Annotated in this window: 47 protein-coding genes and 5 pseudogenes (2 of these 52 only partly in view); 9 read left to right on the top strand and 43 right to left on the bottom strand. The window is 49.5% G+C overall.

Annotation, left to right across the window (positions count from 1 at the left end; translation table 11 throughout):
• From IEY46_RS26440 to IEY46_RS36830, 4 genes are all read right to left on the bottom strand, one after another.
• On the bottom strand, nt 1–803 hold the 5' portion of the coding sequence (locus IEY46_RS26440) for a carbohydrate ABC transporter permease (RefSeq protein WP_188996847.1). 73 nt of this gene lie to the left of the window's left edge; 803 of the gene's 876 nt are visible here — the first part of the coding sequence; the start codon lies at nt 801–803; its stop codon lies beyond the left edge, outside the window.
• Between the two features lie 27 nt (nt 804–830).
• Complete coding sequence (locus IEY46_RS26435; RefSeq protein WP_188997220.1) at nt 831–1,685, bottom strand: ABC transporter permease; 855 nt, start codon at nt 1,683–1,685, stop codon at nt 831–833.
• Between the two features lie 274 nt (nt 1,686–1,959).
• The gene (locus IEY46_RS26430) at nt 1,960–4,182 is read right to left on the bottom strand and encodes a helix-turn-helix domain-containing protein (protein ID WP_188996846.1); all 2,223 of its coding nucleotides are present in this window, start codon (nt 4,180–4,182) and stop codon (nt 1,960–1,962) included.
• 104 nt (nt 4,183–4,286) lie between these two features.
• Nucleotides 4,287–4,418, bottom strand: coding sequence for a hypothetical protein (locus tag IEY46_RS36830; RefSeq protein WP_268239546.1), 132 nt, complete (start codon nt 4,416–4,418; stop codon nt 4,287–4,289).
• A gap of 393 nt (nt 4,419–4,811) precedes the next feature.
• Between IEY46_RS36830 and IEY46_RS26425 the strand changes: the two genes are divergently transcribed.
• From IEY46_RS26425 to IEY46_RS37135, 3 genes and pseudogenes are all read left to right on the top strand, one after another.
• On the top strand, nt 4,812–6,539 hold the full coding sequence (locus IEY46_RS26425; RefSeq protein ID WP_229750555.1) for an S-layer homology domain-containing protein: 1,728 nt from the start codon (nt 4,812–4,814) through the stop codon (nt 6,537–6,539).
• A 95-nt stretch (nt 6,540–6,634) separates the two neighbouring features.
• Nucleotides 6,635–6,904 (top strand): annotated as a pseudogene (locus IEY46_RS26420) (SDR family oxidoreductase); the annotation flags it as partial.
• A 145-nt stretch (nt 6,905–7,049) separates the two neighbouring features.
• A pseudogene (locus tag IEY46_RS37135) lies at nt 7,050–7,160 on the top strand (orotate phosphoribosyltransferase); the annotation flags it as partial.
• Between the two features lie 363 nt (nt 7,161–7,523).
• On the opposite strand, the gene IEY46_RS26410 reads toward IEY46_RS37135, so the two are convergent.
• The 10 genes from IEY46_RS26410 to IEY46_RS26365 form a co-directional block, all read right to left on the bottom strand.
• The gene (locus tag IEY46_RS26410) at nt 7,524–8,150 is read right to left on the bottom strand and encodes an FMN-dependent NADH-azoreductase (protein ID WP_188996842.1); all 627 of its coding nucleotides are present in this window, start codon (nt 8,148–8,150) and stop codon (nt 7,524–7,526) included.
• On the bottom strand, nt 8,147–9,085 hold the full coding sequence (locus IEY46_RS26405) for a DMT family transporter (RefSeq protein WP_229750554.1): 939 nt from the start codon (nt 9,083–9,085) through the stop codon (nt 8,147–8,149). The genes IEY46_RS26410 and IEY46_RS26405 overlap by 4 nt, the downstream gene beginning before the upstream one ends.
• Nucleotides 9,078–10,343, bottom strand: coding sequence for a phytoene desaturase family protein (locus IEY46_RS26400; protein WP_188996840.1), 1,266 nt, complete (start codon nt 10,341–10,343; stop codon nt 9,078–9,080). The genes IEY46_RS26405 and IEY46_RS26400 overlap by 8 nt, the downstream gene beginning before the upstream one ends.
• Before the next feature lie 55 nt (nt 10,344–10,398).
• Nucleotides 10,399–11,007: a TetR/AcrR family transcriptional regulator gene (locus IEY46_RS26395; protein WP_188996838.1), complete on the bottom strand. Its 609-nt coding sequence runs from the start codon at nt 11,005–11,007 to the stop codon at nt 10,399–10,401.
• A 226-nt stretch (nt 11,008–11,233) separates the two neighbouring features.
• Complete coding sequence (locus IEY46_RS26390) at nt 11,234–11,521, bottom strand: hypothetical protein (RefSeq protein ID WP_188996837.1); 288 nt, start codon at nt 11,519–11,521, stop codon at nt 11,234–11,236.
• A 324-nt stretch (nt 11,522–11,845) separates the two neighbouring features.
• Entirely contained in the window at nt 11,846–12,046 is a 201-nt protein-coding gene (locus IEY46_RS37130) for an S-layer homology domain-containing protein (RefSeq protein WP_188996835.1), read from the bottom strand.
• A 141-nt stretch (nt 12,047–12,187) separates the two neighbouring features.
• Nucleotides 12,188–13,078, bottom strand: coding sequence for a carbohydrate ABC transporter permease (locus IEY46_RS26380; RefSeq protein ID WP_188996833.1), 891 nt, complete (start codon nt 13,076–13,078; stop codon nt 12,188–12,190).
• A gap of 45 nt (nt 13,079–13,123) precedes the next feature.
• Nucleotides 13,124–14,023, bottom strand: a complete 900-nt coding sequence (locus tag IEY46_RS26375) for an ABC transporter permease (RefSeq protein ID WP_188996831.1) — start codon at nt 14,021–14,023, stop codon at nt 13,124–13,126.
• Between the two features lie 92 nt (nt 14,024–14,115).
• Nucleotides 14,116–15,729 carry a type 2 periplasmic-binding domain-containing protein gene (locus IEY46_RS26370; RefSeq protein WP_188996829.1) on the bottom strand — a complete coding sequence of 538 codons (1,614 nt, stop codon included), beginning with the start codon at nt 15,727–15,729 and terminating at the stop codon, nt 14,116–14,118.
• Nucleotides 15,730–15,997: 268 nt separating this feature from the next.
• Nucleotides 15,998–18,283, bottom strand: coding sequence for a helix-turn-helix domain-containing protein (locus tag IEY46_RS26365; protein WP_188996827.1), 2,286 nt, complete (start codon nt 18,281–18,283; stop codon nt 15,998–16,000).
• Nucleotides 18,284–18,592: 309 nt separating this feature from the next.
• Here IEY46_RS26365 and IEY46_RS26360 point away from each other — a divergent pair, with 309 nt between their 5' ends.
• Nucleotides 18,593–18,967, top strand: coding sequence for a helix-turn-helix domain-containing protein (locus IEY46_RS26360; protein ID WP_444544057.1), 375 nt, complete (start codon nt 18,593–18,595; stop codon nt 18,965–18,967).
• Between the two features lie 260 nt (nt 18,968–19,227).
• Complete coding sequence (locus IEY46_RS37125; RefSeq protein WP_373288897.1) at nt 19,228–19,680, top strand: hypothetical protein; 453 nt, start codon at nt 19,228–19,230, stop codon at nt 19,678–19,680.
• Between the two features lie 2 nt (nt 19,681–19,682).
• Here the strand turns inward: IEY46_RS37125 and IEY46_RS26355 are convergent.
• Nucleotides 19,683–19,883, bottom strand: a pseudogene (locus IEY46_RS26355) (transposase family protein); the annotation flags it as partial.
• A gap of 26 nt (nt 19,884–19,909) precedes the next feature.
• Between IEY46_RS26355 and IEY46_RS26350 the strand changes: the two are divergent.
• The 3 genes from IEY46_RS26350 (at nt 19,910) to IEY46_RS26340 (ending at nt 22,484) form a co-directional block, all read left to right on the top strand.
• Nucleotides 19,910–20,221, top strand: a complete 312-nt coding sequence (locus tag IEY46_RS26350; protein ID WP_188996825.1) for an S-layer homology domain-containing protein — start codon at nt 19,910–19,912, stop codon at nt 20,219–20,221.
• 241 nt (nt 20,222–20,462) lie between these two features.
• Complete coding sequence (locus tag IEY46_RS26345) at nt 20,463–21,326, top strand: AraC family transcriptional regulator (protein WP_188996823.1); 864 nt, start codon at nt 20,463–20,465, stop codon at nt 21,324–21,326.
• A 102-nt stretch (nt 21,327–21,428) separates the two neighbouring features.
• Complete coding sequence (locus tag IEY46_RS26340) at nt 21,429–22,484, top strand: DegT/DnrJ/EryC1/StrS family aminotransferase (RefSeq protein WP_188996821.1); 1,056 nt, start codon at nt 21,429–21,431, stop codon at nt 22,482–22,484.
• Nucleotides 22,485–22,585: 101 nt separating this feature from the next.
• Here the strand turns inward: IEY46_RS26340 and IEY46_RS26335 are convergent, their stop codons facing one another.
• From IEY46_RS26335 to IEY46_RS26290, 9 genes and pseudogenes are all read right to left on the bottom strand, one after another.
• A complete protein-coding gene (locus IEY46_RS26335; protein WP_188996819.1) occupies nt 22,586–26,083 on the bottom strand; it encodes a discoidin domain-containing protein in 3,498 nt (1,165 codons plus the stop codon).
• Nucleotides 26,084–27,077: 994 nt separating this feature from the next.
• The gene (locus IEY46_RS26320) at nt 27,078–27,335 is read right to left on the bottom strand and encodes a hypothetical protein (protein WP_229750552.1); all 258 of its coding nucleotides are present in this window, start codon (nt 27,333–27,335) and stop codon (nt 27,078–27,080) included.
• Between the two features lie 307 nt (nt 27,336–27,642).
• Nucleotides 27,643–28,824, bottom strand: coding sequence for a DUF4317 domain-containing protein (locus IEY46_RS26315; protein WP_188996811.1), 1,182 nt, complete (start codon nt 28,822–28,824; stop codon nt 27,643–27,645).
• Nucleotides 28,825–29,051: 227 nt separating this feature from the next.
• A complete protein-coding gene (locus tag IEY46_RS26310; RefSeq protein WP_229750551.1) occupies nt 29,052–29,327 on the bottom strand; it encodes a hypothetical protein in 276 nt (91 codons plus the stop codon).
• Between the two features lie 149 nt (nt 29,328–29,476).
• Nucleotides 29,477–29,713 (bottom strand): annotated as a pseudogene (locus IEY46_RS36525) (tRNA-dihydrouridine synthase); the annotation flags it as partial.
• Nucleotides 29,714–29,840: 127 nt separating this feature from the next.
• Nucleotides 29,841–31,262 (bottom strand): 23S rRNA (uracil(1939)-C(5))-methyltransferase RlmD, encoded by a 1,422-nt coding sequence (gene rlmD / locus IEY46_RS26305; protein ID WP_188996807.1) that lies wholly within the window; start codon nt 31,260–31,262, stop codon nt 29,841–29,843.
• A gap of 31 nt (nt 31,263–31,293) precedes the next feature.
• Entirely contained in the window at nt 31,294–32,208 is a 915-nt protein-coding gene (locus tag IEY46_RS26300; protein WP_188996805.1) for a diacylglycerol kinase, read from the bottom strand.
• A 119-nt stretch (nt 32,209–32,327) separates the two neighbouring features.
• Entirely contained in the window at nt 32,328–33,278 is a 951-nt protein-coding gene (locus IEY46_RS26295; protein ID WP_188996803.1) for a sirohydrochlorin chelatase, read from the bottom strand.
• A 5-nt stretch (nt 33,279–33,283) separates the two neighbouring features.
• Nucleotides 33,284–33,574 carry a YerC/YecD family TrpR-related protein gene (locus IEY46_RS26290; RefSeq protein ID WP_188996801.1) on the bottom strand — a complete coding sequence of 97 codons (291 nt, stop codon included), beginning with the start codon at nt 33,572–33,574 and terminating at the stop codon, nt 33,284–33,286.
• 231 nt (nt 33,575–33,805) lie between these two features.
• Between IEY46_RS26290 and IEY46_RS26285 the strand changes: the two genes are divergently transcribed.
• Nucleotides 33,806–34,327 (top strand): hypothetical protein, encoded by a 522-nt coding sequence (locus IEY46_RS26285; RefSeq protein WP_188996799.1) that lies wholly within the window; start codon nt 33,806–33,808, stop codon nt 34,325–34,327.
• Between the two features lie 88 nt (nt 34,328–34,415).
• Here IEY46_RS26285 and IEY46_RS26280 read toward each other — a convergent pair whose 3' ends face one another.
• The 19 genes and pseudogenes from IEY46_RS26280 to IEY46_RS26190 form a co-directional block, all read right to left on the bottom strand.
• Nucleotides 34,416–35,417 (bottom strand): inorganic phosphate transporter, encoded by a 1,002-nt coding sequence (locus tag IEY46_RS26280; RefSeq protein ID WP_188996797.1) that lies wholly within the window; start codon nt 35,415–35,417, stop codon nt 34,416–34,418.
• A gap of 20 nt (nt 35,418–35,437) precedes the next feature.
• Entirely contained in the window at nt 35,438–36,049 is a 612-nt protein-coding gene (locus IEY46_RS26275; protein ID WP_188996795.1) for a DUF47 domain-containing protein, read from the bottom strand.
• A gap of 415 nt (nt 36,050–36,464) precedes the next feature.
• Nucleotides 36,465–37,553: a DUF3048 domain-containing protein gene (locus IEY46_RS26270; RefSeq protein ID WP_188996793.1), complete on the bottom strand. Its 1,089-nt coding sequence runs from the start codon at nt 37,551–37,553 to the stop codon at nt 36,465–36,467.
• A gap of 170 nt (nt 37,554–37,723) precedes the next feature.
• Nucleotides 37,724–38,680: an ABC transporter ATP-binding protein gene (locus IEY46_RS26265; protein ID WP_188996791.1), complete on the bottom strand. Its 957-nt coding sequence runs from the start codon at nt 38,678–38,680 to the stop codon at nt 37,724–37,726.
• Nucleotides 38,673–39,701 carry an ABC transporter ATP-binding protein gene (locus IEY46_RS26260; protein ID WP_188996788.1) on the bottom strand — a complete coding sequence of 343 codons (1,029 nt, stop codon included), beginning with the start codon at nt 39,699–39,701 and terminating at the stop codon, nt 38,673–38,675. Before IEY46_RS26260 ends, IEY46_RS26265 begins: the two co-directional genes overlap by 8 nt.
• Nucleotides 39,702–39,714: 13 nt before the next feature.
• On the bottom strand, nt 39,715–40,629 hold the full coding sequence (locus IEY46_RS26255) for an ABC transporter permease (RefSeq protein WP_188996786.1): 915 nt from the start codon (nt 40,627–40,629) through the stop codon (nt 39,715–39,717).
• A gap of 3 nt (nt 40,630–40,632) precedes the next feature.
• The gene (locus IEY46_RS26250) at nt 40,633–41,562 is read right to left on the bottom strand and encodes an ABC transporter permease (RefSeq protein WP_188996784.1); all 930 of its coding nucleotides are present in this window, start codon (nt 41,560–41,562) and stop codon (nt 40,633–40,635) included.
• A 226-nt stretch (nt 41,563–41,788) separates the two neighbouring features.
• Complete coding sequence (locus IEY46_RS26245) at nt 41,789–43,453, bottom strand: peptide ABC transporter substrate-binding protein (protein WP_188996782.1); 1,665 nt, start codon at nt 43,451–43,453, stop codon at nt 41,789–41,791.
• Between the two features lie 626 nt (nt 43,454–44,079).
• Nucleotides 44,080–45,504, bottom strand: a complete 1,425-nt coding sequence (locus IEY46_RS26240) for a sensor histidine kinase (RefSeq protein ID WP_188996780.1) — start codon at nt 45,502–45,504, stop codon at nt 44,080–44,082.
• Entirely contained in the window at nt 45,505–45,996 is a 492-nt protein-coding gene (locus tag IEY46_RS37120; protein ID WP_373288902.1) for a winged helix-turn-helix domain-containing protein, read from the bottom strand. It lies immediately after the preceding gene.
• A gap of 78 nt (nt 45,997–46,074) precedes the next feature.
• Nucleotides 46,075–46,443: pseudogene (locus IEY46_RS36940) on the bottom strand (response regulator transcription factor); the annotation flags it as partial.
• A gap of 85 nt (nt 46,444–46,528) precedes the next feature.
• Nucleotides 46,529–47,899, bottom strand: a complete 1,371-nt coding sequence (locus tag IEY46_RS26225; protein WP_188996778.1) for an FG-GAP repeat domain-containing protein — start codon at nt 47,897–47,899, stop codon at nt 46,529–46,531.
• A 171-nt stretch (nt 47,900–48,070) separates the two neighbouring features.
• Nucleotides 48,071–49,054: a polysaccharide deacetylase family protein gene (locus tag IEY46_RS26220; RefSeq protein WP_188996776.1), complete on the bottom strand. Its 984-nt coding sequence runs from the start codon at nt 49,052–49,054 to the stop codon at nt 48,071–48,073.
• Nucleotides 49,055–49,289: 235 nt separating this feature from the next.
• Nucleotides 49,290–50,609, bottom strand: coding sequence for a glycoside hydrolase family 125 protein (locus IEY46_RS26215; protein ID WP_188996774.1), 1,320 nt, complete (start codon nt 50,607–50,609; stop codon nt 49,290–49,292).
• A gap of 23 nt (nt 50,610–50,632) precedes the next feature.
• Nucleotides 50,633–51,550, bottom strand: coding sequence for a carbohydrate ABC transporter permease (locus IEY46_RS26210; RefSeq protein WP_188996772.1), 918 nt, complete (start codon nt 51,548–51,550; stop codon nt 50,633–50,635).
• A 73-nt stretch (nt 51,551–51,623) separates the two neighbouring features.
• Entirely contained in the window at nt 51,624–52,562 is a 939-nt protein-coding gene (locus IEY46_RS26205) for an ABC transporter permease (RefSeq protein WP_188996770.1), read from the bottom strand.
• Between the two features lie 145 nt (nt 52,563–52,707).
• Nucleotides 52,708–54,204: an ABC transporter substrate-binding protein gene (locus tag IEY46_RS26200; protein WP_188996768.1), complete on the bottom strand. Its 1,497-nt coding sequence runs from the start codon at nt 54,202–54,204 to the stop codon at nt 52,708–52,710.
• Nucleotides 54,205–54,455: 251 nt separating this feature from the next.
• A complete protein-coding gene (locus IEY46_RS26195; RefSeq protein ID WP_188996766.1) occupies nt 54,456–56,003 on the bottom strand; it encodes a response regulator transcription factor in 1,548 nt (515 codons plus the stop codon).
• Nucleotide 56,004: 1 nt separating this feature from the next.
• Nucleotides 56,005–57,671, bottom strand: the 3' portion of a protein-coding gene (locus tag IEY46_RS26190; protein WP_188996764.1) for a sensor histidine kinase. The gene runs 148 nt beyond the window's last position; 1,667 of the gene's 1,815 nt are visible here — the last part of the coding sequence; its start codon lies off the right edge, out of view; it ends in the stop codon at nt 56,005–56,007.

Below are 57,671 nucleotides of genomic sequence, written 5' to 3'. Positions count from 1 at the left end.
GGTATGACCATCACGATAATGCCGGCTGATTTAATTCCCTCTGGCGTTACTGCCGTCTGCTCCTGCACAGGCAAATTGTTAATTTCCTGAAGCAGGGATTGGCTCCTGATCATCCGTTGAACAAGCACTGCCAGATTATATTTCTCAATATCCTGTATATACAGGAGCACACTTATGAACGAATTCCAATATCCAACAGCGTAAAACAGGGAAACGGTTGCAATAACAGGGAGCGACAACGGAAGGACGATCCGCATCATATAACGAAATTCCCCGCAGCCATCAATACGAGCGGCCTCCTCCAGCTCACCGGGAATATTCACGAAGAAGCTGCGCATGATCAGCATGTAGTAGGTGCTGATCAACGCCGGCAGCCAAATGGCTCCGTAAGTGTTCATCAGCCCTAAGGACTTGACTACGAGATAGGTTGGAATCATGCCGCCGCTGAACAGCATCGTAAATACGATCGCCAATGTAAAGAATCGTCTTCCGTACATATAAGAACGCGATAATGGATAAGCAGCGAGAACAGTAAAAGCTAGACTAAGTGCAACTCCAACAACCGTTATGACCACACTGTTCACGAACGATTGAATAATTCTTGTCCCGTTCATCAGCAGATTGTAGGAATCAAAGCTCAAGCCGCGCGGCCAGAATGAGACACTTCCAGACACGATATAATGGGGGTCGCTTAAGCTAAGAGCAGCCACATGAATAATTGGCAGCAAGCAGCTCAATGCAATCAATCCAAGGATCAGGGCATTGATTTGGTAAAACAATTTATCTCCCAATGAAGCGCTCATTTTCTCCACCTTCCTCTAGTAAGGACACTACCAAAGACCTTGTCCGAATTTTCTTGCCGTTCTATTAGCAAGCAGCACTAAAACAAGTCCTACTACCGATTCGAACAAGCCGAGCGCAGAGGTGAAGCTGAATTGCGCCCCTTCGATGCCGATCCGGTAAATGTAGGTGCTGATTACTTCCGATACACTCGAAACAACCGGATTTTGCAAGACGAATACTTTGTCAAAGCCAACCTCCAGCACATTTCCAATGGATAATATAAACATGATAATAATGGTCGAGGCAATGCCCGGTATCGTGATATGAATAATCTGTTTCCACTTGTTAGCGCCGTCTATTCCAGCAGCCTCATATAGACTGGTATCGATGGAACTGAGCGCTGCCAAATATATAATCGCCGCGAAACCCGTTTCTTTCCATATGCCAGACCCAAGGAAAATAACGATCCATGAACCCGATTTATACAGAAACGGATAGGCCTCTCCCGTCACCCTCATCAGCAGATGATTAACAATTCCTGATTCTTGCGAGAAGAGCGTCAACACAACACCGCCCACAATGACCCAGGAGAAGAAATGGGGTAAATACACGAGTGTTTGGACGATCCTCTTGAACCACATCCTCCTGACCTCATTTAATAAGATGGCTAGAATAATGGGGAAAGGAAATCCGATGAGAACGGTCAACAGCCCTAACACAAACGTATTGCGGATAATTTCGAGCGATTGCGGATTGTCGAACAGCACTCGGAAATGCTTCCATCCTACCCAAGGGCTATTCATAATCCCCTGGATAAAGTTGTAGTCCTTAAACGCAATTACAACACCAAGCATCGGCAAATACTTAAAAATTAAATAAAATAAAATAACGGGTGCAAACATGATGAATATTGGAATGTTCCTGCGTAGTCTTAATCCCACCTTTGTAGTTCTCCTCTCTGTGATGCGATGGCTATCGTTTACATGACAAACTATAGGGATCGTGCGGTCTATGCTCAATAGATAAGATTCTCTCGTATAGACCAAAATCTATTGGAACGAAAAAAACCGCTTCCAATGAAGCGGATCTCAGCAGATTGCGATAATCGTGAGCACTCCATTCAGCACTCATGATAGATAAAATTCTCTATGGATGATTTTCTATCTTCAGTTATGTTCAATTGCGATTCGATTTACGATAATCTCCTGGTGTTGTACCGACCGACTTCTTAAAGATACGTATAAAGGTTATAGCATGGGAATAACCTACCTTACGGGCAATTTCCTGTACGGAATCCGAATTCTCTTCCGTTAAATATTTCTTGGCCTGCTCCAATCGTACTTTCGCAACATAATCCACGAAATTTTCTCCAAATTCTTCTTTAAACAATCTGCTAACGCTCTTCATATGAAGCTGAAAGATCTCACTCACATGAACGAGCGACAAGTCGGGATTGTAATAATGCGTTTCAATGTACTCTTTGATCTGCAGAATCAGCTTGTGACTTATCCGTTTCTGCTTCTGCAATTGGAATTGTTCCGTTAAATTCCGTAGGATTTGGGCGATCGGTTTCTCAACCTCTTCTATTTTAACAAACCCTTTAACCTTATCTCTTATTCCTGGCAATGCCTCTTGTTCCCAAATCATGCACAGCCCAAGCGGAAGCGACTTACACTCCTTATCCAATGCAAAGATGAAGTAGTTGATACAGTTAATTGCATCCTCGCGTCTCAAAGCCGCCGAAATAAATATCGCAAATAAGTCGTGCAGTTGATCTTCCCATTTATTGTCCCCCGCCCGAAAGGCTTGTGCCGTCAATCGAATCTGTTCCGCATATTGAAGTGCATGACCCTGAGGCGGAGTTGTTATCTCCTTGAATGAAATCGTCGCATTGCAGCCGTATATGGAAGTGTATTGCAATGCTTCAAGAGCCTCTAAATAGGATCTGGATATATATTGATGGTTGTCTATCACGGACCCAATACCGCACGAAACCGTAAATGGCATGTTCTGCTCAATCCACTGCCTAATACTCTTACAGAAAGATTGCAGCCCGTCTTCCCCTCCCACTTGTCCGTCTTCAGCCATAATCATTACACCCAGTTGCTTCTGACTCATCCACTCACACCAGACTTGCGTGTTCTTCTGCTGACCCGTTTCCCCAACTGCTGCAGAAACTACGAACTTAAGCAGATTTTGATCTCGGCCTGAATAAGCATCAAACACGGCATCATACCGATCAATCTCAAATACGATTACAGCGAAATGGCTGATCCGATCCGTTAACTCGAATCGTTTCATCTCCTGATCCCACTCTTCTGCAAGGAGCGGTTCTGTATCTTCCATGATCCGTTTAAATAACAGCTTCCTGCGGAAGACCACACTTTCCTCAACCTTTTTCTCATAATCATGGGAATACTGCACGAGATCATCAACCGCTTTACGGATAAAATGATATTCATCCTGACGTTCTCCAGATGAGGTCTCATTCAAATTCCTTTCCGTATACAACCGGATACTGGATTCGATCAATTGTATCGGACGATAATGCTTACGTGTGGCAAGGAACAGCCATACAATCCCTGCAAGCACCGACAGCAGGACAGCTGCATACCAAGCTTTCGATATAGAGGCGAAATAACCATAAGTATTCGTTTGTTTAAATCCGGATTGAATCGTCCATCCCGTGTAGGCAGAAGTCACCTCCGATAAAACCTTGTTAGAATCATCAACTTCCCCTAAGATTGGCATCCCCTTGGCATCCGAGAGCGCAAGGAAGTTCAAATCCGAATCGAGAAGATCCCTGATCGTTTCTTCCAGCTTGCTTATCTGTACATTCGCAACAATAAGACCCTGGACACCGGTGCCAAGTGGAATCCTCTTCCAAAGTGAAACAACTTTCTTCTGCGAGCTTCCATCCCCCTGAAATTCTCTGAATGTACGAATCTCTGACCAAGCTCGTGTACTTTTAGCCTCATTCGCATATTCGACGAATGAATGATCAGCAAATTGATCAAGTTGAATCATCGTATTCGGAGTCAATACAACCTGATCAGATGCCCGATATAAATAGATGGAATCAATGGATAACAAATAAGTTGATAAATCGCGTACTCGCTGCGATATTTCATAGTTTTCATAGGGATCGCTCCATTGACCCCCATCATAAAACAGCCGTATTCTTTCATTGGTCAATACTTCTTTGATAATCATCTTTTCCGAATACTGCAACAGCGAATCCAAGGTCTGCAATATATTCTGAGCAAATACCTCATTGGCTTTGACAGCCTGCTGCTTCGAGTAATTTCCCATCGCAGTGAAAAAAAGAAAGATCAGAATAGAGACAATAGCCAGAAACGCAGGTAAATAAGACAGCAGCCATCGATGATAGATTTTCATCTTCTATATTCTATAGCCCCCTGTTAGAGTAAATCGATAATCTAATTATTGTTATTGTAACTTATTCTTGTCACTCTAGCATCTAATATACAAGCAATATCCTTTTATTTATGTATTATGGTAATACCAATTTTTGCTGCTTTTATCGCCAGCATAACCGTGCCTGCCAATACAAGCAGAGATGTCATCTTGGCACGCAGTCGTATTTTAGGTAATCGCATTAACTTCTTTCCCATTACACCGGCCTCCATAAATAATCAACTATCTCTCATTTCGATAACCCATTCAAGTCCATATCTCTTCAGGCCTCCGAAGGACAACACGCAGACACTGACCATTACTCTCATTCACCAAATCCTAATATATCACGTGATATAATTGGCATCAAGTTGATCTTTATTGTATTCCTTTCTGCACGGGAAGCGACCGCTGTGCCGCGGCATCTGTTAAAGTCGCTTCATATCGCTTCGAATCAACGTTCTTACAGCCAATTATCTTTGTAATCTGTTTCTTTGGCATGCTTAACTCAAGCGCAATCTTAAAGTTTTCTTTACGTTTCATAGATGGACTAATTTACCATGATAGAATTGACGGAGGAAAATAGATATCATACTTCAGGGGGACAAACGATGAGGAAAAAAATGGTCGGATTATTGATGGCGGTGCTAATGTGCTTTCATTTTCCCGTCAGCTTTGCAGCAGGCGCAACGAAAACTTCAGCCGATTTTACGGACTTGAAGGATCTGGATGCCGCAACGAAAGCCAAGTTCGACGCGATGATTAGCGCTGGGATTTTCAATGGCGTCAGCGAAACGACGTTCGGACTCAAAGATGAGATGAACCGAGCCCAGTTCGCAAAGGTTGCGGCATTGATTACGGGCCTTGAAGTCAATAATGATCTGAAGACATCCAGTTTCAGCGACGTCAAGTCGGATGGCGCCAACGGTTATGCGTTGCCCTACATTGAAGCACTCAAAACTGCCGGAATTACGGATGGCTATGGCGAAGGTATATATAATCCGGCCGGCAAAGTAACCAAACAGCAGTTGGCCACGTTCTTGGTCCGAGTGTTAGGCAAGGACGCGGATGCAAAAGCGAAGACAGGCACAGATAGTACGGTATCCGACTGGGCGCAGGGTTATGTCACTCTGGCGTTGGAACTAAAATTATTGCCAGATGGCACGGACGGAAAGTTCGGCGGTCAAGCCAATGCAACCCGCGATCTGCTCCTTACAGGTGCATACGAAGCCAAGGGGCAAGTAGAACAGAGGAAGGAAGAAGAACTGAAGAAAGCAGAAGAAGAAAAGAAAAAGCAGGAAGAAGAACTGAAGAAAACGGAAGACGCAAAGAAAAAGCAGGAAGAGCAGATTTGGTTTCCAGCTCCTCAGCCAGTACAGGCTACCGTTGAGACTCCTACGGCACTTCCTGCAGGCGGCGCTGTGACTTCGGGGACGCATGTTACTTTGACTTCGGCAACCCTATCTGCGGCGGTATACTATACGACGGATCTCAGCGAACCGACCACTTCCAGCACGCCGTATACGGGACCGATAATCCTTACGAGCAGTACGACGATCAAAGCCATCGCCGTTAAGCCTGACTCGAAGAATAGCTCGGTTGCGATATTTGAATATACGGTCGCGATGCCAATCGTTTTGCCAGACACGATTTCGCCCTTCACTGAAGGACAACCCTATACTGGCAGCGCGGCGAAGCTGTCTGGAGGAACGGGCGCCGTTACATATGCAGTGACGAATGGAGCTCTGCCTACGGGACTGGCTTTAGATCCAAGCAGCGGAGCGATTACCGGAACTCCAAGCGTGAGCGATGCGTATCACTTTACGATCAGCGCGACGGATTCGGCAACGCCTCCGGCAACAGCTACCATGCAATATACGGGTAATATCACGCCTGCATTTTCCAAAACGCCACTAGATTTGATCAATGAAGCATCGGCTTCGGGTGTATGGGATGGTGTTGATGAGACGACTTTTGCCAATGCGGGAGTTACGGGTGTCACATCAGTGAACCTATACGGCATCCAGGGTATATTGCAAGACTACGATTACCCTTCACCAGCACTTCCAAAAACATTGCTCGACATTCAAGCGATTGTAGACGAGATTATTAATATAGCTGCAATCTATGATTATTTAAAGCCTTTCGGTGGAGGATCTGCCCCTACCGTAGAAGTGTTCGCTCGCGCTGGTATTACCGGAGTAGATGCTTTAAATTTGGAAGCGATCTTAAATGAACTAAGTTTTGCCTATCAGGAGGCCCAATGGGATCCTTTTGGAACGCCGATGTCTACGAAACAAGATATTCAGGACGTTGTTGATCTTTTCTTAACCGTATAACTTACCCTAGAAAAATAGCGGCGCACGGGAGGTAATCCCTGCGCCGCTATTTTTTCATGCATTCTTTAACCAGGGTGACTCGCTATGTTCGCGCCCATGTGACTGTCAATACTGTGATGCCTGGTTCCACTTTAACAGAAGGGGTGGAAACCATGCTAAATAGCCTTTATCCTAATGAGAAATTAACAATGGAAAAGGCTGAGGAGCGGTTTATGAAAGAGAATCGACCAACTTCTATTATTCAAAGGCTTATTCGACCAGAAGAAATTGCGCATTTTGTCACGTACTTAAGTAGTCCTCTTTCATCGGCCATTAATGGTTCCGCATTAAGAATAGATGGAGGATTAGTACATAGTGTGTTTTAATAAACCATTCCGATCAGTGGATCAGTCGGGACCCCACACCTTGGACAAGCCTTTAGAAGAAGATTTGCTTCAACTTTCTTCTTCTTAAAGGCTTCTTTTCGTTCTTCGAGGTCTTTGTTGATGAACCCAACCTTGTTGGCAGAGCGGCATTCCACTAGCAACGGCCTTGTCGTTAAAGACAGGGATACCAGTCGTATTCGTAAGAAAAAAGGCAAAAGAGTATGGAACGTGCAAACTCGCAGAAGGAATGGACATGATCGAAGAGAAGAAGCAGACAGAACAAACCTAGAAAATGCTGACTTAGAATTTCATTCATTATTTAGAATGGAAGTAATTCGCCCGCTCCTTTGAGGTGGGTTATTTGTTCGTTCCAACGGTTTGGTTTTACGCGCTGTTTTTAATGGCAAGCTACAGGGCAAGGGCCATCCTTTTGCGGGATGGCCCTATTATGTTTTCTCGCTTTGTTCAACTCCCTCAGTACGATTCAGTTTTCTCACGAATGCTATCGTGGCCCGTTGACGCAAAACTCGGTAGATCGGTTCCGCATATCACCCCCTATCCTAACCTTTGCTGAGCAACGACAAAGCCACGGCACTACATGAGGATGTTTCAACTTCCCCTAATAGCCAACAGCCGCTTTCCTGGCTTTTGCGATTCCATCGGCAATAAGCGCATCAGCCTGATCCCGATATTGGTGATGCCCTTCGACAATAACATTCGTGAAATCAGTTACACCAAAAAATGCCATTATATTTTGGATGTAGGCAAATGCCATTTCTGCAGCGACCATTTTGCCTTCGGAATAAACCCCGCCACGCGCATGAAGAAGAGCTATCTTCTTGTTCGGTATGAGCCCGACTGGGCCTTCCGGTGTATACTTGAATGTTTTCCCTGCTTGATTCAAGTAATCAAGATAAGTGTGCAACACGGCAGGTAACGACATGTTCCACATCGGAAATCCGAAGATTACTTTGTCTGCGACAAGAAATTGTTCCAAGTATTTGCTAGCCACATTGACAGCTCGTTGTTCGGATATTGTCAGCTGCATACCGCGAGCCGCTTTGAAATTGCCATTAATCATTTCAGCGTTTAGATAAGGCAGCTCTTCCCTGAATAAATCAAGTTCCATGATCGTATCGGCAGGATGACTTTCTTTATAGCTATCCAGAAAGGCTTGATACAACATTACACTCACAGCTTGATCCGCACCCCGATCATTCGCTTTAACAAACAGTACAGTACTCATAAAACCACTCCTTCTTTCCGTATACGCAGATTTGTTCCAATGACTCCGACAATAATGAGTGCCGATCCGACAAGATGATACCAAGCAATGGGTTCGCTGAGGATCCATGCGCCCGCAGCGATGGAGACGACGGTCGACAAATTGATAAATGCGCTCATTCGTGAGGCTTCGATGCGGGACAGGATGTAGTTACCCATCAGGGCGGTGACGACTTGAACCAGCCCGAGGTAAACGATCAGCAGCAAGAATGTCATGTTCGTAAGAGGCGCCGTCAGGCTGCCCAGCGAGCCGTTCGCCAAATGGAGTGCAAGAGAGAAGACTAGCGATACTGCAAATCCAATCCCTACCATGAAGAAACTGATTTCTGCCGTGCTGAAATATTTCGAGACGGAACGGGCTAGCACACTGTATCCGGCAAAAGCCACGCAAGCTAGCAGCAACAGCAGTATGCCTTTCATATGGGTGAGGCCAACTCCGTTTCCTTTCATAATGAAAATAAAGACAACTCCGAACACCGACAGGATAATGGATAGTTTCTGCAGCCTGGATGTTGCCTCCTTCAAAAACACGGATGCCAGAAACAGTGTTGCGAGGGGTGCCAGAGCATTGATAATGCCTCCTTCTGCTGAAGTAGCAAACTGCAGGCCATAAGTTTGCAAGGTAAAATATCCAAGCGGAAACATACAGGACAGCATCAACAATTTACTTAACGGTTTGCCTCGATAGTTCAGCTTGACAAGACCAGATGTTGCCATAATGGATAAGATAGCGAACGCTGCAGCAAAACGGAGCGTAAGGGTGTCGAGCGGGTTCGTGTAGTCCAATGATAGTTTGACGAACATGTAGGTTATCCCGATTACGACAGCATTGACAACAGCTAGCGAGTAAGCGAGCTTCACCCCTTTTGGCAAGATCGCCGAAGCGGAGCTAGACATACCGCATCACCTCCAAAGCAGCTTGCTTTGCGCTTGCCATGCCCGCATCGGCAAGCCGACCATCCGCACCGACCCAGTCGCCGGCAACATACAAACCGCGGACTTCCGGCACGATCGGTCCGGGAGCCGGCCCCGCTCCTTGATGGCGGATCGTGCGTGAATCATGAGCGACAAGGACGTTTGGTGTAAAACGACTGGCCACAACTTCCCGCTCCCAGCCAGGCTCCAGAAGATCAAGGAGACGGATAAGCTCCGCTTCATCTGCCTTGCTGTCTCTTGACGCCTCGTTGTCGTTATATCTCATGACATGGAGGACATGCGCGCCGTTGTCGCTCAATCGGACGGCACCCGAATGTTTGGAAAAATACAAAGGTTGATCCAGCCCCAGTGCAAAAACACGCTCCGGATAAGGCAGTTCTTGAAGTGCGATGTCAAGGCATGCGGCATACAGAGGACGCGATTCATTCTTCCATCTTCCAATCGACATTCTTTCCGCACCCTGGATGAGTCGGCATACCTCATTCGGACCGTTTGCTGCGATAACGGCACTCACCTTGAATTCCGTCCCATCCGATAGCAACAACGTACGAACTCTATCGTCTTCCAACACAATTTGCTCGACGCTGCGACCAGTCGCGATCGTGGTACCGGCCTCAATAGCCGCTTGGCGCAAGGCTTCCACAACGGTCTGCCACCCGCCATCCACATAACGGACCCCTTGACCGGCAAGCTGACCCTGTTCAATCACATAACCAGCGCTTAACTCGCTCATATTGTCGCAATAGGACCATTGTCGGCACATCGCATAGAAGAAGAGGCGTACCCGTTCATGCCGGACGTATCGATCCACCCAATCTCGAATGCTGATTGCACGAATCGAATGGGTGTCGATCTGGCCCAGTCCGCCCATCAGCTTGCTCCATTCCTCATTCTCTTCCGGCGTTAAATCGACAGGAACTCTTACAATCTTCCCTTGCCAAATGCCAATCATGCCGCTCTTGGATGCGTATCCCCCGTCGGGCAGGCAATCCAGTTCTCTTAGAATGCGAAGCGCGGCACCCCCTTCGTACATCGCATGTGGCCCCAGATTGAATAATGCGCCATTCATCTGTTCCGTTTGGGCCAGCCCGCCCAATCGGCTATCCTTCTCAAGCAATACAACCGACTTCCCCGATCTTGCCAGATAAACAGCAGCCGTAAGACCTGTCAGTCCTCCGCCAATCACTGCAACATCATACCTGTTTTCTAGTCCTGCCATTTTCAACCTCTCCTTTGTCCGTCAGCACTAACTGACATTATATTTGTAAAAATAGCTAGGCAGTTAAAGCCCTAGCGAATAGTTTGACACTTTCCTCGATGAAAGATTCTAGCGCAATACCCGGGTAATTCTTTCCCGCTTCCAAATCGTTCACGAACGCCCCGTACTGTGACATCATGAATGTGAAAGCTTGCAGCCTCGAATCCGTTAACCGCAGCTTGCCCTTCTCGCTCATGGCGTTGAAGTAATTCGTTAGTAACTCGAGCAATTGCAGTGGATGCTGCTGTAACCGTTCTTTAAAACCCGGCATCTGAGCTTCTTCCTTGATGCTGATCTGGACAAATTTGCGATTGCGGTTCATAATCCCGTGGTACAAATTACTGATTGCAAGGAGATCCTCCTCCAGCTCCCACACCAACTTCTCCGCGAAAAACTTCCTCATCTCTTCGGCATAATGATATCGGTCGAAGGCAGCCTCAAGCAGCTTCAGCTTGCTGCCGAAATGCCGGAACAATGTCTTCTCGCTCAAGCCGGCAGCCTCGGCGATCTCTTGCGTAGTTACGCTGTTGTAGCCTCTCTCCGAGATAAGATCAATTGCAGCCAGCAAAAGTCTGTCGCCAGTTCCCAGCTTGTTGATGTCTATGTCTGAGCACCTCACTTTCATCCATGACTGTCAGTAATGACTGTCATAACAATAAACCATTTTAATTTCACTGTCAATAGCTAATTAGAAATCTAATTAGCTATTATGTCTTTGTGCTGTGCTCGCGCTCCGCAAGAGAACAAACAGGCAAAGCCAGGTCGTAAAGAAGCACCGCCACGCCCATAGGAACAGGGCAAGGGTTCAAAGCACCTTTCGATTTGAAATTCTCGAAAAGCATACCTTTTCACTATACCAGCCTCAATGCTTCCATATAAACTTCCGTAACCTTTGCTTTGAATTGATCTTCATCCAAATATTCGGGCATTTGAGACCGAGCATTCTCCTCCGGCTCGAAATAGGAACAGATTTCCGGCATGTCATCGTTTAGCAAATTGCAAAGCCTCGAGTTCTCCTTCTCCAACTCTTCATGAGTCTCTACCAACTCGGAAGGAAAATCAAATGAAAACTCCCATGGATCGGTTGATCCGTCTAGGAATGACTTTATTTGATTCAATAACGCATTTGCTACCGACATCCCATATACCCCCTTCTAATGATCATCGAGTAGGAGGGGGCGGCTCCCCCCCCGTCCTCTCACACCACCGTACATGCGTATCTTGGCATTGACTTAGGTTTGTAGACAACAAAATTTTTGCAACAGTCAAGTGTTGAGTTCCACTGCTTCGTCTTTCGACATGCTATCTTGTTGCGATAGTGTGTGAAGTGTTTCCGAACGATGAAGGCTGGCTTAGAGCATACTCAAGCAGGATAAGGACAAAAAAGACCGATCCGTTCCGCCATAAAGAATGACGTGCCGGATCGGCCTGAATCAACACCTTATCGTTTGCATTGGCGATTACTAATCCCTTGATTTGCTTGGAATATCGTCAATAACATGCCACAGTCGCAATAGTGTCGTAGCGGCTTCTGCCCTTGTTGCTGGCTGAGATGGGCTAAATTGATTCCCTTGACGTCCGTTCAACAACCCTCGGTGAGCAGCGGTATAGATGTATCCTTTTGCCCCGTTCGGAATATCGGCATCATCAGCAAAGAAAGTCATTTGCCCTTGTTCAATATCCCACGGCTTACGGTAGCCTGATACGTCGCCGAGGTCACGGTAACTATATCCGATACAGTCCCATTCTCTAATACCATATCATTGTCCGTAAATCTTTGTATCACTAGTACCAGTTTACACAATTTAGCCCTTAACACTTCCAAGGACTAATCCTGTAGTGAAATATTTCTGGATGAATGGGTAAACCATCAAGATAGGTATTGTTGCAAGGAACAACTGAGCCGCCCGGCCTGTGCGGACATTCATGTAAGCAAGAATCTTAGCAGTGTCGCCCTGAGCCATACGTATGACTTCTTCAAAATTAATGATCAGCGTATGCAAATAAGTCTGCAAAGGATAATTTTTGCTGTCTTGCATGTAAATCAATCCACTAAACCAATCGTTCCAGTGATTAACGACTGAAAACAGACCTACTGTCGCAAGCGCTGGAGTCAACAGTGGCAGCATAACACGGAACAAGGTAGCAAACACTCCGGCACCATCGATCATCGCAGCCTGCTCTATTTCTTCCGGCAGGCCTCTCATAAAGTTCATCATTATGATCATGCTGAATATTGGCAGCGCTCCAGGCAGAACCAACGCCCATATACTATTCAAAAGCCCAAGTTTTGTGACTACTATATATGTAGGGATCAAGCCCCCATTTATAATTATTGTTACGACAAAGTACATCATATATATATTGCGTCCGAAAACCTTGTCCTTATTCTTTGAGAGAGGATAGGCGGTTATAACAATCAGCACAAGGTTTACGATCACACCAAGCAACACCCGCCAAATGCTTACCCACAAAGCTGGTAAAAACTTACCACCCCGGAAGGCGAATTCATACGATACGGTCGTAAATTCAACAGGCCAGAAAACAACCCTGCCAGCTGCAACAGCGGAAGATCCACTGAATGATATGGCCAAAAGATGAATGAAAGGTATAATACATGCAATAGCTGTAAGAGATAAAAAGATCGTATTAAACACAACAAAAGCTGTACGAGCCGGTGATCGAAAATACACCATGACTTAAATCCCTCCATTTTCAAAATCCTATGAATAGACAAACAACTATAATACCCTGTAACCGGCAAACCTGTCAGCAAGATAATAGGACATCAAAATCATAAAGGCTGCAATCAAGGCCTTGAACATTCCAACCGCCGTACCGACTGAATACTGAGCCTGCTGGATACCCAAACGGTACACATAGGTGTCAATGATATCGCCAGTAGAATAAACGATCGGTGAGTATAGGTTGTAAATCTGATCAAAACCAGCGTTCAATACGTTTCCCAGTGATAGAATGGTCATCAGAACAATTATGGGCATGATCGAAGGAATGGTGATGTACCATGTCTGCTTCCATCGTTTTGCCCCGTCCACGATAGCTGATTCATACAGACCGGGGTCTATACTGGTCAGCGCTGCCAGAAAAATAACAGTTCCGAAACCAAAGCTTTTCCATATCTCTGAGACAATCATCGTCCATCGAAATGTTTTCGGGTCACCTAAAAATGAAATAGGCCCTATGTCAAATAAAGACAGGAACGTATTCATGATCCCCCCTCGACTTAGAATATCAATCATAACGCCTGCCAGGATAACCCAAGACAAAAAATAAGGCAAATAGATAACGGTTTGAAAAACACGCTTTGCCGAAACTTTACGCACCTCGTTGAGCAGGAGTGAAAACACAACAGGCACAATAATACCACCTATAATTTGGAACCCTGCTATGAATAAAGTGTTCCAAATTGTCTGTACAAAGTTGGGCTGGCTAAACACACGTATAAAATTGTCGAGACCGACCCAAGGAGACTTAAAGCCCATGGACGGATTGTATCTTTGAAATGCAATGACAAGTCCATATAGAGGGATGTAATTGAATATAAATATCACGACAACTGCGGGGATTAACAAAACATGAAATTGCCATTGCTTACGTAACGTAAACAGTAATGATTTCATCGCTGAATCCTCCTAGAATACGGACTTTACATTGTCAGAGATCTCCTTGCTTCATATGACGCAAGGAGATCTCTGACAGTTTAATTATTTCATTATTTTCCGTACATCTTGTTGACGGCTGCCGTTACTTCGTCACCGCCAGCGTGTCTCCAAGCTTCAATCAAGGTGTCGTAATAGCTGATATCTGCAAGACCCATGATAATTTTTGTATAACCCTCAGTCAGCAGGTCATCGAGTGTGGTACCGTAATCAAGCATGGCCTGTGGCATTGCACCCCATACCTTGGTTTTGTTGATCTGTTCATTGTCAACATGAGAGATTCCTAGGACGAGAGATGCTGTTTCATGACCCATCTGAAGATAACGGCCTAAACCAACCAAATCACCCTCATTCTTCCACTTCATGATTTCGTTGTAGAACAACACCGCATTTCCTGATCCAAGATGCTCATTACCTGTAATGACCGAAGAAGATACATCCTTGATATCTTGATAATGGGCGAACTCAACCTTGAACGGACCGGTGATATGGTGCATGTCATTGGTGTTAAAGGGCAGGACTTCCTCAAGGGTCATGGTTTTATTGCCAATGGAGTCATTCAGAACATCAATGTATGTGTTTATCAGCTCGACAAGCACCTCTGGGTGTTTATAGCCCTTACGGACAACACTGTATACGCTGTTGCTGAATTGTCTTGGATAAAGGATTTTATTCTCATCTACACTGGGCAGGTTCATGGACACAAAGTAGGTGCCTTCTCCTTTATTCTTAACCATGTCTGCACCAACTTGCCAGCCAGCCCAGTTTTGCTGTGCATATGTCCCGACTTCTCCATTATATGCATCCCGCAGCATGGCAGCGCTGTCCATTGTGGCAAAGTCCTTCTTGATATAGCCTTTTTTATACCATTCAGCCCATTTGGCAAGAGCATTTTTAGTCTCGGGCAAGGTTGCACCATGGACGATTTTACCGTCGGGGCCATCCACCCAGATCTTGGGATAAGCGTGGAATGAACTAGCCATTTCGAAGAATGCACTGAGGGTTTTATCGAGCATGGTACCAAATTTAGCGCCATTGTTCGTTTTAAACGCCTCCATCATTTTCTCAAAATCCTCAATAGTTTTGACTTCTTTAATGCCGTTTCCCTCTAACCAGTCTTTTCTTGCCCATAGGAACGAAGTGGAAGTTTCATCACCATAGTGTAGTCTGGGTATAGCCAATAGCTTACCATCACGCATGGCAGTTTCAACGATGTCCCGGTTTGGTTCAATCATCTTTATAAGAGATGGTGAGGCATATTTCTCGTAAGAACTCGTTAAATCCTCAAGCATATCAGCTTCCATAAGCTGGTTGAGTTGTACTATATTTACCGTGAACATATCTGGCAATTCGCCGGATGCAATCGCAAGGTTGAGCTTTGTGTCGTACTCAGTCGTTATCCAATCCACTACCACATCAACATTGATTTTCTCCTTGAACAATTTGGTCCATAGATTATTGGAGTAATCCTCGCCTTGTGCGAACTTAGCGTTTACAATCTCAGGAAGTCCCACTCTAACCTTGATGGGTTCTTGTTTCGTATTATCCTTGGGTTCTTGGTTCGTAGTATCCTTAGGTTCCTCGGTGGTAGGGGCAGAGCTTGAACATGCTGCCACTGATATTAAAAGGGCAATTGTCAATACAATACCAAGTACACGTTTGTACATTCTTCTTCCTCCTTTAAGAATATTAATTTGGAACCGCTTTCAAACCGAACTCTCGAACCACTTTTAAAACGTTGAAGCGCGCCTTTAATCAAACTATACGATTCATTTTATAAAACGGTAAACAAACACTTTTTACGGGTTTTCATTATTTGTAATGCTCTCTATATATCCAATTTACATTTATAGTGACAAATGTCCTCAAAAGAAAGATTCATTTCTTGCTAACATACAATTTTTGTCCTCTGCACAAGCATTGAGATTATCTCTATTACTTCATGATATTCCTATATGCTCCTGGTGTAATACCTTCATATTGTTTAAATACTCTTGTAAAACTTACCGTACTTATATATCCTACCTCTGTAGAAATATCCCCTATGTTCGTATTCGTATTTACCAATAACTCCTTAGCCTTATCAATTCTTATCATCTGTAAAAACTTTAAAGGTCCAATTCCAGTTCCTTTCTTAAAAGACTTTGATAAATAGGGTACGTCTATTTGAAATTCATCAGCAATCTTGGAAACATTAAGCTCCTGCACACTATAATGCTCTTTGATATAAGACATAACCTTTTTATGAATTTCTTCCCTCTTATAAGGATCATCCCTCTTAAAATACAGCTCGATTCGCTCCATCATTTCAACGATTTCATGTTTCAACTCACTTAAAGATTCACATTGTAGTAAACTATCGATAAGCTGAACATTCTCAATAAACTCTTCCCCATACGATTTCTTCAGTTCTTTCAGGGCAATTATAAGAGAATTAATAAGGCTATACATTCTGCATTTGGCTAGTTGTAATGAAGGCATATCATTAATGAACCATTCCTGTATGATGGTATTAAATACCCTTTTAGCGTTATCGTAATCCATAACTAAAACAAAGTTGATAAACTGATGCTCATCATGAAGTAAATGATTATGATGAATCGTATTATTATATCGCTGCAAATCACTATACGATAAAACTTCACTTCGGCCCATCAAAATATGATATTCCATAACCTCTACAGCTTCTTTATAAGCTTGGGATATGCCAGAAAAACCTTTTTCATATTGACTAATAGCAACAGAAAGGGAAATTCCGAACTTCTCCTGAGTGAATTTTTTAATCTGTTGTACAATGGCTTTTATATCTCTTTCCGAACCATGTAAATCTTCTTTCCCAATATCAACCAAACAAATACTGTAGTCATCATCTTGTAGATAAAAACCTCGAAATTTTTCGTTTACTAATTCTTCCGCAATATTTTGCACAATAAAATTAGCCATATCCAAGTTGTCCATATCATCATCTTCACCATTTTCAAATAAAAGATTACTGATATCAAAAAATACCATTACCACATAAAAGTTATCATTGGAGATCTGAATGTCATATAATACAAGCATTTCCTCAACCCCGTCAAAGTGAAGCTTCCCCTTAACCATCTTAGTCATAAACTGGTTTCTTAACTTGTCCCGCTGTTTTGAGATTTGTACATTAATCACTTCTTTTTCTTTGAATACTTTTTCCAAAACATTTTTTATAAAATCATATTCGTTTTCTTCTCTAGTATAAGAATGCTTTATATCACTCCTGATAAATTGGATTAATTTATTCATTGGTTTATAATTTCTATACGCAAAGAAATAGGCAACAACGCCTCCAAATAGCAAACACAAAAACAGGGATACATATATTACACTCTTTACTTGTTGTACCCTTCCGAAATATATATGCCGTGGTATAACCGATATATATTTCCATTTGGTAATATTTGATGAGACATGTGAAGTGACGTATTCTTTATTATTAGTCGATGTAAGATTATCGAAGTTTTCCTCACGTATTAAACCAAAAGAGTCGTATTTTTCTCCAAACAGAAAAGCTCTATTATATTTATCAACAATCAAAATTTCATTTTCATCAATCCATTTTAATCCCTCGATCAAAGGATTGATTATCTTCTCATCGAAAACAACAATTAATTTTCCTGACATACTCTTTTTTCTGGGACTGGGCAGAGACTCCATAAAAACAATTTCATTTTGTAAGTTATTATCCTTATAGGGTATAAACCCAGCTTCCTTTCCTCCCAACCATTGTCTGGTTAAAATAGGATTACTGGACAATTGAGCTTTATCCAGTGCATCCAATGGAATTTTCCCATTATCGTATAATATTATTTCGTTATTGCTAAAATAAATATATATCTCTTTTATTATGGGATTTGTTAGTTTATATTTTAGTAAATCCTTTTGTATCTGTGCCAAGTTGAAGATTTCGCCGGGCTTAAGGCTGGCTCCATAATTCATGGCTATCTGGATTCTTTGATCCAAACCCATCTGAAGAAAAAGTTTGCTGACTTCGCTTAGTCTGTCATCCACAATTCGCTTAACTTGATTTAATGAATTATAGTGTGCTTTATCTATCTCATCCTGGATGATCTGCACAGAAATAAAATAAGCAGCAGTACTAATTATGATACTTATAAAGATAATTAAGAAGTATGAGAATAAATCCTTAAGGAACGTTTCATTCCTATTAGCCCGGTACTCTTTGTCCATATTTATATTCTACACCTCACCTCTTAAGCTAATTGGATGCTCAGCAAATAGGCCACAAGATACACTACATCCTATATTGGTGATGTACCTTGCAGGATTTCATTCCATTCATGGTTTACTTCCATGCTCTTTGGAAAAGTAACCTCAATGATATCCTGTACTTACATAACTATTAAGAATCTATAGCATATGGTATTCTGTAACTTCTAGGCTCTTAAGTATGGATTAGAGGGTGTTTAATGGATGGATGGATGGATGTTACAACAAGCTTTTCAAGTTGTTGAACGATAAAGGAATGAAGAGAACAGAATTACGGAGGGAATCAGTCCCAATACCTTGACGAGGCTCTCGAACAACGAATTGGTTTCGATGGAGGTTCTTGTTAAGATTTGCCATTCATTGGCTTGTGATATCGGTACCAAGGGATATGATCATAACTTTGACAAATATACTACGGGTATGGCCGCCACTTTGCAGCTGGACCGATGGCTAATACTTTGTACACGCTTTCATTTTTCTTATTTCGCTCTGTTTGAAGTCACCGTGCAGAAGATCTGCAACACTCTAAATAAAATACGCCTTTTCCATGAAATTCATCATATATCTGCTTCTTCGGCCTTTAAGAAATTCTGTTACAGGCCGATATTCCGGCGTAAAATTAGCATATTACCTTTTTTCACTTGACCGCCTCGCTTTCTTATAATTTTACTCATAATATATATACCATTTGTTGATAAAATTGTATACATAGTAACGGAATTGCGCAACAAACGACTTAGTGTGGTTCGCACATCTACACTGTCCGTGCGCTGACTGCCAAACTTCCGGTGGTGGATACTGATCGCCTCGCCGTTTGGTGCACGCGGTTCGACCGTATAGCCGCGATCCGAACGACGATCTCTTTGCCCGACCACTCTGGGTGTGTAGTGTAGAGCTACCCACTCGTGCAACGCTATGTGAAAAGCCTCCGGGACTACCACCATCAAGAAGGTACGTTGGAGTTGGAATGGCCGCCAGGCGAAGCGCAAGTCGACTTTGGAGAAGCGGACTTCTACGATGGCAATGGCGAGAAGACGATGTACAAGTATTTGTGCATCACCTTTCCCTACAGCAATGCGGGGTACACGCAGCTCTTCGGCGGAGAGACCGCGGAATGTGTGACACATGGTTTGCAGGACATCTTTCAAAGGATCGGCGGTGTACCCAGCCGGCTCGTCTTCGACAACGCGAGCGGCGTGGGTCGGCGGGTGAGCGAGAACGCATGGCAGAATTATTCCTGCGCTTCAAGGCGCATCATGGCTTTGAAGTTACTTTCTGCAACCCCTATGCGGGTTACGAAAATGGGAACGTCGAGAACAAGATGGGCTATTTCCGGCGTAATTTCTTTGTTCCACTAGTCGTCTCCCGGGTTCAAGCCTACAAACCATTTGTACGCAAGATTTACCTGTGTATCTAGAATGACACGCTCGTCGGAGAGATTATATAGAATCTGAATAAACAATAGCCGAAACAACAATTCAGGTTCGTTAGCTGGTCTACCATAATATTGGCAGTATGAATCCTGAACTTGGGCAGCTAAAGTCTGAGCCTCAACCTCCATGTAAACCAAGCACGGCAGTGCCATCCATGCCGGATATTACCGGACATTGGGCGGAGAACGCCGTCCTGCATGCTGCCAACTTGCTTGGGATCATCAATGGCTATACAGATGGGACGTTTAAACCGAATAATCCGGTTACACGCGCCGAATTTATCAACATGCTGGTTAAAGCATTCCAACTGAAGAGCACAGGGGATTCCCTGAAGTTCTCCGATCTTGACAAGATTGGCAAATGGGCGCACGAAGCCGTCACCGCAGCCGTTGCATCGAATATCGTTGTTGGCTATCAGGATGACAGCTTCCGGCCAAGCGCCCCATCAGCGCCTCGAATTTCTTGACGACCTCTTCCCAATAGGCCGTACCGAAGCCGCCGTCGAAAGCCGCGACGTTCAGCGTCATGTTCTCGAACTGCGGCTGCTTCGTTGGCGCAGGACTTTCGGATGCGCTACTGCGAGTTGGCTCCGAGGCGCTGCTCGGGGCATATTAGTCAAATAATTAGCTTGGTAACGATTTCGCAATGGTCGGTTCTATGCTAAATTGAGAATACGCCGGATCATAAAACCGTAAAGGAGCAGACCGATGTCCGTTTTCCCCGAGTACCAGGACGTGTCGCACCGCTATGAGAGAGGCGATATACCGTTTTACTTGTCCGTTCATTCGATTAGCACCCTCCATTTACTGCATCATCACGACTTCGCCGAGCTTGCGCTGGTCGTCGAAGGTCACGGCAGCGAGGTGCTGAACGGTGTCTCCCACGAACTGAAGCCCGGAACCGTATCCTTTCTGCTCCCCCATCATCTCCATGAACTCCGTAATTTGCCTGGCGGGCAGATGAAGATCTACTGCTGCATGTTCGACATGAACATGCTATATGATTCTGAGATCGATTCCGAGCTGGTGCGCCTGCTGCTCGGCTCCGGCGAGTCGTACTCCTCCTTCAGCGATCTCACGGAAGATCAGACGCTCAAGCTTCGCGGGATCTTCGACGATATCATCGCCGAGAATCACACGCGCTTGCCCGGCAGAAGCAGCTTCGTTCGCGCCAAGCTGATCGAGGCCTTGCTTCTGTACGTCCGCAGCCTGAGACTCGCCGCTCCCGGGCACTTAGCGGCGACCAGTCTCCATGTCCGGAAAATTCTTCAGTACATCCACTCCAATTATGCCGAGCGTATTTCCCTCGAAGACATCTCCATTCATTTGGTGCTAAGCGTGCCCTATATTTGTCGTTTGTTTAAGGAGCATCTCGGCCAGAGCTTCCTTGATTACCTGCACAAACTGCGCGTCCAGAGCGCATGCCATCTTCTGGCGTCCAGCCGCATGCCCATTACCGATGTTGTCGCGAACGTCGGGTTTGAATCCTATCGCAGCTTCTCTCGCGTGTTTAAACAACTTAAAGGGGTAACGCCGAAGCAGTTCCGTTCCTCCAATCGGCTCGGCCAGTAGATTTGATATATGAATATCGATATATGACATATTCGCCCTCCTTCCGCGTATTAAAATGACTCATGTAACGACAATTACATGCAGGAAGAGAGGTTTGCCTCGATGAAGGAAAGTAAGGCCGGAAGCGCCGATTGGGCGGAGAGGGAATTGACATTTGCCCAATGGCCGGAGTACGGCGAACTTGAGATGCGTCTGTTGCGGGAGGTGCTTGAATCCGGCAAGTGGGGCGGCGCCGGAGAGGCATTCTCCGCGTCCTACTCGCCCAAGCTGTTGGAGATGGAGCGGCGGTTCGCCGACCTGCACGACGCTAAATATGCCGCAAGCGTCGTGAACGGCACGGTCGCGATTACCGTAGCGCTGCAGGCGCTCGGAATTAAATCCGGCGACGAGGTCATCGTTCCTCCCTATACTTTCATCGCCACAGCTTCGGCGGCCTTGGCATATGGGGTAATCCCGAGATTCGCCGATATCGATCCTGATACGCTGGCGATCGATCCCGACAAAGTGGAAAAGCTAATCAACGACAAAACGAAAGCCATTATCGCCGTTCATATCGGGGGAGCGCCGGCAGATATGCGGAGGCTTTCCGAAATCGCCCGAAGACACAACCTGTTTCTGATCGAAGACGCGGCGCAAGCCGTAGGCGCAAAATGGGACGGCAAAAGGGTAGGCACGCTTGGAGACATCGCCACCTTCAGTCTTCAGTCGAGCAAAAACCTGAATTGCTGGGAAGGCGGCGTAATTCTCACCGACAATCAAGAGCTGTATGAGAAAGCCTGGTCTATTTGCAATGTAGGACGCATTCCTAACGGCCGATTATCTGCTTCAGCGGCCGGAGCCGCTGGAGCCCACGGCTACTTTCGATATGACTCTGCTCATCCTCGGAGAGGGACTTTCGCTGCTCTTAATGAACGGCGAAATGGTCGTCCGTTACGGGCTGTTCGTCAAGGAATTATCGGGAGGCGCAACTCTGCCGGTCGCTTACACCAACGGAATGATTGGCTATGTGACGACGGCCGAGCAGCTTTCGGAAGGTGGCTACGAGCCAGTCGAATCCGTTCCTTATTTCGGGTTGCCCGCCCCATTCGACATCCGTACCGAATCGATCGTACTTCAGGCGCTCGAGCAAACGCTGCTTTCGCGCTGAGTCCGTCCTGAAGAAGAAATATAGCGCCATACCGTTTACATACGGTGTACGACAAAAGGCCGCCTCCGTCATCTTAGATGACGGGGGCGGCCTTCTTGGCAAGAACACTCCTTTAGAAACCGTAGATCTCCATCTCGTCGAGGAAGAGCCAGTCGGCAAAAGTCGTTCCGTAAGTCTTCGAGACTGTCAATTTGACATATCTTGCGCTTGTGTTGGCGAAGCTTGAGGCGAACCAGTTGTTGACGGGGGTCGAAACTATACCTTTCGTCGTATAAGCGATATTGTCCAAACTCGTCGCTACCGTGACGCTGTCCGGCTTATAGTTGTGCACGGAGCCGCTGTAAGCCAGCAGCTTCACCAGATTCACGATTTTGGCCGAGCCCAGGTCGAAGACGAAGCTGACGGTTCGGATCTGGCCACTTGTCAGCGGGTAACCGAAGGACTTTCCGTCCGTATACATCCCCGCCAGAACGCCGTTTGTCGCTTCCAGATTGCCTGTGTCCGGATAAACGGCGTCCGGAGCCGCCGACTTGGTATACGTCAGTCCGGCCGCCAGGTTGGATGCGGCAGGTTCGGTGCCGAATACGCCGATCTCGTCCAGAAACAAGTGGTCGGCGCCGGAAACGCCCGTTTTGGTAATGGCCAGCTTCACGTAGCGCGCCGTGTCATTGGAGAAAGAGATGTCATACCACCATCCGTTGTACCAGGAGGTTTCGCCCCGGGTCACGAACGTGTTCGGAGCCGCGTTTGTGCTGGTGGACACTACGATGTTGTCAGGTCCGTATCCGCTCCCCCCCGATTCGAATCGTCTGAGCTTGACCAGATTGACCGTCTTGTCGCTTCCCAGGTCGATCGTGATAGTGACCGTCTTGGTTGTGCCGACGGGAACGAAGAAGCCGTAGGATTTGCCGTCACCGTAATCGCCCGAGAGGATGCCATCGGTCGATTCTGTGCCGTTCGTGTCCGGGTAAGCTACCAGCGGCTGTTCCGATTTGACGTACGTCTTGCCCAGCGCCAGATTCGCCAGCGGCGACGAGGTGGCTCCGTACACTTCAATTTCGCCTATGAACATCCAGTCCGCGAATGCAGCCGTATTGAGCGTCTTCTTGAAATTGACCTTGACGTATTTCGCCGAAGCGTCGAGAAACGTAAATTCGTACCATAGTCCGTCGGTGCTGGTCGCGTAGGTGAGCTTACCAGCGGGCGTAAAATTGACGTTGTCCTTGCTGGTGAAGATTTCCACGCTATCGGGCGAATAGCGGATATTGGATTCCTCAAGCCTGCGGATCTTCACTTCGTTCACCCACTGCACGGCTCCCAGATCCACCGTGACGTCCACGGATTTGGTCTGGTCGTTCGTTCCGGTGTAGCCGTAGTTGTGGAAGTCCATATAATTCGTCGAGAAGACGCCGTCCGTCGATTCGCCGTTATTCAGGTCGGAGTATGTCGCATACGGCGCCTCCGATTTCGCATAAGCCTTCCCGCCCGCCAGATTGGCTTTCGGCAGCGCTCGACCCGCCGCCTCCAGACTGAACATGGCGTAGCTGCTCCCGCTGCCGGCGGTGGCGCTGATCCGCAGGTATCGGCCTTTGGTGTTTAGCGCGCTGAAATCGTCCCCTCCGTTGCCTCCGGAGATCGTCGCCGCATCGGCCCAATTGGTGCCGTTATAGGAGGTTTGGATTTTGTAACTCGTCGCAGAAGGCATACCCCATTTGATCTTGACGGCGTCGATCTGGTATTGCGCGCCGAGATCCACGCTGATCCACTGCGAGCCCGCCGCGCCGCTCTGCCACTTGGTGGCTGCGTTCCCGTCCACCGCTTTGGAAGCTTCGCTTCCCGTCTGCTGGGAGGAAGCCGTGGCTGTCTTGCCTGCCGCGATGCTGAAGATTGGTTCTCCAGCCGCCGCGCTCAGCAGCAGTTCCCGCATCCGGATCATCTTGCCGATGTCCCGGGAGTAGACCGTGCCGTTCGTGACAAGGCTGGAAGCGATGCCCTTGGCCATCTCCGGATTCGTCTGCTCCAGTATTTTGAGCAGCTCGTAATCCTCGATGCCGTCGCGCTGCGCCTCAAGCCGAATCGAATTTTTCAGCTTCTTGTTCGGCGCGTCAGGCTGGACGAGATGCAGATCTCCTTTAATAAACTGGTTATTCATCGCCAAATCCCAATGATTGTAGCCGTAATGCAGGTAGCCGGTAGTCCCCGTGTTGTAGGCATACCAGGACATAGCCCTGTTCATCCATACGGGCTGGTCGATCGTCCGGTTCAGGTACATGCCCCTTGGCTCTGCGCACGTATAGGTCCATACTTCCTCGTTGTACGGCGCCGCCTTTCTTGCTTCGAAGAACGCCTGGTTGTTGTCGAAAAGATCGGATTGGGGCACCCAGACGCTGACGTAACCCGCCAATTGCGTGTGATAAGATCTGTTGATGGCATCTCCGAATTTGATATCCGGCCAATGGACCCTGACCTTGTCCGCGAGGTTCACATACTCGTCGACGATCGCTTGGCTGCTGGGCTCATCCCGGACGTGCTGCCACCAGATATCGGCCCAGGTTCTGCCGTCCGGAAGCGTCTTGCTCTCCAGATGAGCCTTCAGGGCCGGGAAAAACTGATTGATCCAGTTAACGAGCTTGGGATCGTTCGGCGTATTCAGAATCCAGTTCCGATACGGATTGCCGTTCGCGTCCCTGTCGATGATGACGCCCGTCGTAAAGCCTTCCAGCCGCTTGACCACGCCTTTATCGATGAAATACTGGATCACCTGGTCGAATACGCTCCAATTGAACGTATAGGTTCCGTTGGCATCGACGGTGGAACCTCCGTCAAGCAGCATATACACGTAGTTGACCGGAATGCTGTTTGTCCGGAAGATTTTCGCGTTCTCGGCGAAGTTATCCATCAGCGTCCACCAATCGGCGGACAGACGCGGATAACCGTAAGCGTTTTGAAGATTGTCCCCATTGATAACGTCGGTGGAGTCCGGACCGTAGAACTGCATCCATTGCGCGCTCGTGAATGCTCCGTCATCGGTATCCGGCATCGTGACGTTCCTGACGTCGACCGTAATGCCGACAGTATGGTTTCCCTGGGACGTCTGCACGATAGCGGTGCCTGTATATACGCCGGCCGCCGCATTCTTGGGAATATAAGCCCTGATCCAGATCGGTTGTGTCGCATTGGCGGCCACGGCGATCGTCGCATTGTTCGACAGAGATTCCGGGTAATGGCCCGGGCCTCGCCTGACGACATTGAGCATTTGATCGGAGTTGGCGTTCAAATACTCGTACTCGACGTACTGGAACTTGAGATTGCTGGAAGCGATCGTATTCCCGCCGCTTGTCAGATTGGTGAACGATACTCCGTTGACGGTGAACGCCGAATCCCTCCGGATGAGAATTTGCGCCGCTTCGTATTCGTTCTTGGCGGCTGAGAGCTTGATCGAAGCGCCGGAATCCGGCATTCGGATCGTATGGCGGAAGACATTGACGTATGACGACTCTGTCCATACCTCGACATAGTTTGCATGGGCCGCGGATCCTCCCGAGAACATCGTGCCGAGACCGATTATGAATGCCAGAAAAATGCCCCAAACTCTTTTCCCTTTGTACATAAGCTCAACTCTCCTTTTCGCTTAATGTTGCAATTTCCCGTCCAGCGCGGTAATCGATGACGTAGCCTGATGTGCATAATTCCTCCTTTGCCGATCGGTTGATGGTGGCAGGAACCGCCAACGTAAGCGGTTCCACAAATTAATGATAGCGATTCGGATTTGAAAATTAGGACATTTCCTATTTGGAATAGGCCGTTTTTTGACATTTTAGAAAGTATAGAAATCTCTATACCTTGCTGAAATGTCTCCGACAATAACGCCATTCTCTGTCCAGAGGACGACAGAGGCGTTTTGCTTGCCGCAGCCTGCTTTGTACAAGCTTCTTCAGTATGCAGATGGCTTAAGTGTGCCTAAAATTGCTGAAGCTTGGGCACAACCGTTCCCAAGGTCAATCGATGTGTAGAAAAAGCGCTGGCGCTCGGGCCTGAGGCCGCCTTAGGTGATGAACAACGCTCTGGCAGACCCGCTGTCGTAACGCCAGAAGCTAAAGCTTGGGTGATTTCACTGGCTTGCCAGAAACCCAAAGAATTGGGCTACTCTTATGAAGTCTGGACGCAACGTATTTAGAAGGTTCTTTGAGCTACAAAGTGGTAGCTGAACGAGAAGGAATTCGTAACTGTTCCCAACTGAAGGTGTGGGTAAAAAAATGGAAGAATGGGGAGTGCGGCGAATCATGAAAGAGCTATTGATCCAATTGATCATTCGAGAGAAGCGGAAGCAGTCCAGTTACACACCTTCTGTTGTCTATGAATCGCTTAAAACGTCAATTCCATGCCACAGCCCCGCAGCAAAAAATGGTGACGGATATTACCTATATCTCTGAGGGAACAAAATTCCATTATTTATCCGTCATTCAAGATCTATTCAACAACGAAATTGTCGCTTGGCAGTTGTCGGAACGCAACGATGTGGCCCGTCAGTAATTGGCTATTTTCGTTTGGCGAAAACAGCTAGTAGAATGCTCCTGATATAACGTTCATGACGTGTTATCGCTTCAATGCGCATCCAACTTCTTTAGAAAATCAACGAACTCACGGCTACGGTGCCGCTCTTCAATTGAGCCGATTACTTCTCCTGTGACCAGGTCAATGCCGGCCAGCAAACTTAATGTGCCGTTTCTTTTATACTCGGAGTCCCGACTGATCGTGGGGTGCTCACCCGGCACCGGGCAAGTCTTCCGCTGTATTGACAATGGCTTGATGCCGGGCTTTTCGTCGAAAGACAGCGGCTGGAGTTCATTTGCGTTAAGCAAACGAAACACGCTGCTGGGCGACATGCTGGAAAGTCATTCATGTCCTGCGGATACTGCGTGATGACGTACATGCTGGGCGACCAGATAGGCTCTGACCGTCCTCAATTTGAATTCTTCTGTATACGTCTGGAATGTTTGTCCCTGTTAGCCATAAAAATATCCCCTCCACGTTGTCACTCAAACCTCCATGATAACATGAAGGGTTTTTTGAGTGTCTACTTGAAGGGGATAATACCACATCGTAAGGGGTGCTCATTAAGCTACTGGTGTGACGTATGCGAAATCCAATTCAAAGGCTGTTTTCCCTTCAATCCGCTTTTTCCAGTAACGTCTCTGTGCTCAGCGTAAAGCCCTCGATGACGGCGTCTTCGTCAACCTCAATCATAATGCAGCGTTTGCCTTGAAAACTCACCTGTTTAATATACCTTAAATCCTGTGGACTGATTGTAATCGTGGCTACCTTGGTATCGATCTTTATCGATTTTGACGTGAATTTCGGGATAACACTTTTCGCCTTCAGTTCATAGTTCTTATCGTCAACGATGGTCTCAAACGCCCGTTCCACGGCTTCTTTTGTCACATGATCTACGCCGCTTGCTGTCAGCACGCGTTCCAAATCGGTATAATCCAGCTTCGGAGGTTCTTCCTCATCCTCGTGGGATTCAATCACTTGATGGATCTCCTCGTACACATGTGCGAGCGTGGCTGCATCCAGCTGTTCACCCGTCACTTCCTTCACGATGTCTTCAAAGATCTCTCTCTCTTCCAGTGCCGTCATAGACCGTTCCGCATTCAAAACCTCAGAGATGAAATGTGGATTCGGATCATTCGATTTCCCCGTACAATATAGAACCCGGTTCACGTCCGAATAACCATCAGTCACACTGGGAAAAAAGAATCCTTGCTCCGGTGTACTGAGCTTGATAATCGGATCTACAATGATATTGTACTTAAACTCTCTCTCCACATAGTCGAACAAGAGGGCCTTCCGCTGCTTCTCCGTAGAGTTCACACTGCATAGAATGAACGGATGTCCGAACACTTCGTCTTTCCCTGTCTCCTCGGCTTCCTCATTCCTCGCCTTGGTCGGCCGGTAGTATTGTCCGCGTACGAACGTGATTACCGTATCCCGTTCATACGTCGTGTCCGCCATAATTTTGTCCACCAATAGCAACATCAGATCCTGCCACTCCTCCGGATCTCCAGTCACCAGAGCTTGGTGAAGCAGGACCCGCGAAGGGTCTTCCGCTTCCTCCTGGAACTTCAACTCGAACAGCTTATGATCCAATTCACCGGTCAGCAGCTTTTTGAAATTGCCCATGTACAGCTCCTGCTTCTCCCGGTCCACTAACTCAAAGGGATTCCGCTCCCGGTGATAAATTTCGTTCGTTTCCTTCATAATGTACACGTTAAGAATATCGTAAATACTCATCAATTCATTATCCAGCTTAAACTGCTTGCGTATGTGTGCGACTTCTTTCTTGTTCATAGTTCGTCAGACAACTCCTAGAAAGTAAATTGGCTTTATAAGTATAAATGAAACAAAAACCCTTCGCTAGAAGGGTTTCTTGTCATTGCTTCTTTTCTCTATTTTATATCCCTATCCACTGGCGTAAAGACGAATAAAACATGATTTCTGGTCAAAACATAATGGCCGCAGAAAGCCGATTAACATTCATAGACCATCGAATCGGCCATTTCTTGTCCATTCCTGGACTAAATATCCCGAAGCAGGGAAGTATTCAACTCCGCTCTTCCTAGGTAACCGCTGCAGATGACAGGGCGGTTAATGATTTCATATACCTTTTTAAGATCCGTAATGTACTCCTGGCTCCAAGTTTCAAACGATTCGAATTCTTTCTTAGAAATTTGGTGGTACTCCGGGCTGTCGGCGATCCCCGTTAAGACCTCATACGCGTAGATATCGTCGCCAAACTTTCCTACAGATTGGTTGCTACCTGTTTTCAGGCGGATATAATCGGTGTATCTCAAGGTCATCACTCCATGTATCATGAATATCGTACAATTATAATAATCTGCCCTTCAGTACAACACAACCGCAGCCAATAAGGACAAATACCTCCATAACACACCGCAAAAAACTCCATCCCCTAAGGGACGGAGTTACTCCGCTACCTTACTTAACTGTCTGCAGCCTCATCCATATGCTGTGCAAATTCGTCCAGAAGCGCACGTACTTCATCTGTAGACGCCGTGCTCATCAATTGATTTCTTAGTTCGCTTGCCCCTCTGAACCCTTTAACATAAATCTTGAAAAAGCGATGAAGGGCTTTGAATGGACGGGTTTCTGATTCTTGGAAATACTGATCATGGAGATCAAGCTGTAATCTTAAAAGATTAAGGTATTCGGCACCGCTAGATCATGCTTAATAATTTTGTACATCCAACCTTACTGACCATTATTTATATTAAATTATACAGGTAATTTCTATCTTGTTTATGAAAAAGAACGAATTCCCCAATCAGAAATTCGTTCTTTTTACATTATACTGATTCCAACCAAGCTACGCACTCCACATGAACCGTCCACGGAAACATATCCACCGGCTGAACCTCAACGGTCCGGTAGCCGCCGTCCTCCAGTACGCGCAGATCCCTCGCAAGTGTAGACGGATTGCAGGACACGTACACCACACGCTCCGGCTTCATGGCCAGAATGGTCTCCAGCAGCGCTTCGTCGCAGCCTTTGCGCGGCGGATCGACGACGATCACATCAGGCACTATGCCTTCTTTGCGCCATCGGGGGATAACCACCTCGGACAAGCCCGCTTCGAACACGGCGTTGTCCACCCCGTTCAGCGCCGCATTGCGCTTGGCATCTTCAATCGCCTCCGGGACGACCTCCACCCCGTACACCCGTCCCGCCTGGCGGGCCAGGAACAGCGAGATCGTGCCGATTCCGCAATACGCGTCGATCACGGTCTCCGTTCCAGTAAGCCCGGCATATTCCACCGCCTTGCGGTAGAGCTCTACCGTCTGCACAGGGTTCACCTGATAGAAGGAACGCGCCGAGATGGCAAAGCGGATGCCGTCCAGCTCATCATAGATGACATCGCTCCCCCACAGGGTACGTGTCTCGTCACCGAAGATCACATTCGTCCGGCGCGGATTGATGTTCTGGACAATGCTCGTCACACCCGGAAGAGCCTTGCGGATCCTCTCGACCCAGCGCTCGACCTGCGGAATCCGCGGTCCGCTTGTGACCAACACCACCATGGCTTCACCGGAAACAACGCCGACCCGCGCCATCACATGGCGCAGCAGTCCGCGGCCTGTCTCCTCGTTATAGGCCGTAATGCCAAGCTCCCGGCCGATGGCCTTCACCTGGGCTACGATCTCATCATTCACCGAATGCTGGATCAGGCACTGATCCATATCGATGATACGATGGCTGCCTCTGGCATAGAACCCGGCCACAAGCCGCATATCCCCGCCTTTGCCCGACCCTCCCGCTTCCGGCACCATGCCGATCGGCACCTGCGCCTTGTTGCGGTAATGCCAGGGGTTGTCCATCCCCAGAGCAGGATGCACAACCACGCCGCCATCGCCGGCTTCACCCGCAGCGACGCGCAGCTTGCCGATCCGCTCCAGATTGTCCACCACATGCTGCCGCTTCCAGCGCAGCTGGGCGGCGTAGTCCATGTGCTGCAGCTGGCAGCCGCCGCACTGCTTATAGATCGGGCACGGCGCTTCCACGCGGTCAGGGCTGACCGCGAGCAGCTCCTGCAGCTTGGCATAGCCGTACTGCTTCTTTACCTTCAGCACTTTGGCGCGCACACGCTCGCCGGGAAGCGCCCCCTGTATAAAAAGGGTAAAGCCGTCAGCACGGCCTACCCCTTCGCCTTCATGCGTCAAGCCGATGATATCGACGACGACTTCATCATTTTTGTTGACTGGCACATTCATTTGCCTTCTATCGCTCCGTTATTCTCAAGTTTTACTTATAGGTCGTGTTGCCTTCCTCATCTACAAAGATATCCAGATGCGATGGCAGTATATTAAAGGTGCAGGGCAGCGTCCCCCCATATTCGCCATCCAGATTAAGCTGAATGTAATCCGGCGTCGTCACCTGGAGCGCACGGGTCTGGAAATGGACCACATGCGGATCATTCAGATGCTCGCCGCGCAGCGCCAGGGACGCAATCCGGATAAATTCGCCGAGATTGCATTTCTTCAGCACGATCACATCCAGAAGTCCGTCGTCAATCGACGCATCCGGAGCCAGCTTCTCGAAGCCTCCGACCGAATTGCTGTTGCAGATGAGAAACAGCATGATTTCCTCATGCATCTCGCCGATCTCATCCGCCTGAAGAATCAGCTCGGTAGGACGCAGACGGGTCATTTTCTCAAGACCCTTCATATAATAAGCCAGCTGCCCGATCATCGTCTTCAGCTTGCTGGGAACCTCATAGGTCAGCTCCGTCAAGGAGCCCCCGCCCGCAATATTGATAAAATACTTCTCATTCGCTTTCCCGAGATCGATCGGGCGCTTGTACTGCTGGGTAATCAGATCGCAGGCGGCTTCCCACTGCTTGGGAATACCTAGCCCGCGGGCAAAATCATTGGTCGTGCCGAGTGGCAAAATTCCGAGCGGCGGTCTGGCTTCCTTGGTCGCAAGGCCATTGATCACCTCATACAGCGTGCCGTCTCCGCCCGCCGCAATAATCATATCAAAGCCGCGGTCGACCGCTTCCACCGCTGCGATCGTGGCGTCGCCTTCGCTCTCTGTCGCATGGCAGCTCGTCTCGATTCCGCCCCGCTCCAACCGCTGCAGAATATCCGGCAGCCGCCGCTTGATTTCTTCTCGTCCCGAGGTCGGGTTGTAAATTAATCTTGCCCGTTTAATTGACATTGTGGCCACCTCCGGCACGTTTCAACCGCTTTATGAAGCCGCATCTTTCGCGCACTCCGCTTACAGGTGAAACATTAGCCCGCTACCCTTCCCCTATCATATATCTGTGCTTCTATCGATTAAACAAATCTCTGCGGATCCGAATCGCGGACAGCAGGCGCGTTCTCCCCGAATCCGGCCAGCCAGCCGTTTATCTGTTCTTCCATCCAGCCGGCAATTCCGGGACTTGGCAGCAGCGCGCGTCCATTATACCGGTAAGCCAGATCTCCGAGCCTGGATGGGATTACCGTGCGCGTGAAATATCCCTCGCTCAGAAACAGCGGAACGACAATCACTGCCTGCTGCGGCTCCTTCCGCCGCATCGCGCCCAGCCTGCATGCCGCCTGATTCGGCAGCAGCATGGCGGTATCTCCGCCGGCAAATCCGCCAAGCTGCAGCAGCCGCTGCAGCAGCTGCTGCAGGCCGCTCCGCCAACGGCCATGAAAGACAGCTTCGCGGGAGCCATGCGCCACGAGCAGCAGCCTCTCCCGCTCCGGGGCTTCCGACAGCCCGCGGATATTAGCGAGCAGCATCCCGGCAATCTGCGGGTCATCGTCGATCGGCAGTCCGAACCGGATCCGGGTCTCTTCCTTCCAGCGGAACCGAGCAAGTTCGCCCGGACGCCTGGAGGATACCGGCGGCAGGCCAAAGGCCTGCGCAATATCATCCACATGGGTACTGCCGGACGAAACAAAGAGCGGAAGGACGTAAATATGCGTCACACCTTCCGCTTCCAGCTGATCAATGCCATCTTGAATGAGCCGTCCACCCACAATCTCCAGAAAGGACGAAATGACCGGAACAGCCTGCCCGCCGCGGGCGACAGACAGCTCCAGCCGCTTCTCTCCGGCAGCTCTTGCAGGCGATAATGCTTCCCAGGCGGCACCGGAACCCTCCGCCTGCTGCCGCCCCTGGATGCCTTCAGGCCGCCATCTCACCCGGGATGATGCCGAATTCACGGCATCATCCACCAGCTGTACCCACTGCGCTTCCCTGGAACCGTGACTGATTACGAGCACACCCGGCCTCATCGGGGTTAGCGTCCTGCGCGCTCCAGCGCCATTTTGTAGCCGTCATTGCCGTAATTCAGACAACGCTTCACACGCGAAATGGTGGCCGTACTGGCGCCGGTCTCGGCTTCTATTTGATTATATGTGGAACCCTTGCCCAGCATACGCGCTACTTCCAGACGCTGCGATAAGGATTGAATTTCATTCACCGTACATAAATCATCGAAAAACACGTAGCATTCTTCAACCGTCTTGAGCGTCAATACGGCCTCAAACAGCTGATCGACCGTTTTATCGTTAAGTTTCTTAAGCTGCATCGGTTGTCTCCCCCTTACCCGAACTAATATTCTCATTGTATCGGTTTCAAGGTTACTTATCAAGCATTACCGTATTCACGCATTACCGGACAGAAGGAGCGCTGTCCCCTACCTTTTATGTGCAGCATACCCGCATCCGCGGAATTTTTACGAAAAAAACGGGCATTCGTCCAATCCTTATGTTTGCCTATGCCATAGACTATTAACAAAACGGAAAAGGTTGTGATCAGCGTGAAATATCGCTACGATCCGTCCGGCAGAAGCTTTCAGCAGCCACTCGGAGGGCAAGGACAAGGTCAAAGCCCCTTTCCCGGCATCTCCGATCCCTTCTTCGGCGGCAGTAATAATGCTATGGTTCCATTTGATCCCGGACAGTTTCAGAACCCCATGCCGGTTCCCGTCCCGCCGGCTGCGGAGATAATAAACGAAGGCTCTGCAGCAGCGCCGGCCAAAGCCGGCGGTTTCTCGCTCCCAAGCAGCCTCAGCGATCTGAAAGGTTTTGTTGACCGGATGGGCGGCATTGACGGCATTGTCAGCACCATGACCAAAATGCAGAAGGTTGTAGGCAGCATTACCCAGATGGCCCCGCTTATCAAGGTGCTGGCAGGGTCCTTCGGCAAGAAAGGGGCAGCCGCTGACGAAGATGGCGACGGCCTGGCGCCTCCGCGCCGGAGAAAACGCCGCGGGACTGGCCGCCGGCCCGGCTCATCCGCTGGCCGCAAACGCCGCCCCGTCAAGAAACGCAGGCGGTAATGGAACGAAAGCAAAGGCTGGATACCATGGGCAGCAGGCGCTTCAAGCCCCTGCTGCCCATAGATCCAGCCTTGCCCCGATCCCGGGTCTACATAAATATCCTCATGATTTGATAGATAAGCGCAGCAAGCAGCACCGTAATCGGAATGGTAATGATCCAGGAAATGACGATCCGGCCTGCGAGGCCCCACTTGACAGCGGAGAAACGCTTCGCGCTGCCGACACCGAGAATCGATGAGGTGATGACATGCGTCGTGCTGACAGGCATATGCGTCAGGGTAGCCGTCAGAATAACGGTAGCCGAGGTAATATCTGCCGCAAAGCCGTTGATCGGCTCGATTTTGAAAATTTTCGTTCCCATCGTCTTGATGATTTTCCATCCGCCTACGGAAGTACCGAGCGCCATCGCGGTTGCTGCGGATATTTTAACCCATAGCGGAATGACAGACACATCTTCCTGCAGCTCAGCTGCCACAAGGGCGAAGGTCATGATTCCCATCGCTTTCTGCGCGTCGTTCGTCCCATGTGTGAACGACTGGAACGCGGCCGTAATGATCTGCCCGGTCCGGAACCCCTTGTTGATCTGATGGGGGCTGGATTTGGCGAAGATCTTCTTCAAAATCCACATCACAATAAATCCGCCCGCGAACGCGATTAAAGGCGAGAAAATGAGTGCTTTTACAATATCGATAAAGCCTCCGCCGTTGATTCCGGCAAATCCGTCCGCGCTCACGACTGCGCCGGCCAAAGAACCGACCAGGGCATGCGAGGAGGAAGACGGAATACCCAGCCACCAGGTGATCAAATTCCAGATGATCGCGGATATGAGCGTGGCGACAATGACCTGGACGCCATTCTCAAGGGTGGCGGGATCGGCAATGCCGCTGCCGATTTTTTTGGCTACGCCGGTGAATAACATCGCGCCCGTGAAGTTCATGACGGACGCGAGCACAATCGCCACACGCGGCGAGAGCGCCCTTGTCGATACGGATGTCGCGATAGCGTTCGCCGTATCGTGAAAACCATTTATAAAATCAAAAGCCAAGGCCAGAAAAATGACAGCTCCTACCCAGATGTACATCATATCCATTTAAGCTCGTCACCTACTCCTTAGCTATTGCGCATGATGATGGTTTCGAGTGTATTGGCAACATCCTCGCAGCAATCGGTCGTTTGCTCCAGCCGCTCATAAATTTCCTTGCGCTTGATCAGCTCAATGGGATCCTTGACGTTGGCGAACAGGCTTTTGATGCATACCCGCATCAGATCGTCGGCCTGATTCTCCAGCTCATTAATAGAGATGGCCGGCTCGCGGATCGCCAGCAGCTTCTTCTCGGACAGCAGGTAGATCGCTTTCTTGATCTGCTGGGCGCAGCGGAGCAAGATATCCGCAAATAGGGTAATGTACTCATCAGGCTCGGTTACATTATACATTTCAAAACGCGAGGCGGAAGCTTCGATACCATCCAGAACGTCATCAAGTGACGTGGTCAGCGACATGATGTCTTCACGCTCAATGGGTGTGATGAAGGTTTTGTTCAGCTCTGTCAGAATGGTATGAACATAGCTGTCGCATTTGGATTCGTACTCCTTCATACTTTTCGCGAACTGGGTGACATCCCTGATCTTCGAAACATTCTCTTCAAAATATTGAGCAGCTTCGAGAATCGTATCCGCCATTGCTTCCAAGGTTGTAAAAAAAATGTCTTTTTTCTTAAACATCGGTATCCCCTTCGCCTTTAAGCATAATTTACTTGTCGTTCATGTAACCACTATGAAACAGTGAATAGCTTATCACAGTATACCTTGTAATTGTTAAGGGATTGTAAAGGAATTATGACTTTTTTCATTTTTTTTGCACATACAGCAATTTTTTATCTGCTCCTCTTTCCGCTATTCTCTTCTCTTTCGCCTGATTTTAATCAAATTTCGGGAAAAATGAACAAATGAGCGACTGGCATCAAACGGGCGATAGACTATAATTACCAGCCAAGAAGAAACGGCTAAAGCCGTCCTCTGCAGGCGAGCAGGTTCCTTTCCTTAGAAATATAAGCCTAGTATGAAAACTTATATGTTCTTACATTCCAAAAGAGCAGACCGGCATCAGCCTTTCTGCTCTTCCACATCCCGGACATTTTTAGCTGTAGCTCAGATGGTCTCCGAACGACGGTGTCAGGGGCACAATATGGTAGAACGTCTTCCCTGGAACAAAAGGCAGCTCGCGCCCGTCCTTCATCAGCCGGATCGCCCCGTCATCCGCACGCACCCAGCTGCATTCAACGGCCTGGCCAAGCTGGATCAGCACTGCCGGACCGCCGGACTTCAAGTCCACTTCCAATCTGCCATAATCGTCGTACGTGCGGTGCTTGGTCCCGATAACGGCCAGATTGGCCGCCGCAAGCTGTTCTTCTGTAGTCAAATCGGTATGGGGCTTGTCATTGATCGAACGGAAATACAGCTTCTTCACCTCATCGAATACATAAGACACCTTGTAATTCTTCAGCAGAAAATGAATATCCACCTTCGTCGCTGTTATCCCGCCTATTGTCGCCCCTACATCGGAGAACGGGTAAGCCGGGATCGCAACGACGTCCTTGTATTTCTTACGGGCCGCACCGGCGCGCAGCTTCTCGATGCTGGAATACAAGTTATGCGGCGCTTTGCGGAACTTCTCCCGCCAGAAATAGCTCCCCGCATTGGAAATCTCGTCGAGGTAGGCTTTGCCCTGATGCTGCAAAATATCATAGCCTTCTGTACTCGCTCCGGCATGGGCAAGGATAGCGTTGAACGTGTCCCCGATTTCAATTAAATAAGGGCGATTGCTGCGGATCGGGCCAATGGGGTCCTTGAAGCCATCGCTCTGGAAAATCGCCACCAGGCGCGTTATTCCGCCTTCCGCCAGCACCTCCCATACCATATCGGCATGCGGCAGACCCGACTGCGGCCGGGCTTGCCCCATATTATTGATCATGACGGCGATCGGCCGTTCAGCCGCTTCCTTCTCTAGCGGCAAACCTGTAAGCGGCGCCGTGAAAGCAGGAGCAGGCTCAGGCTCCGGAATGGGAACAGGCTCCGGGTCGGGAAGCGTCTTCTCCTCAATGGGCGGCGCCGGTTCAGGATCCAGCTTGTCGGCTCCGCCGCAGCCGGCGATGCTCCCCACCAGCAGCAGCAGCACAGCGAGCAGCACAATGCCTCCCGCCCGTTTGATGCGGCCTTTATCAATCATGCGTAAACCACCTTTTACCTGTTATGAGTGCTTCATCTTATTCCATTATTAAACCATAAGCAGGGGGGCATTGTCTTGCTTTCATCGAAGATTACCATGCGGCTTTTGAAGTTTTGACGGGCATTCCGGGCACAAAAAAATGAGGATCGTAAAAGATCCTCATTCCTGAATTAATATAAATGGCAAGCCGCAAAATGACCCGGCTCAATTTCCTTGAAGGGCGGCATTGATTCCGCGCACTGCGGCATCGCTTGCGGGCAGCGGGTGCGGAAAGGGCAGCCGCTCGGCGGGCTGACAGGGCTTGGAATCTCCCCCTGCAGGATAATCCGTTCCCGCGATTTCTGGATTTGTGGATCGGCAATCGGAATCGCCGACAGAAGCGACTGGGTGTACGGATGAAGCGGGTTGGCATTGAGCGCACCCGATTCCGCCACCTCGACCAGCTTGCCCAAATACATAACGCCGATCCGGTCGGAGATATGCTTGACCATCGCCAGATCATGGGCGATGAACAGATAGGTTAAGCCATGCTCGCGCTGAAGTTTTTTGAGCAGATTCACGACCTGCGCCTGAACCGACACATCAAGCGCGGAGATCGGCTCATCGGCGATAATAAATTGGGGCTCGATCGCAAGCGCCCTCGCGATTCCGATTCTCTGGCGCTGTCCGCCGGAGAACTCGTGTGGGAAACGCCCGGCATGTTCTTCATTAAGTCCGACGGCATCCAGCAGCTGATGGACGCGTTCGGTTTTCTTCTTCCCGGTATAGAGCTTGTGAATATCCATGCCTTCGGCAATGATCTTGCCTACGGTCATCCGCGGATTGAGCGAGGCATAAGGATCCTGAAACACCATCTGCATCTCGCGGTTGAACTTCAGCCGTTCTGCTCCATTCAGCTTTCCAATATCCTTGCCGTTGAAAAGCACTTGTCCTTCTGTTGCCTCATAAAGACGGATGATAGTGCGGCCCGCCGTTGACTTGCCGCATCCGGATTCTCCTACCAGACCGAAGGTTTCCCCGCGGCGGATGGAGAAATTAAGGCCATCGACCGCTTTGAGTACCCGGTTGTCCTTCAGTTGAAAATGTTTGCGTAAATTCTTCACTTCCAGAATAGGCTGATCAGACATGCGATACACCCCCTGCCGCCATGGGAGGCGTTACTTTCGGCGCATCGGGATGATTGAGCCAGCAGGCCGAGCTATGCGTATCGGATATGCTGAAGTGCTCCGGGTCCCGCTCTCTGCAAATTTTCATGGCATGCGGGCATCTAGCAGCGAATGCACAGCCTTTGGGCGGCGCGTACAAATCGGGCGGAGTGCCGGGAATGGAATAAAGCTCACCGCTGCGGTCACTGTCCAGACGGGGCGTGGAGCTCAAGAGCCCCCAGGTATAGGGATGCCGCGAATGATAGAAAATATCATTCAGCTCGCCCTGCTCGACTACCTTGCCCGCATACATGACCAGGACGCGCTGCGCCATTTCGGCGACCACTCCCAGGTCATGGGTGATCAGAATAATAGCCGTTCCCGTCTTCTGCTGAATGTCCCGGAGCAGATCCATAATTTGCGCCTGGATCGTGACGTCCAGCGCTGTCGTCGGCTCGTCCGCAATAAGAAGTCTCGGATTGCAAGCCAGCGAGATGGCAATCATGACACGCTGGCGCATCCCGCCGGACAGCTCATGCGGATATTGGCCAATCCGCTCTTCCGGGTTGGACATCCCAACCAGCTTCAACAGCTCGACTGCCCGTTCAAGCGCTTCGGACTTCCCGAGTCCCTGATGCTTGCGTAGTCCTTCGGCAATTTGCTTGCCGATCGTCATGGTCGGATTAAGCGAGGTCATGGGATCCTGGAAAATCATCCCCATTTCCTCTCCGCGCACTTTTTGCATTTGTTTCTCGGTGAGCTTGGTGACCTCGGTTTTTCCATCAAACAGAATGGAACCTGCTTTGATATAGCTCGGCGGAGATGGCGTAAGACGCATAATGGTCTGGGCCGTCACCGACTTGCCGCTGCCGGATTCCCCGACGATGGCGAGAACCTCGCCTTTATTTAACGTAAAGGAGATGCCGCGAACCGCCTGAACCTCGCCCGCGAACATTTTGAATGAAACCTGCAGATCGTTCACTTTCAATAAAGGTGCGCTCATTCGACTCCCCTCCTTATTTTCTCATTTTCGGATCAAGAGCATCACGAAGACCGTCGCCCAGCAGATTGAAGCTGAGCAGAATCAAACTGAATACCACAGTCGGGAACAGCAGACGGTGCGGATGATATCTCATCACCTGCGCGCCATCGCTAAGCAGATTGCCCAGCGAGGCAAGCGGCGGCCGAATACCGAGCCCGATAAAGCTGAGAAACGCCTCGGCAAAAATAGCCGCCGGCACAACGAATGTAATTTGTACGACAATCACGCCAAGTGCGTTCGGAATGAGATGCTTCAGAATAATACGGAACGGATTGGCGCCCAATGTCCGGGCCGCAAGAACAAATTCCTGCTCCTTGAGCACAAGAAGCTGCCCGCGAACGAGCCGCGCCATGGACACCCATCCGGTAATGACGTAGGCAAAAATAATCGACTTCATGCCCGGACCCATAACCATGAGCAGCAGAATCGCCATCAACAGGTACGGGATGGAATACACCACTTCAATAAAACGCTGCATAATCGTATCGACTTTGCCGCCGAAATAAGCGGAGATGCCGCCGTATAGAACCCCGATTACCAAATCGAGCAGGGCTGCGACAATTCCGATGGTCAAGGAGATGCGCGCCCCCCACCATATGCGGGTCCATAAATCCCGTCCAAAGTCATCCGTGCCGAAAAAATGGTCGCCTGACGGTCTTAAATTAACGCCTTCCGCATTCTGGGTCTCGTAATCGTAGCCGCTGAAGAACGGCGCCAGGATAGCCAGCAACGTAATGATGACGAGGACAACCAGTCCGGCCATAGCCAGCTTGTTCTTCTTCAGACGCCTCCACGCATCCTGCCAATAGTTGAGAGAAGGACGCAGAATCGCTTCTTTGTTTGTGGACTGTGGTGCCGGTTCAAACTGATCCTTGGCGATAACTTCCATCCTTTATCTCCCCCTTCCCAGACGAATGCGCGGATCAACAAAACCGTAAATGACATCGGTCAAAAACATCATGACCACCAAAATGGCGGCGTAAAATATAGTCAGTCCCGTAATCATGGTATAGTCGTTGGTTAAAATCGCACTCACAAATTGATAGCCGATCCCGGGTACAGAGAATATTTTCTCGATAACCAGCGTACCGGTAAGCACGTTGACCGCAATCGGCCCCAGGATAGTCACGACCGGCAATATGGCATTGCGGATCATATGCGTGCCGACAATGGATACCGTCGCAAGCCCCTTGGCTCTTGCCGTCTTGATGTAGTCCTGCCCGGCGACCTCCAGCATCGAGGCACGCATCATCCGCGCCAATATGGCTATGGTGCCAAGCGCCAATGCCAGAGCAGGCAGAATGCGGTGCTCAGGCGTGGTCCACAATCCAGGCGGGAGCCACTTTAATTTCACACCCACGAAATAAGACAATAGCGGCCCGATAACGAAGGATGGAATCGAAACACCGACAATCGCAATGAACATTGCGGAGTAGTCGCCGATTTTGTTATGGCGGAGCGCTGCAAAAATTCCCAGAAACAAGCCGATGATCACCGAAAAAATAAGTGCTTCAAGACCGAGCTCAAAGGATGCCGGGTAAGCCGACTTAATGACACTGACGACCGAACGGGTTGGAAACTGGTAAGAAACCCCGAGATCGCCTTGCACAACTTGACCCATATATTTCAGATATTGCTGCCACAGCGGCTTGTCCAAACCGTATTGTTCGCGCAGGATTTGAAGATTCTCCGGCGTAAGCTTCGCCGCAGCTTCACCGAAAGGATTGCCCGGCAGAAACTTCATCAGGAAAAAGGTAATCGTGACGATAACCCATAAGGTCACGAGCATATAGAAGAATCTGCGCAGCACGTATTTGAGCATAAATATCCCCCCTTCCATAAATTAGCAATCACCATTTAACATGAAGGAAGCCGTTCGAGTCTGCAACTTGAACGGCTTCCCCTTTGTGACCTTCCATGCCTGGCGTTTTATGATCGCTGTCTATGCCTTGTTGTCAAGAAGAAACGGCTGCGCCGTCCTATGGCGGCAGAGTGAATTTCTTCCCTTAGACCTTATAGAAATTTATAAGAGTAAAACGCGATAAGGTTTAGTAATGCGCCCATTTCAATTCGAAATCAGGACCATACGGAGGCAAGATCAGGTCTTTCAATGCAGGATTGATAACAAAAGGCGAAGAGCGGAAGAAGAGTGGGAATACAGCCGCTTCTTCCATCAGAATTTTCTCAGCCTGAGCCATCTCTTCCGCACGTTTAGCCAGATCCGTTTGCGTCTGAGCATCCTTGATCAGCTTGTCGTATTCAGCGTTCGACCAGTCCTGCGTATTGAACGGACCGCCGCTCACGTACAGGTCAAGCCAAGTCATCGGATCATTATAATCCGCGCCCCATAGCGAAGAGACGATCGTGTAGTTCTTGCTTGTTTCACGATCCACGCGATTCGCGTGCGGCAGCGGTTCAGCCGCTACATCGACGCCAAGATTTGTTTTCCATTGCTGCACAATATATTCGAGCAGTTTCTTGCCGGTTTCCGTGTCATCGCCGATAATGGAGAGCTTCGGCAGCGTCGCACCGGATTCTTTCAGCCCTTCTTCAAGCAGGGCCTTGGCTTTGGCCGCGTCGAAAGCTACTTCCGTATCGCCGACAACAGCGCGGAACTCCTTGCCATTGCCGTCCTGGTTGCCGTTTGGCACATAACCGGTGGAAGGCACGGAGCCATTCATCAATACCAGATCAGCCAGCCCTTTACGGTCAACAGCCATGCTGAATGCCTGACGGACTTTGGCGTTTGCAAAAGCGGGAACTTTCTTTTGTTGAAAATTGATATAACCGGTAACCAGTTCATTCTTCATCTGCAAGTCAGGCTTGCCATCATAATCTTTCATCTGGTCGCCTTTGACGTCGGTGTAATCCGTTTCGCCGGTTTCATACAGATTAAGACCGGTGTTTGTATCTTTCACGATGTTAAGCGTTACTTTCTCCAGCTGGACATTAGCGGCATCCCAGTACTTGTCATTCTTCTCAAGCACAAGAGATTGCTCATGGTTCCAGGTGACAAGCTTGAACGGGCCTGCTCCCAGCACCTTGTCCGCATCCGCACCGCTGCTATCCCCCTGAGCCTCCACAAATTTCTCATTCTGCGGATAGAAGTTCAGGAAAGCCAGCTGATCCGTGAAGAACGGCACCGGATGATCCAGCGTAATGACCAAGGTCGTGTCATCTTTCGCTTCGACGCCCAGTTTTTCTTTGGCTGCTTCGACAGCTTCAGGCGATTTTGCATTCAGAATGTCATTGCCGCCCTTGATCCACGCAACCATGAACGCATAAGTGGCTTTAGTTGCCGGGTCAAGCGTCCTGCGGTAGGAATATACGAAATCATTCGCAGTCAGCGGGCTTCCATCTTCCCAGGTAAGACCGGAACGCAATTTTATGGTATATGTCAGTCCGTCTTCGGAGATTTCCGGCAGCGATTCCGCGATTGCCGGCTGCGGCTTCAAATCTTTGTCCAGACGGTAGAGACCTTCGCTGATCGCGCCAAGAATTGTAAAAGCTGCAGAGGTATCCGCAATCGAAACATCCAGTGCTGGAGGATCAGCCCGGTAATTCATTACCAGCTCTTTCTTGCTGGAACCGGTGTTTCCCGCATTTCCGTTGGTACCTGTATTCGAACCTGCATCGTTATTGCCGCAGGCAGCCAATATAGATCCAAGCAGGGTTAAAATCACAATACCTGACATGAATGGCTTCAACTTCATGAATAGACCCCCAAATATAATTTTGCCAGGGTTTTATCGCAAATAATTTCCAATTATCAGCGAAATAATTAACCTCAACGTTAGTATTATAACCTAACAATTTTATGATATCTATCGTTTTTTTTAAAATATCATGAAGGAAATAAAATGAAATTTTGAATTTAAGGTAATAGTTTAATTATATTTTCACTTATTTCCTTTAATTGTTATTATAAATGATTGCATTAACTGGTATTCATAGTATATTTATTTCCAGTTTTTAATTATAGACATATAGCTAACTTTTCATGTTATATGGGTGTTTGATCAAGACGATAGGCATAAAAAAAAGAGCCACCTGACGTGACTCCCTTAACATGTCCTCATTATTAATTATTACCCTTATATGGGGCAGCCATATCCATCCAACCGAACCCATGACTAACTTCCAGACGAAAAATCCATACTACTTGGCAAGGTAATTTACGGCGCTAAAGGAGCTGAGCTGCTGATGTCCCATCTGATTGAATGGATAACCCGTCATTGGCTCAGCACCATTTTGATACTGGGAGCCGCCGCGGCTTTAACATTCGTTTTCATCCACCGCAAGTCCCTTTTTTATAAAGAATAACATTGGCGTGTTTGCATCAGGCACCTGTCTGATCGGGAGGATGTGGCTCTTCCTGCCGGATAAGCGGCAGCCGGATGGTCACCATGGTCCCTTCCCCCAACACGCTATCTACACGAAAAGCGCCTCCGTGAATCTCCACGATCTCCTTGCAGATGGCAAGGCCGAGCCCGCTCCCCATCTTCTGGCTGCCGCCCTTATAGAACTTGTCCAGCACATGCGGCAGATCATCCGGCGATATCCCGCAGCCCGAATCGCGGATAGCGATACGCGCCCAGCCTGATTCCTCTTCCGCGGTTACAACAACGCTCCCTCCGCTTGGGGTGAACTTAAAAGCATTGTCGAGCACATTAATGAGCACCTGCTTCATCCGGTTGGCGTCTGCCTCCACCATCAGAGGATGGCTGCTGCCAAGGCTGGCTGAGAGCAGGATGCCTTCCCGCTGAACACGCGCATCGAACTGGAGCATCGTTTCCTTGACCGGTTTCAGAAGATCCAGAGGTTCCGGATGCAAGATGATGCTTTTGGCATAAAGCTTGGAGAAATCCAGCAGATCCTCAACAAGCCCGGACAACCGGTCCGTCTCCCGGTCAATGATCGTCAAGCCCATTTTCAGCTCCTCGGCGTCGGAGGGGTCGCCTGCAAGCGTCTCGCTCCAGCCTTTTATCGAGGTCAGAGGCGTTCGCAGCTCATGGGAGATGGAAGAGATGAAATCAGTCTTCAACTTCTCCCTCCGTGTCAGTTCGGAAGCCATCGTGTTAAGCGTCTCCGCCAAACGGCCGATCTCATCCCGCTCATGTGGCGTCGCCCGGCGGGACCAGTCCCCTTCGGCCATCTGCTCGGCCACGCGCGTCAGATTGCGGATCGGCATGGCTATCCGGTTGGCCAGCAGCACGCTCATGGCGAAGAACAGCAATACGACGGTGAATCCTACCAGCACTGTGATCCACAGCATATTGCGCACCGTCTCGTCGACGCTTATCAACGAAGCGGTGTAACGGAACATCGCCACGATATGCTTATCCTGTTTGACAGGAAGCGTTACCGCGGCGATCCGCTCATGCGTGAGCGGATCGATGCCCCGCCAGACCCCCCGTTTGCCTTCCATCGCTTCAAGCACATCGGGTGTACCGACAGTCTGGCCATTTCCCGCAAGACCGTCGCTATCCACGATCAGATAACCCGTGTAATCCAGCAGCTGCAGATGCGCGGTGCCCTCGGACATATTTTGCAGCATATAGCTTGCTTTATCTTTCATTGGCTGATAGGAGATATTGCGGTTATGAAGGGCCGCTTCCGTCTCAGCCCGCTGGATAACCGATCCGACTGCGCTGCCGTAATAATAATTCCATACAAGGGTGACGAACATGGCGCCGAGCAGAACCACAACGAGCGTAATGAGCACTCCGTAGCTCCACACCATGCGTGTCCTCAGGCTGCCCATTTAATGTCCGCCCCGTTTCCAGCGGTAACCGAATCCCCAGAGCGTCTCGATGTACCGGGGATCGGACGGCTTGTCCTCCAGCTTCTGCCGGATTCGCCGAATATTCACATCAACAATTTTTAAATCGCCGATAAAATGCCTTCCCCAAACCGCATCCAAAATATCATCGCGGCTGAGCCCTTCGCCTTCGCGCTCCATCAGCAGCATGACGAGCGTCCATTCCGTCGGCGTCAATACGATCTCCACGCCGCCCTTCCATAAGCGCCGCTCCGTCGAAGACAGCCTGAAAGGCCCCGAGCTCAGCTCGCCTGAGCGGACGCCGGGCGATTGACCCGCGGACGCCGCCCAACCATCACGGGAAGGAATAACGGGCGATGCGGCGGGAGATCCCTCCCCGGTTCCCTGGGCTGCGCTGCTGCCCGGCTCTGCGCCTGCATCTCCTGCATGTCCCGCTTCTGCCGCAGGCCCTTCTTCGGGGCGGCCCTCTTCCATCTCCATACCCAAAGCGCCTCCAGCGGCCGAAGAGTCCCCGCCATCAGCCGAGCCGCTCTCCTGCGAAGTCAAGCCGCCCGGCATCATCCTTCTGTGCAGCGCATTAAGCCTGGCAATCAGCTCGCCGGGACTGAAGGGCTTTTGCACATAATCATCCGCCCCCAGTTCAAGGCCGCGGATTTTGTCCTCTTCCTGAGCTTTTGCGGTAAGCATAATAATCCCCATCCGCGGAAACCTCTCCCGCAGCTCGCCGCATACCTCAAAGCCGCTGATCGTCGGAAGCATCACGTCCAGCAGCGCTACATCAAAAGGAGGAGAGGCCGCATAGGCAAGCGCCAATGCTGTCTCTCCATCCCCGGCTTCCGTAACATCCATCCCGTTGCGTTTTAAATTGATGCGGATAAACCCGCGAATCGCTTCCTCATCTTCAAGCAGCAATATGCGCATAGCTGGCTCCAACCTCCTGACAAATGACCACAAGGAGATCGAGCCGACCTGCCCTGCATTCACCGGTAACATATATTCAACACATTCAATGCTGGGGAAGCAGCTTGAAGACTTGCTTGAGTTTCGCTTCGTCCAACTGAAGTTTATCATAATCTTTTTTACTTTCTTCCGTCCAGTTGTCCGGCGCCTCCGACCAGACAGCGGCATATACGAATCCGCCCGCCTTCGCCAGCACGGTCATGGTTCTCGAACCATCCTGCAGTTCCTGCTCCTCTTCGTTCCAATTCGAAAGCGGCACCGGCTCGATGGCAAAGAGCTCCGCCCGGTCTCCTGTCTGCTGATTGTAATAATCGACCCCAAGCTGCCTGACTTCCCGCAGGATCGTCAGTCGAACCGTATAGTTATTGCGCCATTCCGCCGGAAAACGGAGCTCGTATCCGTCCGTGCTGTCGATGTACCGCTCCTGTACCACCTGGAACTCTCCAGCTCCATCCCACTGCTTGTATTGCTCCAGCCAGAGCAGCTCGCTGTATGGCAGATCAGCTGCTTGTCCAGGCGCCTCCAGTGTCACATTAATATCAAGAATCCCGTCTCCATTCCCGTCGCCTCCGACGGTCTGGCGGGCATTATTCTCCACGACCTCGCCGCTCGCCCTGGGCTGGGGATAGATTTTACTGAGCCGGCCGTCAACCCAGGCCAGCATGACTGTACTGGAGGAATGGGCTCCGAGACTCGCATCGGCCAGTATGCCCGTACGGCCATTGGCAATTTTGCCGATTGCCAAATTATAATAACTATTCACGTTTCCATTCAGAGGAGCAGAAGCAATTTCCTCTATACTCCCCTCATGAATGGCATGAACATGCACGGAAGCCTTCATCTGCTCGCGATTCAGCTGGATGAGCACAAGCTCAAGCTCGCCATTGCCGTCCACATCACCAATGCCCAGCGAATCATAAGGCAGCTCGGCAATGGGACCCGGCAGCTTATCCCCGTTGTAAAGGTCATTAATATGATAGACTGCAAGGTTATGCTGAGGCTCGCCGTATTGGTTCCAACCAATAAGCAGCTCGGGCTGCCCATCCTGGTCCAGATCGACTACGCGCAGCAGATCAATGCCGTAACTGGAGGACTCATCGAATGTGAACCATTTCTTCCAACGGCCGCTGCCATCCTGCTTGAGCACCATCACTTGCTCCGTATCGTTCTCATTGACGAAAGTCACGATTGCTTCCTGTTCTCCATCGCCGTCAATATCCGTTTTGTTGACGGCCGCATTGGAGGCTTCCTGAACGGGCAGCGCCAGCTTGGCCCGGACAGGAAGCGCGTCGCGCACGGCCGAAGCCAGCTTGGCATTCTCCGGCGTAGATTGCGGACTGAGCAGAAGATCAGCCGGCGTGGTGGTATATTGACAGCCTGTCAGGATGAGCATGCCGATTACCATCAGCCCTATCATCCTGCCAGAGCGCCCCCCTTTATATCGTCGCTTCATCTTTCTTGCCCTTGTCCCCTTCCGGTCATCCTTACTGCCGCAAAGAAGATACCGTATCCGCTTCTTCTTTGGCGCTCCTGACAACAGCGAAATCCGCTGTCATAGGTTTGACCTTTCGCTCTCACGCTTGTATTATCAATGCTTCTTCGCAGCCAGTAATTCATCGACAGTCACGAAGGTATACCCTTTCTTCTGCAGTTCCTTGATCACGCCAGGTAGAGCGGAAACCGTATTCTTAATATGCTTGCTGCCAAAAGAATGCATCAGAATAATGCCGCCGGGTTTCGTGTTTTTGTTCACATTAGCTTTGATGCTTGCAGCCGATTCGCCCGCCCAGTCTCTGGTGTCAACCGTCCAGCCGACGAGATCGCGTCCGTTAGCCCCGATCATTTCGTTTAAGGTGCTGTTCGTCGCTCCGTACGGCGCTCGCACCAGACGGGGTACATATCCGACGGCTTGCTGGATCAGTGTATCCGTCCACATGATTTCGTTTGCGATATGATCGCTGTCGAGCTTCGACAGATCTTTATGGTGATAGGTATGATTGCCGATTTCATGACCTTCCTTGACAATGCGCTTCATCATGTCCGGGTATTTCTTGATTTGCGTGCCTACGGTAAAGAAAGTGGCTTTTGCATTGTACTGCTTTAATATATCCAGAATAGCGGGCGTGTACGAAGTATCCGGCCCGTCATCAAACGTAAGGGCCACCAGCTTGCTTCCGGCTTTTGCTTCATATTGTACAACCGGAGAGGTCGGTTTATCCAGCTTTAAAGTTGAATTGCCTCCCTTATCCTGCTTCTGGCCCGTCTGACCGCCGGTTCCGGCAGGCTGCTTCTCGACCTTTCCCGACAAATTCAGATCTCCGTTTTCTTCAGCTCCAGCCGCCGAAGCGATATTCTGCCCTTCACGAGGCGAATCGCCCGGCGCCGATCCTCCGCTTAATGCTTCGACACCTTCTGCGCTTCCGATAATGTTATCATCCGCCCACAGATCCCAGGCAGACTGCGTATTGTAGCTGCCCACAAATAAAAGGATGGCTGCGGCAATGACCAGCAGCACCAAGCGGCGCCGCCTTTTCTTCTTTCTCCTGTCTGTAAACAACTCTCTAGGTATCATATCGCTCTCTCTCCCATTCCGCTATACCTTTATGGTAAAGGAGGCATCACGATAAGTCGTTACAAAAGTGTAACATCATTCGAGTAATTTCATATAGCTTGTGTCGATTGTGAAAAAGGCTGCTGCCGGGCTAACGCCATCCCCTTAAGGGGATACGGAAAAGCTGCCCATAGACAAAAAGCCGGAACGAAGAACCGTTCCGGCTTGAATCCATGCCTGTATACGCGCATCCGGCTTATAAGATGCCGTCTTTCATTGCTTTGTAAACGAGCTGGGCGAACAGGCTGTTCGACCAGACGAACCAGTCCCTTGTAAATATGGAGGGGTCATCGGCATGGAAACCTTCATGCATATATCCGGTGTCCGCATCGGTAGCTTCCAGCATAGCGATCATGGCGAGTCTCTCCTCGTTCGTAGAGGCGGTAAGACCCTGCATCGAGAGGGCCATATGCCAGATATATCCCGGAGGCGTATGCGGGCTTCCGATTCCTTTGGCCGCGCTGCCCTCGTAATAATAAGGGTTGCTCCGGCTCAAGGCGAACCGGCGGGTATTCTGATAAACGGGATGGTCCACGGCCGTATAACCGAGGTATGGAATCGACATCAGACCCGGGGTTCCGGCATCGTCCGCCAAGCAGTAATTGCCGAAGCCATCCGTTTCATAGGCATAAATGGAGCCGAATTCCGGATGCCGGTAAATTCCGTACAACTCAATGCCATGGCGGACATCCGCTTCAAGCCCGGCAAGCTCCTTCACCATCGCCGAATCGCGATAGACCCACTCGGCGATTTCGCCAAGCTGCGCCAGCGAGACAGCGGCGAACATATTGGCAGGGACATTGTAATGAAAATCGCATACATCGTCGCTTGGACGGAAACCCGACCAGATCATCCCCGTATAATTCACCGGCATCCCCGCGCCATGATTGCGGATCGTATCGGTTGCAATACCGTTATCGCGCGTGAAGCGGTAAGCAGAGAGCTGATCATGGCGCTGCTCGGTCTTCCACAGCCCGATTATGGCCTTCATTGCCGTCTTGAAGTTCGCATCGAAAATATCGCTTTTGCCGGTCGCTTTCCAATACATATGGGCAAGGCGGATCGAGAAGCAGATCGAGTCCAGCTCAAATTTGCGCTCCCAGACCCATGGTCCCATCTCCGTCTCGTCGCCTGCATTCCAATGCCAGTCGTTAGCCGACTCATTGAAGGCGTTGGCGTACGGATCGATGATAATACTTGCCATATGCCGTTTGATCAGACCAGCGAGAATCCGCTGCAGGTCCGCATCTTCCGCAGCAAGCGGCACATAATGAATCACCTGCTCGACTGAATCGCGCAGCCACATCGCCGGAATATCTCCGGTCAGAATGAATGTCGTATCGTCTTCCATCCATTTGGTTGCCGTCTCAAGCGTGTTGGGAAAGCAGTTGTGGAACAGCTGGAGCAGCTTGGGTCGATGGGCCAGCTTCTCCTCCGCCTCATCCAGTACAGCCTGAACGGCGACAGGAAGCGGAAGCTTTGGCATGTCGATTTTGGGTAACCGGAATTGCTTCATCTGTTCTTAACCTCCATGAATGATTATTCTTTGACTGCGCCGATCGTCAGTCCTTGTATAAAATAACGCTGGAAGAACGGATAAGCAAGAATAATCGGTCCGGTCGCCAGAACAACCATCGCCATCCGCGCTGTCTCCTGCGGCATATTTTGCAGAATGCCGGTATTGAGCGATGAGTTGGCGGAGTTCTGCATAATAAACTGCATGCTGGTCTCGATCCGCATCAGCATCGACTGCAGCGGAACCAGGTTCGCGCTGTCGATATAGAGCAGGGCGTTGAACCAGTCATTCCAGTAGCCGAGTGTACTGAACAGCCCGATGGTGGCAAGTCCCGGAAGCGAAAGCGGTAGAACCAGACGGAGGAATGTCTGCAGTTCTCCTGCCCCGTCAATCCGTCCCGACTCGATGATCGCATCGGGAACCATAGTGCTGAAGAATGTCCGCATAATCATAATGTAGAAGGCATTCACCGCCATCGGAAGTATCAGCGCCCAGATATTGTCACCCAGGTGCAGAAGCTGGGTCACGACAATATAAGTCGGGACCAGTCCTCCGTTGAACAGCATGGTGAAGAACGCCAAAAAGCTGAAGAAATGACGGTATTTAAAGCTTTTGCGGGAAATCGCATAAGCGTACAGAGTCACGAAAATCAGACTGATCAGCGTCCCCACTACGGTGATAAAGATGGTTACTCCATAAGCATGAAGCAGGGAATCGCCGGTTTTGAACAAATAACGGTACGCTTCCAGACTCCAGGCATCCGGAATAATGGCATAACCGTTACTGGCCAGCGCATTCTCATCCGTGAAGGAAATAATCAGCACGAACAAGAAAGGAAATACGCAGGCAAACGCGAACAAGGCGGCAATAATATTGAACAGTATATTGGCTCCGGGGGACAGCCTTTGAAAATCGCGGGTCTTGCTCTGAGTTTTCGACATAACCGTTTCTCCTTTCCGTCAAGAAGTTGTTCAGCAAGTCTCATGACTTGACCGGACGTGCTGAACCTTTAGCCTAGAACAAGGCGTTGTCTTTGTTGAATTTGCGCACAACCCAGTTGGATGTCATAACCAGTATAAAGCCGATTGCCGATTGGTACAGGCCTGCTGCTGTGCTCATTCCGATCTCGCCGGTCAATTTAAGTCCACGATACACATACGTATCGATAACATTCGTAGTGGAGTAAAGCATGCCGGAATCGCGTGTGATTTGATAGAACAAACCAAAATCAGCATAGAATACGCGTCCGATTGCAAGCAAAGTCAATATGGTCATAAGCGGCTTGAGCATGGGAATCGTGATGTTTTTGATCTGATCCCATTTGCTCGCCCCATCGATCATGGCCGCTTCATACAGGGATTTGTCGATCCCGATGATAGCCGCCAAATAAACGACGCTGCTGTAGCCAACTGTTTTCCACATGTTGATAATAACAAGCAGATAAGGCCATTTCTGCGGATCGGCGTACCAATTAATCCGTTCCATGCCTATATAAGTCAGAAACTGGTTTACGAGCCCTTTGTCCGCGCTAAGAAAGCTGAATACGAAATAACCGACAATAACCCAGGAAAGAAAATAAGGCAGGAAAATAGCCGTCTGATATATTTTAGACAAGCGTTTGTTAACAATTTCCACCAGCACAATCGCAAGGCCGACGGCCAACACAAGACCCAGAATAATAAAAACGACATTATACAAGATGGTATTGCGCGTAATGACATACGCATCTTCGGTGCTGAACAGAAACTTGAAGTTGTCCAGCCCTACCCATTTGCTGTTTAGAATGCTGGCCAGAAAACCGTCCTGGCTCATACGGTATTCCTTGAACGCAATAACTGTACCGGCCATCGGCAGATACGAGAAGAAGAAAAACCAAATCGTACCCGGAAGCACCATGAATAGCATCGCTTTGTTTTTGCTAATATCCTTAAGAATTCTTCCCAGCGTATTCATCACAACCTCCTCCTTGAGAGTTTTCTTGTACTTCCTTGATTATGCTCCTCTGCAACAAGAAGACTCACATCGGAAGCATAAGCTCCGGTAATGAAGGAGGGGCGGACGCATGCATCCGCCCCTCCCATGTGATTCAATAAGCAGTTTACTTTTGCGTTTTTCTCCACTCGTCCAATTGGGCTTGGGCTTCCGCAATAATTTTGTCCAGTCCGGCCGCTTTGAATTTCTCAATCGCTTGCGGCAGGTATTTGTCCGGATCAACGGTTCCAGTCATCAGTGCCGGCCAGAACTCGCCTTTTACGTTTTGTACGGCAGCCAGCTCATTCACAACCTTGGAGCTGTCGAAGTTGAAGCCGAGCGTTGGCGCAGTTTCACCTGCGTCATTGAAGGTTTTGAACTGCGCCCATTTGTCTTCCGGGTCTCCTTCTGTCAAATAGGTCAGCATGATATTGCCCATTGCAAAGGTCGGCATATCATAGTTTTTGGCATCAGGCAGGTTCTCCATATGCGTGTCATCGACTTTATTGAAATGAACGCCTTCGATGCCGGAATCTACCATGTTGCGCAGAACAGGATCGCTGTTAACCAAATTCAGGAACTGCATCGCTTTGTCCGGGTGTTTGGAGTTTGCCGAGATCGCCTGCATGGAGCCCATTACCGACCAGTTGAACACAATGGAATCGGAAGCAGGTGTCGATACGACCGGATACCCGTAGCCTTTCGACCAGAGGTTGTCCGCAAACGGCTGGGTCGACGCGCGGTCAACGAACCATTTGCCGGATTTCTGCAGATCGTCCAGCGAGCTGACCGTTGCGGCTTCCGGCGAGATATAACCGGCTTTGTAATAGCTGTGCATCGTTTTCAGCGCTTGCTTCATTTCAGGTGTTTCAAGCACATTGACCACTTTGTAATCCGTTGTGTCCAGTTTCACCGCCATTGGCAGGCTTTGGATGATGTAGTCGTAAGGCACTAGCGGCCCGTGGTCTTTGTTGATTGCGAATGTTGCAACCTGCGGCTCTTTTTCCTTGATGGTTTTGAGCAGCGGCTCCAGAGACTCCAGCGATTTCACATTGGAAATATCCAGATTGTATTTATCGAGGAGGTTCTTGTTGAAGCGCCATACTTCCTGTGCGGGAAGCTCTTTGTTAGCCGGGACCCCATAGTTGTGGCCATCGATCTTGGAGCCTTCCAGGAAAGCCGGATCCAGTTCCTTCACAATGCCGTCGCCGTATTTGGTGAGCAGCTCGTCAATTGGTGCGAACGCGCCTTTACGGGCATTTTGGACATAATCAAACGCCCATGAGCTGGTGAACATAATATCCATCGGCGTGCCGGAAGCGGTAAGAACTTTCATCTTCTGGTCATAGTCGCCCCAGTCGAGCATTTTCATTTTGATGGTGACGCCAATTTTTTCTGCTGTATACTTGCTGACTTCCGCCATGACTTTGTCTACGTCTTTTTGCGGTGTCCCGATCGTGTACCAGACCAGCTCTACCGGCTTATCCTTGCTGCCGCCGCTGTCGCCGCCGCTATTGCCTGCAGCTGTGTTGTCGTTGTTTTTGCTGCCGCAGCCGCTCAGGACCAATGCAACCGCCAGCATCAGCGCAAGCGCCAGCCCGACGCTTTTTCTCGTTCTTGTCATGTTAGATAACCCTCCCGTGTAGTTAAGGCTTAAGTACGCCTCTTAGGCTCTTATTTAGATTACCTGATGAAAACCGTTACAAATAGAGAACAAACTAGACATATCGTGTTCAAAATAAACAAAAAAGGACTTCCAGCCCCTAACGGAAGAAGCAGTCTGCCGGCAGCTGCTCCTTGTGTTGGAAGCGTTCCAAATCCTTCCTGAACCGTATAGAGGATGTTGCCCCGCAAACCGGAGATCCATCCGGGCTGTTAGAGCAGGCCTTTGTAATCCGTTGGCGAGATACCCACATATTTCTTGAACTGCTTGTGAAAATAACCCGTTTCCCAGTAGCCGACTGCGCGCGCGATTTCATGCACCTTCATCGTGGTGTTCTTGAGCATTTCCTTGGCCTGCTGGATCCGGTATTTGTTCATATAGTCCGTAAAGGTCTCATTGGTTTCCTTATGGAACAGCTTGCCGAGATAACCCGGATGAATATTGTACTGGCGGCCAAGCGATTTCAAGGACATCTCCTCCATATAGAACTCATGGATATGGCTGAGCACCTGTTTGACAATAGGACTTCTATCGTCCTGCCCCAGGATATCAATCATCATCTCGGCCGCTTCCTGCACCAGTGCGATCAGCTCCGCAACATCCGAGGCATGGGACGCTTTGCCAATCACATCTTTATATAGTCCGCTTACCATAGCCTGTGCCGACTTCAGATCATTCAGCTCCATCTTCAAACGCAGCATCATCTCAATGGCCAGACTGCGGAGCAGCGCCGGGGTTATCCCTTCCTGCTTCTGGGCGTGGTGGAACTCTTCCTCAATCCGCGTAAACAACTGCTCTTTATCTTTGGCGACCATCAGCCTTCCGAGATCGGACCAGTCCACGGGAATTTGCGGCAGCTGTGCGCTCCGGTCTGGAATCAGTGTCTCGTATTCGGCAATATCCGTGCGGCCCAGCATCAGAAAATACTCCTGCGCGCGCCGCGCCTGCTCGTAGCTCTGCTCATGCTCGTCGCCGATGCGCTTCACCATTCCCAGTGAAATCCGTGACCGGTAAGATTCGCCCAGCTCGCTGCGCAGCCGGGTCAGCAGATCAAGCGACGCCAGCTTGCAGGCTTCCGGGCTGTCGCCCATAAACACAATGACGATATCCCCCTCCAGATTCGTAAAACAAATCGTCGAGCGCTCCGCGGCAACACGCTGCTTGATCTCGCGGCGCAGCTCCAGCACCCGCTTCTCGTCCTCATCATCAGGCCTGACAAGAGAGGCCAGCAAAAAAGGCCATTCGAAGACGATCCCCAGCATCCGCGCCCTTTCCGCCAGTTCGTCGGGAGCAATCTGGCCGGTCATCCAGCGGTAGAGAATATTGTCCTTCAGGATGCCGATCTCATCGTCGGTGAAGACGGGACCGCGGGTCGCCGGGGTTTCCGCGTCCAGTTTCTCCACGGTGTTCCGGAGCGTCTCCGTTAATTCGGTAAAATTAATCGGCTTGAGCAAATAATTTTCAATGCCCAGCTTCATCCCTTGCTTCAAGTAATCAAATTCATTGTAGCCGCTCAGAATGATAATCTTCAGCTCCGGATACTGCTGCCGGGCGGCGGCGATCAGCTCAAGTCCATTCATCACGGGCATCGTAATATCGGTGATCAGAATATCCACCGGCACCTCTTTCATCCACTCCAGCGCCTGCTTGCCGTTGCCGGCCCGGCCGGTCAGCTCCAGTCCATAAGAGGACCAGTCTACCGCGTCATAAAGTCCATCCAGGATAAAAGGCTCGTCATCAACCAGAAACACCTTATACATTTCAGCTATCCTCCCTTGGCGAATTTGGAAACCAGATATGGACAGCCGTCCCCGTATCCGGACCGCTTGCAAGCTCTACGCCGCAGTCTGCGCCATACACCAGCTTAAGGCGCTCCCTCACGCTTCTCAGACCGAAGCCGCTGGTCTCCTCATTCTCCGGAAGCTGAAACGATTCCCGAATCTGCTCGAGCTTCTCCGAAGGAATGCCGGTTCCATTATCTTTGATCATAATGTGAATGATTCCGTCCCTTTCGGCTGCACGGACCGTCAGCACATTATCCATGTCGTCAGGACGTATGCCATGGACAATATAATTTTCCACGATGGGCTGCAGCGACATTTTGATCATTTTCCGCCCTGCCAGCTCCGGCTCATAGTCAATGGTATAACTGAATTTATCCTTGTAACGAATGCGGAACAATTCCAGATAGCGGCGGCAGTTCTCCATTTCCTCCTGAAGTGTAACCATAGTTTCCTGCTGCACGAAGCTTTTGAACAGCACCGCCAGGCTGTAGATCATCTCGCTTACATCCGTGACTCCCTGCGAAATGGCCCGCATCCGGATGACCTCCAGCGTATTGTAGAGAAAATGCGGATTAATCCGGGCCTGCAGCGCCGAAAGCTCCGTATGCTTCTGTTTGATTTCCGCCTTATAAACTCGGTCAATATGACGCGTCAGCTCCCCCAGCATCTGGTCGAAGCTGCGCGAGATTTGTCCCAGCTCATCCCCTTTGACATCCTGAATCCGGACGGAGGTGTCGCCGGTCTCGACTTTGCGCATGGAGCGGATAATCAGGTTGGTACGTTTGGCAACGTTGGCCACGACCAGCGAAGGCACGATGATAGCAACGAGAATACACGCCATGCTGATCAGCAGGATCAGATTCCTGAGCGTCCGGTAGGACTTGGCCACCTCCGCTTTGGGCGCGACGCCGACGACCATATAACCCAGATTGTTTGGCGTCAGGGTGGAAATGTATGATTCCTGCTCCAGCTCGCCCTGCCCCGCCAGCGTATTCAGCTTGTCCGCATACGGATAGGCTGACCCGTAATAGGTGCCCGATGAGTCAAAAATAACTCCACCACCGGATGCCAGCACCAGAATATATCCGCCAATATCATTCTCGTATCCGGAGAGTGCATTCGAGATGCTGTCGGAATTGAAATAAACGACTAATTGCCCGACCGCTTTCAGCGTCCCGAGGTCGCTGATGGGGCTATGAACCGAATACAGCCTCGGATTAGGCTGGGCGATGGTTTTGCGCACCCATTCATTGGGCACCGAAATATTGCCGTTGAGCTGCGACATGGCATCGGGAATAAAGGATCTCGAAGGGTTGGTCGTAATCAACCGCGATAAATTCCGCTGGCTTTGCACATAGAGAAATTGTTTCTCCGTGCTGTAGAGCAGAAGATTCTCGATATCCTGGTCATCCTCAACCCTGTTTTTAAAATAGACAATGGCATCCGTCGAACCGATCCGATTGCCCAAAAACTGGTCGAGGCGGCGGTTGATATATTCCTGAAAGGAATGCTTGAGCAGGTAGGTTACATTATCCGACAGCTGCTGGTCCCGGTACATGTTCTGAACCATCAGCTGGACCCCTTCATGCTTGGCGATGATATAGCGGTTGACGCGTTCCATGGCATCCTTCTGGTTATTCAGCT

The sequence above is a fragment of the Paenibacillus nasutitermitis genome, assembly GCF_014641075.1.
Lineage (GTDB): Bacteria > Bacillota > Bacilli > Paenibacillales > Paenibacillaceae > Paenibacillus_Z > Paenibacillus_Z nasutitermitis.
The sequence above is the reverse complement of the archived record's forward strand: the minus strand, read 5'-3'. Positions and strand labels throughout refer to the sequence as shown.

Excerpts from the sequence above, each read along its gene's own strand:
- IEY46_RS26435 (WP_188997220.1), bottom strand. The coding sequence starts at position 1,685 with ATGTTTGCACCCGTTATTTTATTTTATTTAATTTTTAAGTATTTGCCG.
- IEY46_RS26240 (WP_188996780.1), bottom strand. The coding sequence starts at position 45,504 with ATGGGCAGCCTGAGGACACGCATGGTGTGGAGCTACGGAGTGCTCATT.
- IEY46_RS26275 (WP_188996795.1), bottom strand. The coding sequence starts at position 36,049 with ATGTTTAAGAAAAAAGACATTTTTTTTACAACCTTGGAAGCAATGGCG.
- IEY46_RS26195 (WP_188996766.1), bottom strand. The coding sequence starts at position 56,003 with ATGTATAAGGTGTTTCTGGTTGATGACGAGCCTTTTATCCTGGATGGA.
- IEY46_RS26425 (WP_229750555.1), top strand. The coding sequence starts at position 4,812 with ATGAGGAAAAAAATGGTCGGATTATTGATGGCGGTGCTAATGTGCTTT.
- IEY46_RS26380 (WP_188996833.1), bottom strand. The coding sequence starts at position 13,078 with ATGGTGTATTTTCGATCACCGGCTCGTACAGCTTTTGTTGTGTTTAAT.
- IEY46_RS26225 (WP_188996778.1), bottom strand. The coding sequence starts at position 47,899 with ATGATAGGGCTGATGGTAATCGGCATGCTCATCCTGACAGGCTGTCAA.
- IEY46_RS26280 (WP_188996797.1), bottom strand. The coding sequence starts at position 35,417 with ATGGATATGATGTACATCTGGGTAGGAGCTGTCATTTTTCTGGCCTTG.
- IEY46_RS26395 (WP_188996838.1), bottom strand. The coding sequence starts at position 11,007 with ATGAAAGTGAGGTGCTCAGACATAGACATCAACAAGCTGGGAACTGGC.
- IEY46_RS26405 (WP_229750554.1), bottom strand. The coding sequence starts at position 9,085 with ATGTCTAGCTCCGCTTCGGCGATCTTGCCAAAAGGGGTGAAGCTCGCT.
- IEY46_RS26350 (WP_188996825.1), top strand. The coding sequence starts at position 19,910 with ATGCCGGATATTACCGGACATTGGGCGGAGAACGCCGTCCTGCATGCT.
- IEY46_RS26430 (WP_188996846.1), bottom strand. The coding sequence starts at position 4,182 with ATGAAAATCTATCATCGATGGCTGCTGTCTTATTTACCTGCGTTTCTG.
- IEY46_RS26200 (WP_188996768.1), bottom strand. The coding sequence starts at position 54,204 with ATGACAAGAACGAGAAAAAGCGTCGGGCTGGCGCTTGCGCTGATGCTG.
- IEY46_RS26335 (WP_188996819.1), bottom strand. The coding sequence starts at position 26,083 with ATGTACAAAGGGAAAAGAGTTTGGGGCATTTTTCTGGCATTCATAATC.
- IEY46_RS26245 (WP_188996782.1), bottom strand. The coding sequence starts at position 43,453 with ATGAAGTTGAAGCCATTCATGTCAGGTATTGTGATTTTAACCCTGCTT.
- IEY46_RS26215 (WP_188996774.1), bottom strand. The coding sequence starts at position 50,609 with ATGAAGCAATTCCGGTTACCCAAAATCGACATGCCAAAGCTTCCGCTT.
- IEY46_RS26205 (WP_188996770.1), bottom strand. The coding sequence starts at position 52,562 with ATGAATACGCTGGGAAGAATTCTTAAGGATATTAGCAAAAACAAAGCG.
- IEY46_RS37120 (WP_373288902.1), bottom strand. The coding sequence starts at position 45,996 with ATGGAAGAGGGCCGCCCCGAAGAAGGGCCTGCGGCAGAAGCGGGACAT.
- IEY46_RS26410 (WP_188996842.1), bottom strand. The coding sequence starts at position 8,150 with ATGAGTACTGTACTGTTTGTTAAAGCGAATGATCGGGGTGCGGATCAA.
- IEY46_RS37130 (WP_188996835.1), bottom strand. The coding sequence starts at position 12,046 with ATGACTTTCTTTGCTGATGATGCCGATATTCCGAACGGGGCAAAAGGA.
- IEY46_RS26295 (WP_188996803.1), bottom strand. The coding sequence starts at position 33,278 with ATGAGGCCGGGTGTGCTCGTAATCAGTCACGGTTCCAGGGAAGCGCAG.
- IEY46_RS26370 (WP_188996829.1), bottom strand. The coding sequence starts at position 15,729 with ATGTACAAACGTGTACTTGGTATTGTATTGACAATTGCCCTTTTAATA.
- IEY46_RS26340 (WP_188996821.1), top strand. The coding sequence starts at position 21,429 with ATGAAGGAAAGTAAGGCCGGAAGCGCCGATTGGGCGGAGAGGGAATTG.
- IEY46_RS26265 (WP_188996791.1), bottom strand. The coding sequence starts at position 38,680 with ATGTCTGATCAGCCTATTCTGGAAGTGAAGAATTTACGCAAACATTTT.
- IEY46_RS26255 (WP_188996786.1), bottom strand. The coding sequence starts at position 40,629 with ATGGAAGTTATCGCCAAGGATCAGTTTGAACCGGCACCACAGTCCACA.
- IEY46_RS26290 (WP_188996801.1), bottom strand. The coding sequence starts at position 33,574 with ATGCAGCTTAAGAAACTTAACGATAAAACGGTCGATCAGCTGTTTGAG.
- IEY46_RS26300 (WP_188996805.1), bottom strand. The coding sequence starts at position 32,208 with ATGTCAATTAAACGGGCAAGATTAATTTACAACCCGACCTCGGGACGA.
- IEY46_RS26210 (WP_188996772.1), bottom strand. The coding sequence starts at position 51,550 with ATGTCGAAAACTCAGAGCAAGACCCGCGATTTTCAAAGGCTGTCCCCC.
- IEY46_RS36830 (WP_268239546.1), bottom strand. The coding sequence starts at position 4,418 with ATGGGAAAGAAGTTAATGCGATTACCTAAAATACGACTGCGTGCCAAG.
- IEY46_RS26400 (WP_188996840.1), bottom strand. The coding sequence starts at position 10,343 with ATGGCAGGACTAGAAAACAGGTATGATGTTGCAGTGATTGGCGGAGGA.
- IEY46_RS26270 (WP_188996793.1), bottom strand. The coding sequence starts at position 37,553 with ATGATTGATAAAGGCCGCATCAAACGGGCGGGAGGCATTGTGCTGCTC.
- IEY46_RS26345 (WP_188996823.1), top strand. The coding sequence starts at position 20,463 with ATGTCCGTTTTCCCCGAGTACCAGGACGTGTCGCACCGCTATGAGAGA.
- IEY46_RS26220 (WP_188996776.1), bottom strand. The coding sequence starts at position 49,054 with ATGATACCTAGAGAGTTGTTTACAGACAGGAGAAAGAAGAAAAGGCGG.
- IEY46_RS26315 (WP_188996811.1), bottom strand. The coding sequence starts at position 28,824 with ATGAACAAGAAAGAAGTCGCACACATACGCAAGCAGTTTAAGCTGGAT.
- IEY46_RS26390 (WP_188996837.1), bottom strand. The coding sequence starts at position 11,521 with ATGTCGGTAGCAAATGCGTTATTGAATCAAATAAAGTCATTCCTAGAC.
- IEY46_RS26375 (WP_188996831.1), bottom strand. The coding sequence starts at position 14,023 with ATGAAATCATTACTGTTTACGTTACGTAAGCAATGGCAATTTCATGTT.
- rlmD (WP_188996807.1), bottom strand. The coding sequence starts at position 31,262 with ATGAATGTGCCAGTCAACAAAAATGATGAAGTCGTCGTCGATATCATC.
- IEY46_RS26250 (WP_188996784.1), bottom strand. The coding sequence starts at position 41,562 with ATGCTCAAATACGTGCTGCGCAGATTCTTCTATATGCTCGTGACCTTA.
- IEY46_RS26365 (WP_188996827.1), bottom strand. The coding sequence starts at position 18,283 with ATGGACAAAGAGTACCGGGCTAATAGGAATGAAACGTTCCTTAAGGAT.
- IEY46_RS26260 (WP_188996788.1), bottom strand. The coding sequence starts at position 39,701 with ATGAGCGCACCTTTATTGAAAGTGAACGATCTGCAGGTTTCATTCAAA.